Source organism: Bacillus jepli (genome assembly GCF_047238305.1).
GTDB lineage: Bacteria > Bacillota > Bacilli > Bacillales > Bacillaceae_L > Ferdinandcohnia.
In genome coordinates this window covers 3113319-3170989 of record NZ_JBDFMO010000001.1, presented here as the reverse complement: position 1 = coordinate 3170989, position 57671 = coordinate 3113319, and the positions used below count along the sequence as shown (strand labels likewise).

Sequence of the window (57671 nt, the reverse complement as noted above, 5' to 3'; positions counted from 1 at the left end):
GGACAACTGGTACACCAGCGGTGTGTCCATCCCGGTCCTCTCGTACTAAGGACAGCTCCTCTCAAATTTCCTACGCCCACGACGGATAGGGACCGAACTGTCTCACGACGTTCTGAACCCAGCTCGCGTACCGCTTTAATGGGCGAACAGCCCAACCCTTGGGACCGACTACAGCCCCAGGATGCGATGAGCCGACATCGAGGTGCCAAACCTCCCCGTCGATGTGGACTCTTGGGGGAGATAAGCCTGTTATCCCCGGGGTAGCTTTTATCCGTTGAGCGATGGCCCTTCCATGCGGAACCACCGGATCACTAAGCCCGACTTTCGTCCCTGCTCGACTTGTAGGTCTCGCAGTCAAGCTCCCTTGTGCCTTTACACTCTACGAATGATTTCCAACCATTCTGAGGGAACCTTTGGGCGCCTCCGTTACTCTTTAGGAGGCGACCGCCCCAGTCAAACTGCCCACCTGACACTGTCTCCAAGGCCGATAAGGCCTTCGGGTTAGAATTTCAATACAGCCAGGGTAGTATCCCACCGACGCCTCCACCGAAGCTGGCGCTCCGGCTTCCAAGGCTCCTACCTATCCTGTACAAGCTGTACCAAAATTCAATATCAGGTTGCAGTAAAGCTCCACGGGGTCTTTCCGTCCTGTCGCGGGTAACCTGCATCTTCACAGGTACTATAATTTCACCGAGTCTCTCGTTGAGACAGTGCCCAGATCGTTACACCTTTCGTGCGGGTCAGAACTTACCTGACAAGGAATTTCGCTACCTTAGGACCGTTATAGTTACGGCCGCCGTTTACTGGGGCTTCGATTCAGAGCTTCGCTTACGCTAACCCCTCCTCTTAACCTTCCAGCACCGGGCAGGTGTCAGCCCCTATACTTCGCCTTGCGGCTTCGCAGAGACCTGTGTTTTTGCTAAACAGTCGCCTGGGCCTATTCACTGCGGCTTTTCAGGGCTATTCACCCTAAAAAGCACCCCTTCTCCCGAAGTTACGGGGTCATTTTGCCGAGTTCCTTAACGAGAGTTCTCTCGATCACCTTAGGATTCTCTCCTCGCCTACCTGTGTCGGTTTGCGGTACGGGCACCTTCTACCTCGCTAGAAGCTTTTCTTGGCAGTGTGGAATCAGGAACTTCGGTACTTTATTTCCCTCGCCATCACAGCTCAACCTTACGGTAAGCGGATTTGCCTACTTACCAGTCTAACTGCTTGGACGCGCATATCCAACAGCGCGCTTACCCTATCCTCCTGCGTCCCTCCATTGCTCAAACGGTAATGAGGTGGTACAGGAATTTCAACCTGTTGTCCATCGCCTACGCTTTTCAGCCTCGGCTTAGGTCCCGACTAACCCTGAGCGGACGAGCCTTCCTCAGGAAACCTTAGGCATTCGGTGGAGGGGATTCTCACCCCTCTTTCGCTACTCATACCGGCATTCTCACTTCTAAGCGCTCCACCAGTCCTCTCGGTCTGACTTCGCTGCACTTAGAACGCTCTCCTACCATTGTTCGTAAGAACAATCCACAGCTTCGGTGATACGTTTAGCCCCGGTACATTTTCGGCGCAGAGTCACTCGACCAGTGAGCTATTACGCACTCTTTAAATGGTGGCTGCTTCTAAGCCAACATCCTGGTTGTCTAAGCAACTCCACATCCTTTTCCACTTAACGTATACTTTGGGACCTTAGCTGGTGGTCTGGGCTGTTTCCCTCTTGACTACGGATCTTATCACTCGCAGTCTGACTCCCGAGAATCAAGTCTTTGGCATTCGGAGTTTGACTGAATTCGGTAACCCGATGAGGGCCCCTAGTCCAATCAGTGCTCTACCTCCAAGACTCTAACTCGAGGCTAGCCCTAAAGCTATTTCGGAGAGAACCAGCTATCTCCAAGTTCGATTGGAATTTCTCCGCTACCCACACCTCATCCCCGCACTTTTCAACGTGCGTGGGTTCGGGCCTCCATTCAGTGTTACCTGAACTTCACCCTGGACATGGGTAGATCACCTGGTTTCGGGTCTACGACCACGTACTATATCGCCCTATTCAGACTCGCTTTCGCTGCGGCTCCGTCTCTTCAACTTAACCTTGCACGGGATCGTAACTCGCCGGTTCATTCTACAAAAGGCACGCCATCACACATAAATGTGCTTTGACTACTTGTAGGCACACGGTTTCAGGTTCTCTTTCACTCCCCTCCCGGGGTGCTTTTCACCTTTCCCTCACGGTACTGGTTCACTATCGGTCACTAGGGAGTATTTAGCCTTGGGAGATGGTCCTCCCAGCTTCCGACGGGATTTCACGTGTCCCGCCGTACTCAGGATCCACTCAAGAGAGAACGAAGTTTCAACTACAGGGTTGTTACCTTCTCTGACGGACCTTTCCAGGTCGCTTCGTCTACTTCGCTCTTTTGTAACTCCGTATAGAGTGTCCTACAACCCCAAGAGGCAAGCCTCTTGGTTTGGGCTATCTTCCGTTTCGCTCGCCGCTACTCAGGAAATCGCGTTTGCTTTCTCTTCCTCCGGGTACTAAGATGTTTCAGTTCCCCGGGTCTACCTTCTCTCACCCTATGTATTCAGGTAAGGATACTGCCCCATTACGAGCAGTGGGTTTCCCCATTCGGAAATCTTCGGATCAATGCTTACTTACAGCTCCCCGAAGCATATCGGTGTTAGTACCGTCCTTCATCGGCTCCTAGTGCCAAGGCATCCACCGTGCGCCCTTCATAACTTAACCTATTCGGCTTTGATAAGCGTCGAATCTCTTCGTCACCACTTGTCGTCATCATCCTCACGTACGTTTAAGTACGCTCCGGTGATACCTCAATCGGTTCCTCGACCTTCTCGCTTCTCATTCACCTTTAAGTTTTAAAGAACTTTTACTACTTCAATGAATGTTTTGTTACGTTATCTAGTTTTCAAGGAACGAGGCTACTGACTTCAATCACATCGTGATTAATCATCAGTGAGTTATCTTCATGCTGCCTTGCGCTGAGGAATCAATCATCTTCGATTCATCTTTTAGACGCAAGCGCAAATGATTTTTGCATTTTCGCAAAAATCGACCTCTGAAAGCACAAAAGCACTCTCAAAACTGACCACAATACAAAGCGTCTTTTTATGAAGTTCGTAGAACTTCAGTTTCCTTAGAAAGGAGGTGATCCAGCCGCACCTTCCGATACGGCTACCTTGTTACGACTTCACCCCAATCATCTGTCCCACCTTAGGCGGCTGGCTCCTTACGGTTACCCCACCGACTTCGGGTGTTACAAACTCTCGTGGTGTGACGGGCGGTGTGTACAAGGCCCGGGAACGTATTCACCGCGGCATGCTGATCCGCGATTACTAGCGATTCCGGCTTCATGCAGGCGAGTTGCAGCCTGCAATCCGAACTGAGAATGGTTTTATGGGATTGGCTTAACCTCGCGGTTTCGCTGCCCTTTGTACCATCCATTGTAGCACGTGTGTAGCCCAGGTCATAAGGGGCATGATGATTTGACGTCATCCCCACCTTCCTCCGGTTTGTCACCGGCAGTCACCTTAGAGTGCCCAACTGAATGCTGGCAACTAAGATCAAGGGTTGCGCTCGTTGCGGGACTTAACCCAACATCTCACGACACGAGCTGACGACAACCATGCACCACCTGTCACTCTGTCCCCGAAGGGAAAATCCTATCTCTAGGAGTGTCAGAGGATGTCAAGACCTGGTAAGGTTCTTCGCGTTGCTTCGAATTAAACCACATGCTCCACCGCTTGTGCGGGCCCCCGTCAATTCCTTTGAGTTTCAGTCTTGCGACCGTACTCCCCAGGCGGAGTGCTTAATGCGTTTGCTGCAGCACTAAAGGGCGGAAACCCTCTAACACTTAGCACTCATCGTTTACGGCGTGGACTACCAGGGTATCTAATCCTGTTCGCTCCCCACGCTTTCGCGCCTCAGCGTCAGTTACAGACCAGAGAGCCGCCTTCGCCACTGGTGTTCCTCCACATCTCTACGCATTTCACCGCTACACGTGGAATTCCGCTCTCCTCTTCTGCACTCAAGTCCCCCAGTTTCCAATGACCCTCCACGGTTGAGCCGTGGGCTTTCACATCAGACTTAAAGGACCGCCTGCGCGCGCTTTACGCCCAATAATTCCGGATAACGCTTGCCACCTACGTATTACCGCGGCTGCTGGCACGTAGTTAGCCGTGGCTTTCTGGTTAGGTACCGTCAAGGTACCGCCCTATTCGAACGATACTTGTTCTTCCCTAACAACAGAGCTTTACGATCCGAAGACCTTCTTCGCTCACGCGGCGTTGCTCCGTCAGACTTTCGTCCATTGCGGAAGATTCCCTACTGCTGCCTCCCGTAGGAGTCTGGGCCGTGTCTCAGTCCCAGTGTGGCCGATCACCCTCTCAGGTCGGCTACGCATCGTTGCCTTGGTGAGCCGTTACCTCACCAACTAGCTAATGCGCCGCGGGCCCATCTGTAAGTGATAGCTAAAAGCCATCTTTTAATACGAGACCATGTGGTCTCATATATTATCCGGTATTAGCTCCGGTTTCCCGAAGTTATCCCAGTCTTACAGGCAGGTTGCCCACGTGTTACTCACCCGTCCGCCGCTAACCTTTGGGAGCAAGCTCCCTCAGGTTCGCTCGACTTGCATGTATTAGGCACGCCGCCAGCGTTCATCCTGAGCCAGGATCAAACTCTCCAATAAGAGTATTGATTGCTCAATAAGTTTTGTTACTTAGAATTAACGTTGACGCTTGTATTGTGTTCAGTTTTCAAAGAACTTTTGTTAGTAACTCCTCGCAAGGAAGTTATATTAATATATCATTTCTAAAACCTGATGTCAATATCTTTTTGAGTCTATCAATTTGTTTCAAATTGCAAACTCAACTTTATTATACTAATATAATTATTAATTTGTGTCAACTTCCGTTTTACTTTAAACTCGAAGTGACAAAATCAATAATAGCATCTCACCTCCATTCTATCAACGCCCAAATTATTCCATATTTTTTTTTAAACAGATACATGTATTCAACTACTTTTTAATCTAACATATTATTTGATGTGGAAGTATCCTTTTTTAAACACAATCTATCCTATCCATTTTGTAAATGTTTCGAATGACTTTCTCTTTCCTTCGGGTAAACTACGTAATGGTAAACCAAAATAGAGGAAACCAAGAACTTCACCATTCTCAGATAGACCGAAGAATTCCTTCATTAAATGATCATAGGTTGGCTTTCCTGTCCGCCAGAATCCCGCAAGTCCTAAGCTATGTGCTTCCAGTAACATATTTTGAATACAAGCGTATGTTGCACCATATTCTTCGATTTTTATAGCCTTCGGATTCTCACTTGGTTCAACTGCAACAGCAATAACCACTGGTGCTCGAAATGGTTTGGATTGAATCTTTTCAAGCTTTTTCTCCTCTGTTTCACCATTTTTCTTGGCTATTTTAAGTAAGACCTCGCTTAGGCGGTTCCTTCCGTCTCCTTGAAAGACAAAGAAACGCCATGGTTCAGTCCTAAAGTGACAGGGAGCCCATGTACCAGCTTCTAAGATTTTTTCTATTTTTTCTCTATCCACATCGACATCTTTCACAAGCCCAAAACTTCGACGTGTCCTGATCGCTTCATGTACATCCATACAATCCCTCCTATAATTGAATCTTATTAGAGTTTATACATATAAAAGTCAAAATAGTATATAAACATGTGTTTGGGAATCTGTAATCCAAATAGCCTTAACTTGGTCCATTTTTTTTCATTTAAAATAGGTTCCGCTTATAAAGATTAGGTAATCGTAATTTAAAATTCAATTAAATAAAGAAAGCCACTATTCAATAAGTGGCTTTTTTAGAAAAAGGTTTTAACAATATCTTCTTGTTTATTACATTCTGTACAGATACACTCTATTTCTAAAGCATCTTCCCTAAATTTGTGGGTAGTCTCCTTTTTGCAATTTGTACAATATCTTTGTTCTGCGCTCTCTTTCAAGTAAAGTCAGTCCTTCCCTTAAGCGAAAAATGATCCATTTAATCAGGATGACTATAGTTTGCCTTTCTATTGAAAAATCAAACATTATCTTTATCAATGGGCGGAAATATCTGGTATAACTTTTAAATAATAAAAAAACCCTCCATAATAGAGGGAAGGTTCTTACCAACTTGCTTTTTTCACGCCTGGTATTTGTCCCTTATAAGCTAATTCACGGAAACAAATACGGGGAAAGGAAAATGACGTGTGTCATTCACACGTCATTTTTTAAAAAACTCACGGAATCGGAACCCTTTGGTGTCATTCCAACTCTATTATTTACGCCACTATCATTTGATTTTTATGTCAGTTGCTGTTCTGCAAAGCTTCGGTACAACTCATGCGCCTCAATCAATTCCTGGTGCGTTCCCTTCCCTGTCACCATTCCTTTTTCAATGAAAATGATTTCATCGGCATCAACGATCGTCGATAATCGGTGAGCAATCACAAAGGTGGTACGCCCTTCCATAAGACGTGAGAGTGCCTCTTGAACAATGCTTTCTGATTGGCTATCAAGACTTGCCGTTGCTTCGTCCATCATGAGAATTTTGGGATCTCGTAGGAATGCTCGTGCTATTGCGATTCGTTGTCTTTGACCACCTGATAATTTGACTCCACGCTCGCCTACTTGTGTATCCAATCCATTTGAAAAGGCACGAATAAATTCATCGGCATATGCCATTTTTGCAACTTCCCATAGTCGTTCATCTGTAATTTGTACTGCATTTTTCAAGCCATAGCATAAATTTTCCCGAATGGTTCCAGCCATCATTGCGCTTTCCTGAGAGACATAGCCAATTTGACTTCGCCATGATTCTAACGAGAGCTCGTCGATCGGTGTGTTCCCAATCCGGATTGCACCTGAAGTTGGTTCGTAATAACGTTCCAATAAACCAAACATCGTCGTTTTACCGCCACCACTTGGTCCAGCAAAAGCGATCATTTGACCAGGCTTCGCTTCAAATGAAATATCTTGGATAACCGGTTCCTCTTCACTGTAGGCAAAGGATACATGTTCAACATGAATTGGTAAATTTGAAATATCGATTTCTTTTCCTTTTTGCCCTTCCTCTAATGGAAGTTCAATGATATCAATAATTCGCTCTGTTGCTCCTTTAGCTTTTTGAAGTTGAGTGAAGAACATTGCGAATGATGTGATGGGGAAAATGATTTGAAACAGATAAAGCAAAAAGGCAACGAGAGATCCTGTTGTCATAGTACCGTTTGCTACGCGTATTCCCCCGTATCCTATTATAATAACAATAACTATCATGACAATTGTGTACATAATCGGACCGATTAACGCAAAAATCCTCGCCTCTTTTAAACCATAGGTAAGTAGATTTCGAACCCCGCTTATGCCTTTTTCTTCTTCAAAACCTTCAGCTGTTGATGATTTCATTAAGCGAATCTCACTAATGGTTTGTTGAATTTTACCTGAAAATGTTGCGGTTTCATCCTGCAACCCACGTGAAATACTCGCCATCTTTTTACCAAGTGGCATCATTATGATCATGGTAAGCGGCACCGAAATAAGCATGAGAAGCGTCATTTTCCAATCCATGATGAGAAGAATAATAATTGCCCCAATAATTGAAATGACTCCAGTGATAAATTGCGGAAAATGCTGTGAGATTAAATCCTTTACAATGCCTGTATCATTTACGACTCGGCTCACAGATTCCCCACTTTGTTGCTTATCAAAATAACGGACTGGCAAACGAATAAGCTTTTCCCACATCTTTTCACGGAGGCGCGCTACAATGCGTTGCCCAACTGCAGCAAGCATGTAAGTCGATACCCCATCAATAACAGCCTGCAAAATAAACACGGCTGCAATGACTGCAACAAGTTTGACATTCAAGGAAATCCCGGAAAACCCATCAACAAGTTCCCGCGTTAATAACGGTATCGACAGTCCCACAAATGTCGTGATAATACTCCCGATTAACCCAACCGTTAACGCTGCCTTTGGTATATTCGTCGATAAAATCAATTGAAAAAACGGCTTCAACCCATTGTCTTTATTTTTCATATGTATTAACTCCTTCACAGATTCCTACCTCATACCTACGACTGAGACCCTCAAAAGTTACACATTTAGCATATAGCTTTAGCGCCTCTAGTATAACAGTGTACCTAATCCCAGTCACATTTTTTGAAACCTCCCATAATATAAACAAACTGGGGTGATCACTTGAAACGTTGGTTAAAATTCATAATTTTAGCGTACCTTTCCATTTTATTTTTCGGGAGTTTTTTAGCTGTAGGTGCTTTGTGGATTGGTATGTTTGAAGAAACATATCCTAAGTTATCAGAAATTGAACCCTTTTTGTATTATTTTTTCGCCGGCGCCATTGGCGGATCCCTAAGGCATCTATATATGTTTTGTTCCCATTATATCAATGACGAATATATTGATCCCCGGCACTGGATAATGTATATTTTCTTTCCACTGTTTGCGACAGGAACGGCTGTTATCGCTGTCAACCTAATCCAAAGTGGCATTTTAATGATTGACTTCGCTGATAATATTGATGGTCCTTATGCTCAGGTCAGTGTCGCCTTTTTTGTTGGATTTGGCTTTAACCGTTTTCTTAATAAGCTAAATGAGATTTCAACAGGTATGTTTGATATGAAAAAACAAGAAATAAAACAGGACTGAGTGTCAAGCTCAGTCCTTTCAATTTCCCCGTAGTGGGACTATTTTTAGATAAAATTCGCAAATACATATAAAATTACGATACTCACTAAGATGGTAATATTCGTTGCAGTTGCCATTAATCGAATGCTATCGTTACTATATTTAAACTCGACCGCAAACGGAATTGACGATGAAGCTACCGGAAGTAGCAGACCAATCAAGAGCGTGTAGCGAAACATATCACCGTACGGAAGCAGAAATAACAACGTAACCCCAACAAGCAAGCCTACCCCATATCGAAATGTTAAAAATTTCAGCATCGGTTTTACAAACTGTTTTTCAAATTTGAAATTCAAGTAAAGACCCAATAATAGTAAGCTTAATGGCATATTGGCTGCTGAAAGGGTACTCGCCACCTCAATCACCATATCTGGTAATTTAATATGACTGAGATTTAAAATACTTGCAAACACGTAAGACATTAATGGAATTGATTTCACAAGTTTTTTTCCAATTTCAATAGGTTTTAAGCTTAACCCATCCCTTGAAAAGTAGCTCCCTAAGATATAGGCGACCCCAAAGACGATGAAAGAGGTTCCCACATCAAACATACTAAAATATGTCAAGCCAGTCATTCCCCAAATCGCATATACAAGCGGAAATGCGAACAAACCGACATTAAACCCAGAAGACATCATCAAAAATGAGCCCTTAAGCTCTCTTTCCTCATTTTTAAAAATAAGAAAGCCCAATAATGAAACAACAATACCATAGATCAGTACAATAACTGGGATTAAAATAAGGTTTGTTTCGATTTTGATCTGATCGAACGTCACAAGCACTAGTGCTGGAAGCGTAATTTTAAAGATAATCTTAGCAATTACCTCTCCATCCTTCTCTTTCAACACGTGTATTCGTTTCAAAACATACCCAAGTGCAATAATCATTATAATATAAAGAAATTCCTCATTCATCACAGCATGCTCCTCTAACTATCTAAAAATACTATTCTAGTATACAACATGCTGGGACAGAGGGACAGGTACCGCGACCCATTAAATTACATTTAACTCATGATCCTCTTAATATGATCGAGTAGAAACTGTTTACCAATGTCATTAAAAATGACTTGTTTGTATTCCCTGTCCTCTTAACCTTACAACATAATATCACTATTTTTAAAATAAATGGTACCTTTTATGACATGAATAAAAGCAACTCATCTTGGGAAAATAAGTGGAAAGAGAGACAGAAAATGGAGGTATGAAAAATGTTAAGGGATTCAAAAGTAGACGCAAAAGGCAATATCAAAAATAACCAAAAAGATTCTAAAAAAAATGTAAAACATAATACAGAATCAAAGGAAAATGATAAAAAATAAATAGTAATCACATGGGACACTGTACCTGTCCCTGTGTACCAAAAATGCTTGGGTCCACTTCACGTCGACCCAATCTATAATTTCTCCAGCTGGTTCAAAGTTGTCCATAATTCCTGCATTATTCACCAAAATATCTACTGTGCCATACGTATCCACAGCTGTATTAATTAAGTTTTGAATGTCTTCTTCTCTAGCAACGTTGGTCATAACTGCGATTGTGTCTCCACCGATTGCTTTAATTTCTTCAACTGTTGCTTTTGCCGCCTCGATATTAATATCAGAAACGACTACCTTTTGATTCAATCCTATCGAGAACCATACAAAGGGGTTGAAATGTTTGAGATTAAAAAGCTCTCAACGTCAGCAATTAAAATATTTGACCATGTCTATAAATACGCAACTTTTTATTCACATATGGTCAAAACTAGTACCTTAACAGGATTTCAAAATAAGTTCTGTACGGTATTAAAGGAACTTGCTTTATCTGATTTACATAACACGCTCACCAATCCCAAAATTGACAGAGAAATTCATGCTAATTATCAAGCATATGCAATTTTAGGAATTGAATGGATCAATAGTGGATTTAAGTACAGCCCTCACTTCATGGCAGAGCAACTCCTTGAGATTATAAAGTATAATCGGGCAGAATCAGTGGTGAAGCCAGTCATAAAAAATAGGCGGGTCAGGGGGACAGGTACCTTGTCCCCGCTTGGGTCAATGTACCTGTCCCCGCGTCCCATCTTTCCGCGAAAAAAATGTTGGAGCAGAATCCACTTTTTTAAGCCAGATTTGCTCTTGCCCGTTGACACCTTTTTTCACCCATACATCCCCCTTATTTTGCTCTGTCGCCTTTCGGAACCAAGAAAGGTAAGATCCCATCACTTGAGGTTTTTCGTCAATTTCATTTTTCCGAGGGAATGAAATTTGTTTCTGCTCCCCTGTTTTAATGTTGATCGCGTAAAGTGTAGTGAACATTGTTGGCACAGGTCCTTCTTTCCACTCCTTATTTTCTTTAGCACGAGTAACTATAACCATATCTTTTGAGAACCATTCCAAATCAAGGTCTACAAATCCATTAGGCGTGTACTCCTGCTGCTGTTTAATAATTGGGATATCGGCAACTTTCATTTTCTTGTTCTCAACAAAGAATCTTCCTTCTCCTGAAATGTATGCTAATTGGTCAGTTGTTGGCGCCCACTTAAACCAATCATTAAACCCCAACATTTTTCCTACTGCCTGAAAATGTTCTCCTTGTGATGACAGGACACATAACGTGTTGCTATCCATAGACCAAGAAGCTGTAGGTATCAGTAAAAAGCTTACCCATTTTCCATCTGTACTCCATTTAAAATAATCAGCATCAATCCCAAACAAATCAGGTTCTTTTGTTTGAATCGTATAAAAATGCTTCATTTTTTCTTTCGCAAGATTTGCATCTACTGGAATTCTAAAGAGTGGGATAGGGCTCCACCCTGTAGGAAGTAAGTTAGATTGAGAGGAAACAATAAATTCTTTCCCGTTTGGAAACCACTCAAACCCAGCCACTCCTAGTGAGACATTTTCAAATCCTTGTGGCCTACCATTTTTTATTTTTGTGACATTTAATAGCCCGTGATCAGTGTAGGCCAACTGATTTTTAATCGGGGACCATTTAAAATCAGATGTAATAACCCTTACATAAGGTTGGTAAATCTCCTTTTCCTTTGTATCATATATGAACAAATCCGATTTTTCGCCCTTTTCATCACCATCAATAAAACCAATAAAACGGCCATCAAATGACCATTTCGGAGAATACACATAACGGTCTTTTGTAATTTGGATTTCTCGATCACCTGTTTTGATCCACAACTGGTGATCACGTATAAATGCAGCGGTCAGTGGTACTTCCGCACTTGCTATCATTGAAAAATGACAAAAGATGAGAGTTAATAGTAATAAAATTCGAATTCCCATATTCAATCCCTCCTACTAATAGATTCACCAAGTTATTGGTAGGAATGCTAAGGGATTTTCAAAGGGGTGAAAAAAAAACCAAAAAGGGACTGCTACTGTAGTCCATGGTCGAGGAAAAGCATTTTTATTCTTTTAAAAATGCATTTTACATTTTACTTCCAGACTGTTGATTCTTAATAAAAAATAACCAAAGAATAATCTCCGGAAAAAGGAATATATTCTACTAGAAATAGTAAAAAAGGAGTGGATGATTTGGCGAAAATGATCATAATGTATGAGGAACCAAAGGATAAAGAGGCTTTTGATAAACATTATTATGATGTTCATGTTCCATTAGGCCGTAAAATCCCAAACATAATAAAAGATTCTGTTCATCGTGTACTTGATTCTCAAAATACAAATTTAAACCTTTATCTAATAACTGTCTTAGAGTTTGAAAATATAGAAAAACTAACTGAAGCCTTTTCAAGCCCAGAAGCAAGAGAAGCGGAAGCAGACGGTCCAAATCTATTTCAATACTTACATAAGCCACCGATTATTACAATTGTTGAATAGATATTTTTAATAATATGGCCACTTCCCGTGAAAAACGTCTTTGTGCCCCACCTAAATGGCCTCAACTAACAACCAGTGGGATCGAGAATACCCCACTGGTTAAACGTATCACACTACATATAACACAATATCGACTTCTCGATCCAATAAGAAAATTCAGTGGTAGGACATGTTTTTTCATACTTTTTCATTTCTACATACATGTCAATCCCATCTGACACATCATGCCACAAATCTGTAAACACGAAATCATAGTTCCCCTTTGGCATCCTTTCCCGTGCATATTCAAACGCATCTTCTTTAATGATCTTAATCTTTTTGGCATTTGTAAATTGAGGTAAAATGTAGGTCTGAAATAAATCAATCACATCTTCATTGCTATCAACGATCGTGACACTTTCAACATTCGGTTTTTCCGATACCATATAGGCATAGTAACCAAGTCCGAGTCCATAAGTAAGGACGTTACCAGAAGCCTTTTCAACAGCTTCCTTCATCGTTTCGATTTAATTTGGTGTAATCGTCATCCAAATACGCCCATTTTCTAATACCGCGGGAAAAGAAAATTCAGTCTCAAAAAAACCAATTTGCAGTATCTGTCTACCCTCATTTGTTTGGATAATATCATCACAAACAAATCCTTCGAACGGTTTATATGTTTCATATTTTAATTCACTATTACCGATTTTTATCGTAGGAATCTTGATATTCTTATAGTAGAGATTATTCGAATACTCGTTTACATCAAGTTGATGAAACATCTTTTTAAAATAGTTAGTAAACAATTCTTTATCATTAGGATTATCTACAATATCTAATCCAAACGCAGCAGCTAATATTACACCAAACGCATATTCATAAGATACACCACTTTTAGCAATCTCCTCGACTTGTTCTCGATCAACAAAATCGGGTGCGTTATTTAAATAATTGCTGAGCAAAGCGAATACTTTATAATTATCTTCCTTTATTCTGTCTTCTAGTTGTATATTGCGAATCATGTCCTCACCTATTTTTATAATATGCATATCCATTATTTAACCATATATTACTTTTATTCTCTAATCTTTTGTATAGAAAAACCTCCAAACCCAAACGTTTGGAGGTTTTCACCATTCAATTAATAAGCCTCAATTTTTACATCGTCTGAAACACTCAATTCCGCTTCAGTTGATTCAACTACATCCTGAACACTATACCCTTTTGCCACCTCAACTAATTTCAACCCATTCTCCGTCACATCGATTACAGCTCTATCCGTAATAATTCGATCGACTACTTTTTGACCTGTGAGTGGAAGGCTACACTTTTTTAGAATTTTTGGCTGTCCATGCTTATTTACATGCTCCATAATGACAATCGTCTTTTTCGCACCGTGAACTAAATCCATCGCACCGCCCATGCCTTTGATCATCTTTCCCGGAATCATCCAGTTGGCCAAATCCCCATTCTCAGCCACTTCCATCCCACCTAATATAGCAATGTCGATATGGCCTCCGCGAATCATCGCGAATGATTCGGCACTGCTAAAAAAGCTTGCACCTGTCATTGCTGTGACAGTCTCTTTTCCAGCATTGATCAAATCGGGGTCGACCTCTTCCTTCTTAGGATATGGCCCAATTCCTAATAAACCATTTTCCGATTGTAAAACCACATGTTTATTGTCAGAAATATAATTTGCCACCATCGTCGGCATTCCGATTCCCAGATTCACATAATTTCCATCTTGAATTTCCAGCTCCGCCCTTTGTGCAATTTGCACTCTTACGTTATTAGACATCCAATTACCTCCCTTAGTCTCTAACAGTTAAACGCTCAATTCGTTTTTCATGCTTACCAACAATCAAACCTTGAACATAAATACTTGGTGTGTGAATTTCATTAGGGTCAAGTTCACCAACCTCAACAATCTCTTCTACCTCAGCAATAGTGACCTTTCCCGCAGCCGCCATCATGGGATTAAAGTTTTGTGCTGTTTTACGATAAACTAAATTTCCTAGTTTATCCGCTTTCCATGCCTTTACTAAACTAAAATCCGCTGTTAATCCTTCTTCCAATAAATATTCTTTTCCGTTGAACTCTCTCGTTTCGCGTCCTTCTGCAATTGGAGTTCCTACTCCTGCCGGCGTGTAAAATGCAGGAATTCCCGCTCCCCCTGCACGAATTTTCTCTGCTAATGATCCTTGAGGTACGAGTTGAACCTCTAATTCCCCGCTTAAAACCTGTCTTTCAAACTCCTTGTTTTCCCCTACATATGAAGAAATCATCTTTTTGATTTGTTTATTTTGTAAAAGGATCCCAAGTCCCCAGTCATCTACTCCACAGTTATTCGAAATTACGGTTAGATCCTTTACGTTTGTTTTACGAAGTCCAAGTATTAGATTTTCTGGAATACCAACAAGACCGAAGCCACCTACCATCAGTGTCATCCCGCCTTTGATATCGCTTACAGCTTCTTCAAAGCTTGTAAAGATTGTTTTCATTTTCTACCCCTCCTGTTATATAAAAGTAAGACAATTTGTCCGTTAACTTTAGTCATTTCTAAATTTTCATTATCTTCTTAATAAAATTTTACAACAGTCCAATTTATCCGTAAAATGAATAATAAGAATAAACTATATTACGTATTGGAATATAAGGAGGACCAATGGAGTTAAAAGACCTATGCTACCTTATGGAAGTTGTCGATTACGGAAGTTTTACCAAAGCAGCGGTTAACACCTATATTTCGCAACCCACCTTGAGTAAGTCCATCAAAAAATTAGAAACGGAACTTAAGGTTGAACTATTTGAACGCTCAACTAGAAAATTGATCTTAACGGATGCCGGTAAAATTGTGTATAGACAAGCATCTAAAATCCTAGGTGCCACCAATGAACTTCATACTTTATTAGATGATTTAATGAACCTACCAACCGGAAACATTAAAATTGGGATTCCTCCCTTAATTGGCACACTTTTCTTTCCAACGATTGCCCAAAAATTTGGTATGCAGCATTCTCAGGTATCGTTAGAATTAATCGAACTTGGAGCCAAACGGATTGAACATTTAGTCGATGAGGGGCAAGTAGACGTGGGTATTGTCGTAAACCCAACAGATCACAATAAATTTATGGTTCACCCATTCATCAAGGAAGAATTTACGCTTTTCACTCATCCGTCGCATCTATTTGCGAATGAGAAATCTGTTAAACTAGAACAACTTGAATATGAATCTTTTATTCTCTTTAATCAAGAATTTGCCTTACATAACTTGATCATTCAACATTGTCAACATGCCGGATTTTCTCCTAAAATTGCTTATGTAAGTTCACAATGGGACTTGATAACAGAACTCGTTATTGCCCAACTCGGGATTACTCTTTTGCCAAAATCCATCTATTTCAAAATGGATGGAACCCAAATTAACATGATCCCACTAGACTCTCCCCCGATGTGGGAGCTCGTTGTCATAACTAAAAAAGACAGGTACCAATCCTTTGCGGTCCGGGCTTTGCTGCAGTTCCTTGGTGAGGAATTTCAAGAAGGATAAAAATCCAATGTATATTAAAAGGCCAGGGATATTATTGGAATTTGCCTCCAATGACTTCCCTTAGCCTTTTAAAATTCCGTTCGATCATTACAATGTTTCTATTCTTCAATCATCGCAACTGCACGTACAGAGCCCGCCGTTCCACCCTTTACTTTTGTCGGGAATGCACAGAATTTAAATCCATGTCTTTTTGGAAGTTTATCTAAGTTTGCTAGTTTCTCAATGTGATAATATTCTTTTTTCCTCCCCAAAAAATGAGCTGGAAATAAAGCACTCTTATCTCCTGCTTTTACTGACTCAACCATTGCCCCAAAGGGACGATCGAATGTATAAGCATCAATCCCCATCAGTTTTACTCCCTGATCAATAAGCCATTCAGTCGCTTCTCCTGTCATGCCGGGTTGGTCTTTTAAATATTTTTCCGTATATATATGTTTATCGAAGCCTGTCATAATTAAGACTATATCTTTTGGTTTAATGGTATAATTCATTTCCTCAAGCGCTGCCTTAACATCCTCAACATTAATGCCGCTTCTTGGCTCCTTATGTCTCATATCTAAAACAACCCCATCGCCGTAAAAATCATCTAACGGCAACTCATCAATCGTTTTTGCTCGCTCCCCTTCACATAAAGGTCCAAAGTGGAACGGTGCATCAACATGTGTACCTACATGGAAAAGAAATTCCCCACTAACATGTTCTCCAGACATTGCCATACGGTCCTGAAAATCATCAGTATCAAGTCCTAATCGTTCTGCCATAAGCTCTGCTTGTTCTTCACTACTTGAAAATTCTACATTTAATCTCCATGGCTCTGCCATTGGATTTGCTTCCCAATATGAACTTAGATCATACAACTTCATTCTGTTGTTCCTCCTATACCTATTAAAAAAGGGAGTGAACTTATATAGTGATGTTAATGTAGTCGTAAGTTGATTTCACTCCCCGTAATTTTACTAGAATTTTATATGTCTACACTCATTAAAGTTAGACACTTTTTGAGGCTTCCACTTTTTTAATCCCAAGCATTTCACGTGCTTCATCAGGAGTAGCAATTTCATAACCTAAATCAGTCGCAATGCCCACAATTCTCTCAACAAGTTGAGCATTGCTTTTTGCAAGCTCTCCTTTTCTAAAATAAATATTGTCTTCAAATCCAACTCGAACATTTCCACCTAATAGAAGTGAAGAGATTGTTGCTTGATGCTGCTGTGCAGCGATTCCCATTGCACCGAAATAAACGCCTTGCGGTAATTTACGAACCATATGGGTTAAGTTTTCCATACTAAATTGAATTGACCCTTGATTGATCTTCTGCATACCAAATACGAAATTAAATGAAGCTGGGGCATCAATAATCCCCATTGGCATAAAGATGTTAATAACATCTTCTAGCTGGGCATGGTTAAAGATTTCTAATTCAGGTTTAATATTTTTTTCCTGCATTTTCTTTGCTGCTTTAATTAGCCAGTCGCGGTCCCATAAAGTAGGTTTTACAAAGTTAGGCGTATAAGCCTGCATCAATCCACAATCAAGTGAAGCCATTTCTGGTTCTGCATCTAACACCTGTAATCCATCATCAATATGGCTCTCAGGGACCATCGCAGGCGCAGTACTAAACTGTGTAATAATATCGCTTTTAGCAGTAATTTCAGCCTTAATTTCTTTGAATACATTTACATCGTTAGTTGGAACACCTTTTGAATCCCTAGCATGAATATGAGCAACCGCTGCACCTGCATTTAGACAGCGGTATACTTCTTCCGCGATTTCCTTTGGTTGTTCAGGGAGAGCAGGATTTGCTTCCTTCCCGTGAAAGTTACTAGTTGGTGCAACAGTTACAATGATTTTTCTCTTTGCCATAATTAAATTTCCTCCTTATTATTTAAAATTATGAAAATAGTAAATGATTACTAAGATTTCCTTCACACAAGCCTAGTCATCCATCACCTCCCTACTAAATGGTTGATGATTATTTCATTTGGCCTGGTAAAAAGAGCGTAATTTGTGGGAAAGCAATTAAAATAATTAAGATAATGAGATCTACAACGATAAATGGGATACTTCCTTTAATAACGTCTCGTAGTTCACTATTTGGGATTGCCCCTTTAATAACAAATAAACTCAATCCTAATGGTGGTGTTACTAAAGCTACCTCTGTCAAAAATACAATCAAAATTCCAAACCAAATTGGATCATATCCAAGACTTAATACTGCTGGAAAAATAATCGGCAATGTTAAAAACATGGCTGAAATCATGTCGATAAACATTCCAAGTAACAGATACATTAGAACAATACCGATAATAATCACGATTGGAGGAACTGGTAGACTCGTTAAAACCTCAGAAAGCATAAATGGAATCCGCGTAATTCCTAAAAAATAACCAAAAATCATGGAGCCTACGACGATTAGAAAAACCATGCTAGTCGTTTTCAGTGTCTCAGCTAGTGAATCTTTCATTACCTCTTTATTGATCCGCTTTAAACAAAGAGCCATGATAAACGCTGCAAATGCTCCAATTCCGCCTGCCTCAGTCGGGGTAAAGAGACCAGAATATATACCTCCAATAATAACTAGTGCCAGAATAAAAATTCCCCATGTATACTTTAGTGATTTCACTCTCTCATTTAGTGGCCTCTTCTCGATCGGTGGCGCTAGGGTTGGTGTAATTTTTACCCTTACAAAAACCATTACCATGTAACATGCTGCAATTAATAGTCCTGGTATAATTCCTGCTACAAATAATTTTGCAATTGATGTTTCCGTTATAATGGCATAAATCACCATCATCATACTTGGCGGAATCATCGATGCAAGCGGACCCGCTGAAGCTACAACACCATATGCTAGATTTTTATCGACCCCATTTTGAATCATCTCCGGTGCCGTGATTCTTGCTAACGTAGCTGTTGAAGCAATTCCAGAACCACTTACAGCACCAAATGCTGCACCGCCCATGATGGTTGCATGGCCAAGACCACCTGGAATATGACCTAGCCATGTTTTACCTGTTTTGAACATATCTGATGCTAATCCAGCATGAAAGGCAAAATACCCCATTAGTAAAAACAGTGGAACAACACTAAATGTATAATTCGCCATCGTTGAATATGGAACCATTCCTGCAATTTTCATAGCTGCTTGTGGACCTGCAATAATCCAATAACCTACCAGACCAACAAAAGTAAGAACATAAGCAACAGGCACTCTTAACAAAAGTAAAATTACCAAAACGACAATTCCGATCCATCCGATCATTTCAGGTGTCATCATCAAAGTTTCACACCTTCTTCAAGTTGGTTATTAGATTTAAATTCATCTGTGTTCATTTGTGTAATCGGTTGATGGTCTCGCAATCTAGGAAATAAATAATAGACAATATCTAAGAGTAATCGGATTGAAAGTAATGCCATTCCAATAAAAATTACAATTTTAGCAGGCCAAAGAGGAATCTTAGCAATTCCAGCTGCAACCTCATTCATTACAAGTGAATCCCATACACCTATACCAGATTGCCAGGTAATTACAACACAAACGGCAATCCCAATGAGGTACCCAAAGAAATCCAACGCTTGCTGTATTTTCTTTGGAAGTTTGTCAGTAGCTACTTCAATAAAGACATGACCTTTTATACTCTGAACATAAGCAGCACCGAGAAAAACAATGCCAACTGTAAGAACCTGTACCAACTCAAATGTTCCTTGGATTGGATGGCCTAGTTTTCGTAAAATCACATCTAGTGTGATAAGGAACATCATAAAAATGGTTAACACAGCACCCAGAAATAAAAGAACCTTTTCTATTTTTTGCTGAGCATGATCAATCAAATGAATAAAGCGAATGATGCCCATACTTTATTCCCCTTTAAACGGGTTTTCTTTTTCATATTTCTCGGATAATTCCACAAATTGATCTAAGATCTTTTGTGAAGATGAACCATTTTTTTCTACCCACTTTTTCCAAATCACATTTTTGGCGATTTCCTTTAGTTCTTTTATATCCTCAGGTGTAGCTTCAGTTACAGTCCCATTTGCCGCTTCGATTTTTTCAAGTGCTACTTTATCACCTTCTGTTTGATAGATTCGATGGAATTCATCTGCTTGATTCTTCCCTACTTCTTTTATGATTTCTTGCAGGTCTTTTGGTAAAGAATCAAATTTATCTTTCCCAATCCCAATTAAGAGTGCTACTCCTCCAATCGGCAGCTTATACACATGACCTGCAACCTCTTCATAGTTATAAGTTGTAGCCGTTGTTAAGTTAAAAAACACACCATCAACCGTACCACGCTGTAAGGCTTCAAACGTTTCCGTTGAAGGAATCGAAACTGGTACTGCACCAAGTTCCTGAGCCAAAATACCGTGATCACCTAGCGCCACCATTCTCAAACCTTTCAAATCAGCAGAGCTTTTAATAGGTTCTTTTGTAAATACATAAGACGAGGCAACGGCTAACTGTCCACCAAATGTAACCCCGTTCTTCTCCAACTCTTCATTTAGTTCAGGATTATTTTCATATAATTCATAATGAGCCTTTGAACCTGCCCAGACATTTTCGTACACCGCTGGAGAATGCCCAACATTATTTAAAGGAATTTTACTTTCTACTAAAGGAGGCACAATTACACCAACATCAGCTATTCCTGCTGAAAGAGCATCCAGTACATCTGCTGTTTTTGCGAGTGATTCAGAGTAATAGCGTTCAAACTTTATTCTCCCATCGCTTTCTTCTTCAATTGCATCCAAATAAGCATCAAATCCTTTTGATAAAAGCGCTACCTGTGGTGTTTGAATGGTTGTCTTAAGGACAATCGATTCATTCTCATCTCCATTTGATGTACTCGATTCTTTATCCGAGCAAGCAACAAGCATTGTGAAACACCAGAATAAACTTGCGATAAAAATATAACCCTTATAACTTTTTATAAACTCCATATCACACACCATCCTTTACTTATTTATTAATACTTGCTTAGTGCTCCATCATTTTACATTAACTGGTTCAAGATGTTTCTCGAGTTCTTTTTTGACAAAGTCAGGGATGGCTACCTTTTTCCCATCGGTCGTAATGAATACAATTGTCATGCTGCCTCTAATGGCTAGCTGTTCCCCTTTGAAAAACTGGATGGAATACGTGAATGAGGAATTTCCAATCTTGGCAATTGAAATTTGTCCTACTAGTTCATCGTCATACACAATATTCCCCATGTAATTGCACTCTACATGTACCCTCGGTAATTCAAAGCCCAGCTCAAAAAGTTTGGTATAGGAATAACCGATGTCTTTAAAAAATTCATGATCAAGCGTTTCAAAAAATCGAAAAATGGAACTGTAATGAATTCGCTGTGTTAAATCTGTATCCACAAATTGAATACGGATTTTCTTAGAAAACATAGCATTAACCCCCAAAATAATAATTTACATTTACATTAGTTGTTAATATGTAAATTAAATTTACATAAAAGACTGAACTTCACTACTGTTCATTTGTAGAAGAGGAGTAAACACGTTAAAAATCGTATCTTGTATCTACTCCTCAATCCTAAGAACAAGACTTATTCTTGAGATTTCTCAACAATTTTCGATAATAAGTCATCATCTAAAGCTACAATTGCCGCTAATACCACTGGATCAAGTAAAACTTGATTATCATCAGTATCCTGAATTAATAACCGTTCGCCATTTCCAGTCTTAACTTTTCCGAAATACACCATTGCAAATTCATTGGATAATCGTTCTAATGTACTTTTGTCATAAGACATTGCTTCGCTCACATTATCCCCTCCCATTTTTTAATTTGTATATTACTAGAAGAAAAATCCTAGATTTCGAGTTGGAAGGGTCGTATGGTCCAAATAAACAGTTCTACGCGCCAGTTTTAACCCTCCATTTTCATCCCGACGAAGGATATCATGTCGTTGACCTGCCAGGATATCGCCATCTACTTTATCTCTACCTCTGTAAAGGATAAATGAGCTTCTGACAAGATAGTGATTTTCATCATCACCAGGCATGACAATGACTCCCGATAATACACGTCGTAGTCGTGAAGGCGACTCTTCAGCCCAGGCCTTTTCCGTTTCTAAACGCTCAAGTCGCTTTAATATAAAAAATTTATTATCTTGTTGATGGTAGGAACCTTCTGGGAACAAGGACTGATTTGAATGTCTTTCACGAGCAACACGGACTGGCACTTCATATAAAAAGTCATCGGTCAATAAGTTAAACCATTGCCAAAGAAGATGATAATCGTCTAGAAGCATTGCCTCATAATCTAGAAAATCACGAACTTCATCAAGTACCTCTCTTGAAACCTTCCCAGGAAGAAAGCTTTTCTCAGCAGGTGAAGAACTCATGTGTAAGCTTTTCATTACTTCTCACTCTCCTCTTCTTTCATCATCCGCAGATAATTTATTTGGAAATTACGTAGATTGGCATCATTTGTTGTATTTCTCTGACCTTTAATCGCAAGAGACGGATCAAAGTATTCCGGCACATCTGTCCCAATGTCATTCATTCCCATTTGATAGTTTAAATTCATCTCACGTTTTCTAGCAAAAAGAGTCTTTCCTGCCGTTGCAGAACCTTCCCAGTTCGCACCATCATCCATATCAAGGAAACCAGCCGCACCCATCATTAGCAACCCACCTTGATAGGCAAGCTTAGCATTTTCTTCTGGCTCAATCGCATAATTGAACATGATGTTACAAACCTCAGTCTCACCAGCACCTCTAGGCTGCATAATTCTTAATTGATAGAATGTCGCTATATTCCCCGTCATCGGATCTGGAGAATACCATCTAAAGATATATGCGTTAGGGAAATGCCCAATGATGAACGGATGATAATCGTTTAAAAATCTCATATGACGGTCGTTTAATAATTTTTTATCAAATAAATCCAATATCTCTGGTGTATATCCATTAAATTTAGTGTGTTCTGGCTTAAAGCCAGGTACACTATCTAATTCTTTACACATGATTCCAGTTCCATTTCCTTCAGTATGCCAAGTTGTATAATTAGGAGACAGTTTGTGTACAGGAGGCAACATCTCGATGTCGACCATTGAAGTATGACCAGAGAAAATATGGTAGCAATCACCAATTGCATTTTCAAGACCCATTTTCCAGTTCTTTTTCATAATGTAATTACTAGGTTCACCTAATACGCGTAAACCTCTGGAATCAAGACCTAAGAATAAATCATAGAAGAACGCAGCATCGCCTAAAAATTCCTCTAATGTTGGAGCATTAGGATCAACATTAGTAAAAATTAACCCCCATCTTACTTCTACCTTCGCCTGCAATAGCCCCCATTCATCTCCATCTAAACATTTATAACTTTGATTCTTATGTGGTGCAGCAATCCATTTCCCGCTATTCTTATAAATCCAGCCGTGATAACCACATACGAAATGTGATGAATTTCCTTTCATATCTCTACAAACTGGGGTTCCACGATGGCGACAATGGTTTAACATGACTCTTACTTCTCCTGATTCATCCCGAGTCACAATCACTTCATCCTCACCGAGATAGCGAAGCATATAATCTCCTTTATTAGGAATCTCGCTTTCTAAACCAAGGATCAACCAAGAACGCCCATAAATTCGGTCTAACTCTGCTTTGTACACATCCTCGTCACCGTATAATGCAACTGGGACCTCTCCATTTTTAAGACCTTCTTCCAATTTTGCTAAAACTTCGTCTACTCTTGTTTCCTTCTTACGAATAGATTCCACTTTTCTTCCCCCTTTATTTTGGTTTAGATAAAAAATTTATGAAAATCTAGTAAGTACAACTATTAGTGAAGCATTAACCCACCAGTAACGTTAATACCTTGCCCTGTCATGTTTTCAGCCATATCAGAGCAAAGGAAAGCTACGACACCTGCAATATCTTCTGGAGTTTGAAATCTTTGCAATGGGATTTCATCAAGAAACTTCTGAATAATGTCTTCCTTAGTAACTCCTTGTAGGTTAGCCATGTTCACCATCTCTCGGTCCATTAAATCCGTCAATACGATACCAGGACATACGGCGTTAACATTAATGTTATGTTTGGCAACCTCTTTCGCAACGCCTTGAGTGATACCCATAACGGCGAATTTACTTGCCGAATATGGGACGTTGTTGCCAAACGCTTCTTTTCCAACCATCGATGAAAAATTAACGATCTTTCCCGATTTTTGTTCAATCATGTGTGGTAATACCTCTCGAATCCCGAGAAACACCCCTTTAACATTAATATCAAAAATGCGATTCCAATCCTGGACACTATTCTCGATAAAAGGCTTATTATTACTAACTCCAGCGCAATTTACTAGAATATCCACTCTACCAAAGTGATGAAGTGCAAATTCTACCATACTAGTTACATCAGATTCTTGAGTTACATCTACTTGTATCGATTCTGCTACCCGTCCCATATTTCCAATTTCATCGCGTACATTATTTGCATTTCCAGCTTGAATGTCAGCAACTATAACAGTTGCTCCACATTCTGACAGGGTAAGAGCTGTTCGTTTTCCTAGTCCATTTCCCCCACCAGTAATCAATGCGACCTTATTTGTTAAGTCAATGCTTGGCATTTTCGGAACACCTCCGTATTGTAACGCTTTCATTTTATTGAATTTTCAATCATTCTTTATATAGATCTTACAACTGTCTTTTACCCAAGAAAAGTTAACATTATTTACATATCTGTAAGTAGTAATTACAATAAGAGTATAGAAAAGGAGCCCCCGTAAAAGGAGTCGATCTGACCATGAATTTAGAACAAATCCAATATATTATCGAAGTTGCCGAAGTAGGAACCATTTCTAAAGCAGCAGAAAACTTGCATGTTTCACACTCTGCGATTAGTCAAGCTATTGCAAGTTTGGAATCTGAACTCGGCATTGTTATTTTCGAACGTTCAAGATCTGGTAGCAAATCCACTGAACAAGGGAAAACTGCCTTAAAATTATCTTATGAAATCATGAATAAAGTGATGGAATTAAAAGACTTAGGCCAAAAATCTGAAAGACTTTCTGGTGAATTAAAAATAACGGCTGCAACCATCTACTTTTCAACCTTTTTACCTGAAGTGCTTTATACCTTTAAAAAGGAATTTCCACAAGTCCAAATCACCATTCAGGAAAATGAAACACATGAAATCATTAAATCAGTCAAAAATAATCAGTTTGATATTGGCCTTATTCTTGGTAATAATCAAACCTTTAAAGCAATGGATTCAAGAATTACCTCCCATATTCTTTTGCAATCAAAATTGATGGTATGTGTGAGCAAACATTCTCCCTTAGCATACAATCAGGTCATTACCCCTGAAGAATTACTTGAGCAGCCATTAGTTGTTCGAAATGAGGAACTGTCGCAAATTTTTTGGAATACCCTGTTTGCAAACTACGGAAACGGAAATATTGTCTTTAGCTCCAATAATCATGATGTAGTCAAAAAACTGATTGCTAACAACATTGCTGCTGGAATCTACACTGAATTTTGGATTAAAAACGATCCTCTAGTTGTAAACGGTGATATCATTCCAATCCCTTTTTTCGACAACCATTTTATGGATTCTTATCTAATTAACATCATTTCGAAACAAAAGCATCAGTCCATTGTTATGAAGGAATTCTTAAAGTGCCTTAATCAAGTATTAAAAAACTATCATTTTGCGTGATGGAACCTTCTCATCTCATGAACGAACTTGATGATCTTCCTTCACAAATCTTGCATCTGGTTGTAAATCATAATTTGCTTTTTTCAGACGTGAATATAAAGTAGTCCTTGAGATTCCCAATTTTTTCGCAGCTCGCGTGATGTTCCCATTACTTTCACGAATCGCTTCAATAATCGCTTGATGCTCTACACTTTTTAAGGAGTTAGGGTTTATAGGACTGCTTTCATATTCGTTATTTATCGAACTTTGGCTACTTAAACTGTTACTGCTTCTAAATACTCTTTCAGGTAATATATCTTTTCCAATCTCTCCATTTGTCAATACGACTGCACGTTCAATTGCATTTTCTAACTCCCTAACATTCCCTGGCCAATTGTAACTTTCTAATACTTCCATTGCTTCACTCGTTATATTTGGCACTTCTTTTCGTTCTCTCCTGGCAGCTTTTTTTGCAAAAGCTTGAACGAGAAGAGGTATATCTCCTATTCTTTCTCTGAGTGGTGGTACTGACAGATGGATGACATTCAAACGGTAGAATAGATCTAATCGAAAATTATTGTTGCTTACTTCCACTTCCAAATCTCTATTCGTAGCTGCAATTATTCGGATATCAATTGGAATTTCTTCGTTTCCTCCTACTCGAATAACTTTTCTATTCTGGATCACTCGAAGCAAACGCGCCTGCATTTCTAACGGCATTTCACCTATCTCATCTAGAAAAACGGTTCCACCGTTCGCTAATTCAAATTTCCCCATCCTACCACCTTTTCGTGCACCTGTAAAAGAACCCTCTACATATCCAAAAAGTTCACTTTCAATTAATTCACGAGGAATTGACGAACAATCAATTGCCACAAATGGACCGTTACGACGACTACTATGATTATGGATGGCTTGTACAAGTAATTCCTTTCCCGTCCCACTTTCACCTTCGATTAAAATATTTGAATCATTATGTGCTGCACGCTTGGCTAACAGGATCAATCGTTTCATTTTTTCACTGCGATGTAATATATGGTCAAATTGGAAGTTTGCATTTGATCCAACAATATCGTTTACCATTTTTCTCATGCTTGTCATTTCTTTAAAAATCACAAGTATTCCTAATGGCTCATCGTATTCACTTATGAGTGGGATGACTGTTTTCACAAGATGATGAGATGCTTTTGCTGTCTTTACAAATATTTCTTCATCATTCAAACTCTCTTTTCTTTCAAGTGAATCCAGTATATTAATAGAAAAATCCGCATGTTCATCTAATTTTGTTCCAGTAATCAGTTCAGCATCTAGTCCTAAAATGTTTGAACCTGCAGGGTTTAAATATCGAATATACCCATCTCTATCAACTGTCATATACCCTTCAGAAAAGTGATGACACAGCTGACGCTGATAGATACTATCCAGGAAATCAGATGCAACGCTCCTGTATGTTCGAAATTTTGTGCTGATTAACTCCGATAATAAAGAAAGCATTTGCATGAACATTTTATCCTCTACACGCTCACAAAAACAGCTGATATAACATTCAACGGTACGATCAATTTGGACAGGACTAAAATACATCCACGTATTTAGTCGTTCAATTTTTAAAAATCCAATTTTATTTTTACCTATAACCTGTTTACGAATTAATTCAAAATCCTCTTTTTGAAAATGATGTTGGCGATACCCCTCTTCACCAAACTCAAATTCCCCCAAAAACATACCTTCAGGATTAAAAACCATTAGAGAATGAATGTGGTTATTTAATTGAAAACTTTTATTTCTAGTTATCTGCTTGATTGTATTCATAATTTGTCTATCAATTTTCATAAAAACACGTCCCCCTTTTAATGCTAAAACTGTAATGAGAGAAAATGGTCGAAATTTGTATTTCTAATCTTTTAAATATTTTAACAAAAACTTTGAGGAAGCTGCTAGTTATATCTTACTTATACATGTTCATAAGTGATTAGTATACTGTTATCGGAGGGAAATCCCCCCGATATTTCAAATTTTCAATACAGTTCAAACAAAGGAGGAACTTTTTTTGCTTTTACAAATTATTTTTCAACCAGTCAAACAAAATGAAAGATTGAGTATGGTTATCCGCTTGGCAATGGGGATCACCCGTTTGTCCAGTAGGTACGATATGTATCGACTTTGGACACTTTAACGCGTTGTATACCCGATAGGCATGGTCTACATTGGCCTGTCGATCCTCTGCTCCATGTAAAATAAATGTTGGACATTGAATCTTTTCGGCAACATCCCGCAAATGATACTTTTTTAATTTTTCTCGTGCTTCTGCCATCGTTTCAGCGCCTACCACATGCTTAAGAATATTGGCTAGCGGATGATCATCAGGCCTATTTTCCCACATTTCACTGTAATCATAGACGGCACTAAAAATGCCACAGACCTTGTAACGAGGTTCAAAAGCAGCCGTTCGTGCTGCCATGTACCCTCCCATAGACCAAGCCATAATTCCAATTCGATCTGGATCGATTTCCGGTTGCCCAATCGCCCAATCCATAACAGCTGTTCCAGCTACTTCATAATCATATCTTGATGGAATATTATTCAGACGTAATGCTGCACCTTGACCTGGCCCATCAACTGCAATGAGACTAATTCCGCGTTCTAATAAATATGGAGCAAGCGCAAAATACATTTCTTCAGCAGTAGAATCCAGCCCACCAAACATCACAACAGCTGGTGACTTATCTCCTTTTGGGCTTTTATAAAAATATCCTGGTAAATAGGAGTCCTCATAGGGAATTTGGATTAGCTTAGGTGGGTTTGGCAATAGTGCCGCACCTTTTTTAAATGCCTCAATTCCTTTTTGATAGGTTGCAAGCTTTCTAGGATCATCAGGCTGAAGGAAAAATTCTGCTAATCGAATATAGTCTGCCGCACGCAAATAATGTACTCTTGCAGTTTCTAGGTTTTCATTCAGCACAGCTTCATTCGCTTGAGCCAACACACGGTCTCCTATGCGGTTCCATTCTGTATACCAGCTATTGTAATCTCCAAGCTTGATGCGCTCAGCAGTTTGAATACATTCACTAAATTGACTACCACCATAAACTGTATGTCCAATGATACGATTTACTTGGTAGGACCACATGTAATTTTCCGGCCAAAAGTACCACATACCATTCCCTCCATTTCAATTTGTGTCTATCTACTTGATGTAATTCCTTTATCATCAAGTGGGATCATGATGTTCGTATCGCTCCATGCACTATTTGGATTCTCGTTAATTTTCCATTTTACCGGTCCCCAATCAGGTGCAAAAATTAAGTGTGATAGAGCATATAATTCGATTAAGTTTCCACCTGGCTCTCTTACATAAAGATAGAAACCTTCTGCTAATGCATGGCGCTCAGGTCCACCTTCTAGCTTATAGCCGTAATCGATTAACGTATCAGCAGCCAACAATACTTCCTCACGGCTATCAACCGCATAACAGACATGGTGTAGACCTCCGCGAGGCACATTCTCACCCGGCGATAAGAAAGCAATATCATGCGACAAATTACTTACTGCTAACCATGCTGCCATTTCTTTTTCTTCTACCGAAGTAAAAATTCCCTCATGATATCTAAACCCGATACTTTGATAAAATTCACGATCAGCAGGCGTATTTGGTGTTAATGTTGTTACATGGTCAAGACGTTTTGCCCCAACACCTCTTCGTACAATTTTCTGCGCACGGTTCTTCCATTTACTGCGCATTTCTTGAGGTGCTTGATACCACTCAACATCCCAAAATACTTCAGATGGATGACCTCCAGGAGTTTGGAAACGATAGGCATCTCCATGGCCTCGCTCACCTTCGACCCATCCTTGGCCATAACCACTGGCTTCAATAATCTTGACAGCTTGCTCAAGTCCCTCAGGACCTGTCGCACGCCATCCAATATGACCTAATGCCGCTTCTTTTCCTTCTGTAATTTTTAAGGAATGATGAAAATAATCATTCCAGGCCCTCATATAAACAGATTGACCTTTCTGTTCGGTTACCTCTAAGCCAATTACGTCTCTCATAAATGTCACGGTTTCTTCTGGCTTTGGTGAAATTAACTCCACATGAGCTAGTTGTGAGATTAAAAACTGATTCTGCATTCCTTTTCCTCCCTTGAATTTGTAAACCCTTCCAATAAAGGATTTATTTTTACACGTATTTATATTGCAAGAAGTGTGCCAAATTAAAAAACACGTTAAAAAAGTTGATAATAGTGAAATTATCAACTTTTGAAGTACTATTCAGAATGTTCAATAACTGGACAATTGTTCAGATGTTGTTCAATTTATTGTCAACTGTTCAGCGTATTTTACGTTGAAAATGAAAGATTATTGAAAAATCTTGTCTATGGATGCACAAAAAAAGAACAATGTTCAGATTTAGAACATCATCCTTTTTTCATCTAATAAAATTATTTTATTTTGTAACTTCGCTTGTGAACGCCTCTGCCTTCAACAAAATCTCATCCCTCTTCACTTCATACAATCCATAAGGCACCAAGCGTAATCCCGGTAAAAAGTCGCAAGTCAGGAATAACAACGTGTACAGAATATCATGGAATGGGAAGCCTCGATCTTGTAAGGTTTTGAGTAGTTTATCATGATACTCTACAGCTTTTTCAAATGAAGGATTTGTTGTCATCATACCTGTAAGAGGAAGCGGAATTTCAAGGATGATTTCGTCACCATCGACAATGACAATTCCCCCACCAATCTCATGAACCCTTGTAGCCGCTTTTGCCATTGCTTGCGGATTTCTTCCGACTGTTAGCAATTCTGTCGTCGTATTATATGTCGAGGCCATTCCATCGAGGGTAACAGCAAATCGCTCTAATACGGCCTTACTGACCCAATTCCCTCGACGATCAATTAATGCTGAATACATAAGCCCTTCATGACCAGACAGATCAGCAAATCCATTAACCGAAGGAATCATTGTATCCTTCCTCGCAGTGATCACATTACTTTTAAAATAGGAAACGGGTAAAGGTTTATTTTCATCTGGATGTGGATATTGAAAAAGTTCTGGATTCTCTAGAACAGATTTCGGAAATTCAAAAGCTTCACGAACAACGTATTTACTCCAATCTATCTCTGGCATAGATGCCAATAATTGGCCATTTTCTGCCACCACTTCTCCGCTCGCGATGACTTTTTCAGGACGAAAGTCAACTAGATCCGGAAGTAAGAGTATATCTGCCTTCCTTCCCGGAGCAATACCGCCGATATAATCTTCCAAGCGTAGATAAGTCGCTGCATTAACTGTGACCATCTGAATCGCATCCATTACAGGCACACCGAGTTCAACCGCTTTGCGCACAAGTCCATCGACAAAACCTTCCCTTTCAATGAATCCTGGATGTGGACCATCTGTTGTCATCACGATTCGGCTTGTGTTGACGTTTCCTTCTGTAATCATTTTAATGACTTCTTCAAGGTCTGGTCGGAGTGAACTGTTTCGCAATGTCGTCCACATTCCTAAGCGTAGTCGATCTAGTGCCTCTTTTGCCGTAATTGCTTCATGGCACGCCGTCACACCAGACGCAACAATCGCGTTTAATTTTTCGTAAGAACAGCCCGATGTATGACCGTCAGATACTTTACCGATTTCTTTTACATAATCCATTGTGTCTAGTAAAAATGGATCCCCATTATATAGCAGTGGCCAACGGGTGACTTCAGCTGAACCAACAACCTCTTCCATTGCTAGTAGCTCCTGGATGTCCTGATGGTTATACCACTCGCGTTCCCCTGGATAATCCGCCTGAGAAACAAGTCGAACAAGCCAAAGGAAATTTCCAGGTAACGATTTTAAATCAAGAACCATATCCTTGAAACCTTTAGCACCCATATGTAAATAGAAAAACAAATTATCATTAACAGATGTAGTTGTGCCAAGTGGCAACACCTTGCTCGTGATGCTGATCGGATTATAAACAACCCATGGGTGAGAATGTGCCTCGATAAACCCAGGTGATACATACTTTCCTTCGGCTTGTAAAACCTTCGTATGTTCTCCAACCATCGCTTCACTTTCGCCAACATATGCAATACTATCCTTATAAACAGCCACATTTAACTTTAATAATTCGCCTGAATACACATTGATAACAGTTCCACCTTTTATATATAAATCGGCAGATAAGTTCCCCTTTGCTACTTCCACTAGCTCACTTCGTTTTGCTCTAAGCTTCAAACTTCTCACTCCCCATTTTTTATTACGTTTAATACTCTTTCGTTTATTTAACATAATATTAATAAGAAGAGATTGTCGCTGTCAATGTTATTGCTTGAATTTATGAAAAATTAAGTATATTTTCCAACTCAAAAAAGAAACCCATTTTTTTATTTGGGCTCCTACTTAATTCATTTAATCGTTTACCTTCCTTTGTAAAGTCAAACTAAGTTTGATTATAGTAATATTTCTATCTAGCTCCAGATGAATATTAATTAGTTCCCATCTTGTTCGAGCAAGTGAAATAGATGGAGAAGACAAAACAAAAAATAAAAGCGCTTGGATTTTTTGTCCAAGCGTCTTTGCATATTATTTAGTATGTAATACAGCTGTGTCATGATATGAAACCCAAAGTATTGTTTAACATATTTTGTATGTTAACTGAACTAATTAATAGTAGAATCAATTCCTATATGCTTTACTTTTCATTTAATTCTATTGCCGCTTTAATAAGTATTGTGAAATCCTCAGGTTGAATGTCATGCATCTTTTCTACTTTTATATGCCTCATTCCCTTTCCTGAACCTTGTAACAATTGATGTGTGTCCTGTTCCTGAAGCTCTACGCCACTATGAAAACCAAGATTTACGTGCTTTTTAGATGACTGTAGATAACATACCAATCCTTTATAGGTGTAATTCGGCATCGACCATTTATACTCTTCAACCAGATTTGGAGAAGCATCTAAAATGATTTTTCGTAATGCAGCTGTAATGTTTTGAATATTCTCAGGTAAATTCAAAATATACTGGTCAACTGGAACAATCGTTCTTGTTTTTTCCATTCTTTTTCACCTTCAATCATCTGGTCGTTTTTTGTACGACCATAATCAACAAATACAAGTCTTCCGTTTCATACCAATTCTATTTTTTGATTCTACTTTTTTTATGTATTCAAACGCTAGTGGAATCTTACATGCCGTATTTCCTACATCTACATGTACTTTTCCAATATGTTCTGCAACTTGTTTTGCCTCATCTTTTAATTCAGGCACATAAGTTCCAACAGATATAACAAAACCATTCATTACATAGCGAACTCGATTTCGTTCTTCATGTATCGTACTATTCACTTGATTTAACATCTTTCTTATTTCCGCAATGTCCAAGAATTCATCTTGTGTGATCGATATGTAGTTAGAGTAGGTGCTCCACCCACAAACCGCAATCATTTCCACCTCTGATTTCATCCATTCCCGTGCCAAATCGAGTGCAAATTCGCTCTCTGCAGCCACCTGTGCAACAGTATACTCGGCAACCATATACCAGTAAGCTTTTTTAACCCACTCTTGTAAGGTCTCAATTGAGATCAGCTTTGGATTAATAGAAAGTCCCGCTAAATACATGGCATCGTGATTACCAGATTCATATAATTTTAATGCAAGTTCATGATCCTTCTTGACAAATTTTACGAGTTTCTTCAGATCGCCAATTTTCACCCCAAAATATGGCTCTCTTACACCATGATTCTTGTAAATTTGCTTTGTTTGATCGGAGCCAAGTTCTTCAAGTTTTTGCATCATTTCTTCATATGTCACATTACTCATCCTCTCAAATTTACTCCTTTATTACCTTCATTATGTCAAATTAAAGCATGTATAAAAAGAAGAAAGTTGTATAATGGAGCATGCTCATTTATAGTTAATTAAAATCATAAAAAGGAGGAGTTAATATGAAACTAGGTGCATTTTCAGTAAGTTTAAATGTGAAAGACATACATAAATCAAAAGAATTTTACGAAAATCTAGGTTTTCGGGCCTTGGGTGGCGACATTACTCAAAACTGGTTAATTTTAAAAAATGAAAACACTGTAATCGGTTTATTCCAAGGAATGTTTGACAAAAATATCCTGACTTTTAATCCGGGATGGAATCAAAATGCGGAAAATCTAGATTCGTTTACAGACATTCGAGAAATTCAAAATCAACTTAAAGAAAAAGGAATAACAATGTTAACTGAGGCAGACCAATCAACTGAAGGACCTGCACATTTTATTATCGAAGATCCAGATGGTAATCAAATTCTTTTCGACCAGCATCGATAATCAAAATACATATCACATATAAAAGCCTTCCGCTCCTTAATTCGGCAGAGGGCTTTATTCAAGATGCTTTTAAAATCTATTTCGCATTCTCATCTGGCTGGTGAACCCCAAAAATATTTCCTTCTGTGTCCATATAGTAGCCCTGCCACGCCATTCCTGGTAGCGCATATTTTGGCAATGCTACCTTACCACCATGAGCTAAGATCTTCTTTTCAGTAGAATCGTAATCTTCTACACCCATTGTACAAGCATAACCATTCAATGGCTGGTTTGCTCCTGGAGGAGGACTCTGCCTTTGCATCAAAGCTCCGTTAATACCGGGTTCATTTGCATCTCCAGTTACAGCTCCAAAATAAGGCATCCCCGCATAACCAGTCCAATCTTCAAATTTCCAACCAAATACTTCACCATAAAACGTTTTTGCTCGCTCCATGTCATCTACATGAATTTCAAAATGAATTAATCTTCCCATGTTATCCACCTACAATTTCGTATTTTTTCTCACACTATGTAATTTCTACCTAGGACGTTGATACACCTTCTTCATTATCGGAAAAAATATAGAATGTTATTCACCATTACTACAGATTCAGTAGTGCAACTTCAGTTAATTCTCCAAATAGCTTTTCAACGCTTCTAAATCTTTTACGCACGCCTTTTTAAAAGCTCCTGCCATCAATTTACCAAAAAATTTAGCCAAACCAGTAAGTCCATTGATTTCACCATCCAGTGTAACCACTGTCTGTCCTTCAGATGTAGCTAATTTGTAAGCAAACAAAAATTCCCCTTTCCCTGTTGTTCCTTTCGTACCATCACAGCGAAGCACAATTTTGTTTGGTTCATTTAGTTCAACAACTTCAAAATGTTCAGTAGCGTCTTTTCCAAACATTTTTCTTGTTTCCCTCCACTGACTTCCCTCACTTATTTCTCCCTCATATAAACGCTCAATCCCTACTAACCCCTGCATCCAATGCTTGGCTGAATCAAGGTCGAGCAAACTTTTATACACTCTTTGTTGGGATTCGTGAATGGTCCTTTTCACTTCAAAACGAATACTCATACAATTCTCCCTCCCAAAAAGAAGTATATCATGCAACATCATAACTTGACTCCATCAATTGCATGGATATGTAATCAACTATATACTTAAAATGACATAATTCTTAAAAAGGGTGATATAAATGAATGCAAAAGAGCAATCAACATTAACTCCTTCTTTTAAAGAGATTGCCGTTACATTTTTACAATCCGTAGCAACTGGAAATATCCGTGAAGCCTTTCAAAAATTCGTTGGTCCTGATTTTTCTCACCACAATCCCTTTTTTCGTGGTGATGCAGAAAGTCTCATGCTCGCCATGGAAGAAAATGCAGCACAGAGCCCTCATAAGATGTTTGAGGTAAAGCTTGCCATACAAGAAGGCGATATGGTTACAGTCTACTCCCACATTAGGCAAAATCCAGATGACCTTGGAGCAGCTGTTGTACATATCTTTCGTTTCAAAGACGACAAAGTTGTTGTATTATGGGATATTGGACAACCCATCCCAGAGAACTCTCCGAATGAAAATGGGATGTTTTAGTGCAAGTATAGTTTCATAACAATAAAGGCAGCCCTAACTGGACTGCTACTTTTTTATGCATATTCACATTAATAAATCTGGTAAAAACGTTGTTAAACTTGGGAAGAGTATATGTATTCCCACCGAAACTAGCAATGCCAGTATGAATGGCCATAGATACTTAAAAGTTTCATGTATTTCTATTTTTAAAATACTCGTTGCTATAAATAAGCCAACTGCCAATGGAGGTGTTGCTCCTCCGATTATTAGATTAATAAGAGTAACGACGGCATATACTAGTGGGTCCATTCCAAGTCCAACAGCTATAGGGAAAAATATAGGTGTTGTCAATAGTACTATAGCATTTGTTTCCATAAACATTCCTAGTATAAGAATTATCAATTGAATAACAATGATAATCATGATAGGACTACTAAACATTGATAGTAAAGCTTCACTTATTTTTTGAGGTATTTGTTCAGAACTTATGATCCACCCAAACGGACTCGATACTGCAATGATAAAGAGAATCATTACACTTGAAGCTACTACTTTTTTTAGGACAATAGGAAAATCCCTTATTTTAAGTTCTTTGTATACAAAAAAGGCTAAAATAAACGCATAAATCGTTCCTACTGCAGCCGCTTCTGTCGGTGTGAATATTCCTAATATGATTCCCCCCATTATAATTATGGGAGTAAGAAGTGGTAAAATAGCACCTTTAAAAGATTCCAAAACTTCACGCAGTTCAAATGAACCACTTTTTTCATAACCCAACTTTTTGGCCATGATAATTGCAGTGATTGCTAATAATACGGCGGTGATTATTCCAGGTATGACTCCTGCTAATAATAACGATCCAATTGACACACCACTAGAAACACCAAATATGACCATTACAAGACTTGGCGGAATTAAAATTCCTAAGCCTCCGGAGCTAGCAATAACTGAAGCTGTGAATCCTTTTGCATAATTTCTTTTCACCATTTCTGGTCCCATAATAGATCCTATAGCAGCTACCGTTGCAGCCCCAGATCCAGACACAGCACCAAAGAATGCACTTGCAGCAACTGTCACAACTCCAAATCCACCTTTAACAAAACCTATTAAACTATCAGCAAAACGGGTGAGCCTTTTTGTGCTCCCTTTCTCCATTAAAACTCCTGCAAATACAAATAAAGGAAGGGCTAACAGCGGAAATGAATCAACACCTGCAATCATTCTTTGAAGAATAATAGAAATTGGGAAAGTACTCTCAAAAACGATATATACTAATACACTAAGTCCAATCGAAAAAGCAACTGGAACACCTATCAAAATAAATAGTAATAAACTCACAAATAAAAGTGTCAATATTCTTCCCCCCTCCAATAACACTTACACACCAATGATCTATATGTGCTTTATGTCGTTGGAAATTTCACTAGAAGTACTTTTATCATTCGAAAATATTTGTTTAACAATATCGATACAATCCATTAACAAAAATAATATGATAAATACCCCTGCCAAAGGAAATACTCCGTAAAGTAAACCCATAGGAATTTTTAATGAAATAGAACCTACGTCCATATTTGAAAGTAAGTAATCATATGAGAAAATTGAAATAACTGCAACGAACGTAATACATAGTATGTTTACTACTATTTCTACACATTTCCTTAGTTTAACAGGCAATAAATCTACTAAAAATCCAACCCTAATATGTTCCTTATCTGCGGATAATACTGCGGTCCCTAGAAAGACTAACCAAACAAGGGAGTAGCGAGTAAATTCATCGCTCCAAAAAAAGGTAATATTAAATACATATCTTAATACAACTTGTAAAAAAACGACAATTGTAAATTGTAATAATAGGATGTAAGTGAGGTAGTCTAAAAACTTCACTAAAATATTTTTTAGTCTTAACACTCTTAACACACCTCCCTAAAATTTAGAATCATTTGATTACATAAATCTCATTCAATTTTGTCCTTGGAGACTCAAAATAGATTTGGAGTCTCCAAAGAAGTTTATAGAGCAATGTTTTTAAAACTTAATTTCGATATTCATTAATGGCGTTGAGCATTTCTTCGCCGAAACGATCTTTCGCATTATCCCAAACTGGTTGAACAGCTTCTTGGAATTCCTTCTTGTCCACTTCGTTAATTTTCATTCCTTCTTCCTCAAGCTTTTTAAGAAGGTCTTTTTCTAATTGCTGATTCTTTTCACGTTGAATATCTTGGAACTTAATCGCATTTTTCTCGATTATCTCTTGATATTCTGGTTTTAAGCTATTCCAAACATCTAAATTCATTACCATAGGTGCCCCATTCCATATATGTCCGGATAAGCTTAAATAATCTTGAACCTCATGAAACTTAAAATTATAAATTAGGGATACAGGATTTTCCTGTCCATCAACAGTTCCTTGTTGCAAAGCAGTATATAATTCTGGTAATGCGATAGGCGTTGCACTTGCATTTAGGTTTTTAAATGTTTCTATTCTCATATCTGACTCTGCAATACGAAATTTAATTCCCTCTAAATCTTTTACCGTTTCAATTGGTCGTACATTATTTGTAAAATGACGATAGCCATTTTCCCAAAAAGCAAGCACTTTAAACCCTTGTTTTTCTGCACCCTTTTTAAGTAAATCACCGACTTTTCCATCAACTGCAGCATACGCACTTTCTCTCGTTGGAAAGGCAAATGGTAATTCATCGATTGCTAATCCGGAATCATATACTTCAAATATTGCGATAGCTAAAGCTAATTGCATTTCGATAGCCCCAGATCTAACTTGCTCTATTGTTTGGTGTTCACTTCCTAGGACACCATCCGCATGAACTTCAACTTTCACCTTACCATCTGTTTCTTTTTCCACAGCATCAGCAAACTCTAATAAAGTCTTTGGAATCAAGTCTGAACTTGGGGACGCTGATGCAATCTTTAATACCGTAACATCATCTTCACCTTTTGCTCCTCCCGATGAAGATGATTTTCCACATGCAGTACTAATAATTAATAACATTGCCAGAATCATAGTTAATAGCAGTTGTTTTCGTTTCATATTGACCTCCGTTTTGTTTTATTTTTTCGATTATAATGACCTTAGTACCGAAATATTTTCTGAATAGCCCTGACTTAATATTTGTCTGTCACTAGCACTAGTGATGATTCTACATCCCTTAGCAATCCATTCTTTGGCTTCTTTTGCTACTTGTCCAGGATTGCTATCTAAAATAACTCTTACAACATCTGTATTTTTTTCTCTAGCAAGTTTCGTAATTTCAGATAGTTTAGATTCCACGTATGGATGATCGATTTGCCCAGGCAAACCAAGTGTAACAGAAAGGTCAAAAACCCCTAACGCGATTGCATCAATTCCTTCTACTGATAGAATTTCTTCAATATTTTCAATACCTTCTGGGCTTTCAATAAGTAACCATACCATTGTTTCTTCGTTTGACCATTTCACATAATCTGACCATTGAAATATCCCGTGACCAGTTGATCGAGTTAACGGACAAGCCCCACGAAAGCCATTCGGAGAAAATTTTGCTACTTTTACTATGTCCTCTGCTTCACCCTTTGTCGATACACCGGGCACAAGAATTCCCATCGCACCAGCATCAAGTGCCTTTAATATTCCTGTCTTATTATCATCTGGTAATCGTATGAACGGTGACGCACCTCCCAATTCAATGGCTCGAAAAAGAGAAACTGCAGTTTCAATTCCGAAAGATCCATGTTCAGTATCGACTATCACAAAATCAAAACCTGCATAGGATGCTAGTTCCGCAGTTTCTGGTGACGACATTTGCACCCAAGTTCCAAAAGCAACATTCTTCTTTTCTAACGCTTCTTTCACTCTATTTTCTTTCAAAGTATCCACCTCCTCTATTGGTAATTTTTGGTTATTTAGAATATACAGAAAAATGGAATTAAAAAAATATATCTTTAAGCTAATCTATTTTTCAGAGTTCCAATCTTTTCAATCGTAACCTCTATTTCATCACCGGGTTTAAGCCATTCTTGTTCATTTTCCGGATATCCTAAAATAACCCCTTCTGGTGTTCCAGTGAAGATGAGGTCTCCAGGTTTAAGAGTCATATATTTAGAAATATAGCTAATAATGGTAGCACAATTAAATATCATATGTTTGGTATTGGAGGATTGACGAACTTCTCCATTGACTTTGCATTCTATATCTAAATTGCTTGGATCAATACTGTCTGCTGTCACAACATATGGTCCAACAGGAGCAAAACCATCTAAGGTTTTTCCGAGTAACCATTGACTAGACGTAAACTGTAGATCTCTTACAGATAAATCGTTACCTACACTATAGCCAAATACAGCTGATAGAGCTTCACTTTCTTCAACATCCTTAATTTCCTTACCAATTATAATTACTAACTCAGCCTCATAATCAAACTTTTTTCCTACCTTAGGTAATGAAATAATTTCATTTTGCGCTGCTAATGCATTGTTAAATTTGTTAAATAAAATAGGAGTCTCCGGCACATCTACTGTTTTTGCCTCTTCTATATGGCTAAGATAATTTAATCCTACACAAACTATCTTTTCTGGGTTTGAAACGGCAGGAAGATATTCCACTTCTTCCTCATTTTCTAAAAATAATGCTAGGTCCTCATTATTCGCACTATCTATTATTTTTTGAATAACATTTATGTCACCACTTTTTATTACTTCATCTAAACTATTTGGTATTTCCTCTTCTAATCTTTTCGCAGCTTTGTTAAGATCAAGGACACCTCGTTCGACCTTCACACCTATACCAAGCTTACCATCTTGGACATAATGTAATAATTTCATCTACAATTTCCTCCCTTTTGATTGTTACTCTTTAACAACCCTATGTAACCTTATTTTTTAGAAATTTGATAAAAAGGCTTAATTAAATCTTCTTCTACATTCAATGATTTAGAAAACGCTATCAATTCCGTGATTACAGATGTTGGAAGATTTACTCCACCATTTACGTTTTCTTCCTTTCTACGAAACTCTAATTCACCTGGTAAATATACTTCATCAACTCCTACAGCTAACTTTGAACTTTTTATAAATTGAATGTAGTTGCTAACTTTAGATTTAAAAATAGCTGGATTCATAAAAGCGTCAATTCGAATTCCTAAAAAGAAATGACTAACATTACTTGGCGTATTGTGTAATACTCTTATATCCGATCCAATTGCTCCATCACTTAATAACGCGGATAATACTTCAATAATAACAGATAATCCGTAGCCTTTCGGTCCTCCTACAGGAAATAACGAACCACCATTTAACACTTCATCTGGATTCGTAGTTGGCTGTCCGCTCGAATTTATGGCCCAACCCTCTGGTATCATCTCACCTTTACTTTTGGCATTTAAAATTTTTCCAAACGGGACGGTACTTGTAGCCATATCTAAAATAATAGGTGGTGCTTCTTTATCAGTAGGAATGGCAATAGAAATAGGGTTATTGCCAACCCTAGCTTCAGCGCCACCCGGAGCTGGCATAATAGGTGGAACGTTACTAGCAGATATACCAATTATGTTATGTTCTTGTAGTTGATTTGCCCAATATGCAGCGGCTCCGAAATGATTGCTATTACGTACAGAAATAGCAACTATCTCTGTTTCTTTTATCTTCTCAAGAATTAGGTCAACGGCTTTTTGGGAGACAACCTGCCCTAAACCATTTCCCCCATCTAATAAGGCTGTACTTTTTGTTTCCTTCACAATCTTAATTTGCGGATTAGATTCAAAGACCGATTCTTGTAAACATTTTAAATATAAAGGTAGTCTCATAACACCGTGACTACTAATTCCGTTTAAATCTGCATCAACTAGTGATTTAGCAGTAATCAACGCATCTCTTTCAGGCATGTTTTGTTTTTTTAAAATCTCAGTACAAAGTGCAACTAAATCTTCAGATTGAATATTGCTATTATTAGTCATTATTCACTACCCCTTTATCAAATAATCTTTTAGTGTTTTTTTACAAGTCGTCTTGTTAAATTCCATCCTGTTCAATAAATGAAATCAAAGCCTTTTCTAAATGTTTTGTCACAACTTGATCAACAGCACCTTCTTCTAAAGCTAAGATTATTTCACTATGTTCCTTCATTACTTCTTCTCTTCTAGTTGTATTTCCATATTTAATACCTAGTCGAAGCATAGTATCAGAGAGTCGATCAGAAATATCTTTTATTCGACTATTACTAGTGTGTTCATATAGCGTTCTATGAAAATCGTAGTCTAATGACATAAAATCTATATCGTTTTGTTCGACTGAATCCGCTTTCATTTTTGATAAGTTTCTTTTTAATTTTGTAATACATTCATTACAGTCCGGAAGACTTTGTATTTGCTTCGCAAGGCTTGGTTCAATTATTAACCTCAGTTCAAAAATTTCCCTTACATCTTCATGTGTAATTGGTTTTACATACTTTCCTTTGTACGGTATTGAGTAAACCCATCCTTCAGCCTCTAAAGTTTGAATTGCTTCACGAAAAGGAGTTCTACTAACATTGAACTTCTCATGAACATATTGCTCGGTAATCATTTCGTTGTCTTTTAAAATTCCTGTTATGATAGCATTTTTTAGAATAGCATAGGCTTGTTCTTTTAAAGAATTTGGCATAACAAGGTTTGATTTCATACTAATACCTTCTTTCCATTAATTTCCATCATATATTATATATTGTATATTTCATATAATATATCCTGATGATTTAATAATCAACCTTTTTTTTATTTTCTGAAAACATTTTATTTTTTCCGGAGATATAAAAAACAAGTAGCCCACGTTGAAGGCTACTTGTTTTAAACCACATATTGAATCACAAAATTACTAATAAATAAAATTGCAATCATATAAAGTGCAGGATGTATTTCCTTCCCTTTTCCCATCAACAGCTTCATCACAGGATATAAAATAAAGCCAATCGCCATGCCATCTGCAATGCTATATGTTAATGGAATCAACACAATGATTAGTAACGCTGGAAAACTTTCCGTAAAATCATCCATCGAAATGTTTACTATGTTTTGCAGCATTAGAACACCGATTAAGATTAGAATCGGAGAAACCGCGCTTGCCGGAACCATTTTAATAACCGGAATAAATAACATTGAAAGTAAGAACATAACCCCTGTTACGATGCTGGTTAGTCCCGTTCTACCCCCAGCAGTAATTCCAGCAGCTGTTTCCACAGAAGCAACTGTAGGACTTGTTCCAAAGACTCCTGAAGATAAAACAGACACCGCAGTTGCTTGAAGAGATTTTTTACTACTTTCCGGTCGTTTTAGCATATTGCTATGTCCATGAATTAAACCAATGTTTTCAAAGACGAGCACCATTGCTAAAGAAATGGACGTTAACCAGAAAACAAGATTCCCTGCTTCTGCCCATGAAAGTTGACCAAATACTCCCAAGTACTCATGAAAATCTGGTGTAGAGAAGGTAATCACTTCATACTTGGCTCCACCAAACAAAATGGATAACACCGATGTAATGAAAATACTTAATAACAGGTTACCAGGTACATTTTTAATAAATAATAAGACTGTGATAATTAAACCTATAAAAGTGACAATCACATTAGGGCTACTTAAATCCCCTATTGCTAGTAACGTGTGCTCAGAGCTTGTAATAATCCCCGCATTGTCAAACCCGATTAAAATCAACAGTACTCCAATCCCAATCGATATCGCTTCTTTTAAAGAATTGGGGATGGAGGAAGTAATTACTTTTGCCATCGGGGTAAAAGCAATCACCACAAAGATTAGTCCCGAAACGAAGACCATCGCCAACGCTTCCTGCCAAGTGAAGCCCCCAGATTGCACGATTGTATAAGTAAACATCGCATTTAAACCCATTCCTGGAATGAGGAGAATTGGTGTGTTACTCCATAACCCGATAAATACGCATCCAAAAAAACTAGTTAAGATCGTTGCAATGATTCCCGCCTCCATCGGAATACCCGCTGCTGCTAGAATCGTTGCATTAACAATAATGATATAGACTACGGTAATATATGAAATGAATCCTGCAGAGAATTCTTTTCCAATTGTAGTTCCATGTTGTTTTAAGTTAAAAAATCGTTCCATTTTTATCACCTTTCTATCCGTGAAAACGATTCTTATCATAACATGGACTTATACCATATGGAAAATATATAATTTATATAGAAATCATACTTTTTTCGTATAGAAGGAGAAATAAATGGACATAAAACAATTACGTTATTTCATCGCCATAACCGAGGAAAAAAATATAACAGCAGCTGCGAACCGGCTTCATATGTCACAACCCCCATTAAGTATGCAACTAAAACAGTTGGAGGAAGAGCTTGGTGTTAAATTATTTGAGCGCAATGGCAAAAGCATGGAGTTAACCGATAAAGGCGCTATTCTTTATCAACGCGCATTACATCTCGTGAACAGTGTCGAGGAAATTAAACATGAAATTCATGAAACAGAAGAAGGAACGAAAGGTGTTCTGGCTGTCGGAATAAACACATTATCTGTTTCAGGTTTTTCCGACATGCTGCAAGCCTTCCATAAAAAATATCCACTCGTAACGCTGAAGGTTGTTCAGAATGACTCTTATTACCTAGCGGAAATGGTTAAATCACGGGCGATTGAGATGGCATTCGTACGTCTTCCACTTGCAAATCGAGGTTTCATATATGAACACCTGCTTAGTGAGCCATTTGTTTTTGTGAGTAAAACAAAAACAGACATAGTTTCGCTGGAAACGATCTCACAATTACCACTCATTATTCCAAGTACTGAAGGTTTGGGGAGCTATAACATCATTCACGAAGCCTTCTCAAAACAAAAACTACAATTCACGAGTATTGCCGAGTGTTCGGATATGCATGTATTAATGGAAATGGTTAAAGGCGGAATGGGAGCAACGATTGTGCCCAAATCCGTATTGGATGTGTATGGAGATGGAGATCTATATTCTGCTCCGATTAAAGATACAACGATGTATTCCTCATTAGGTATGATTTGGCTTGAGCATCACTATGTCTCGACACCCGCTAAAAACTTTATCAAGTTGGTTAAAGAGCAATTATCTTAATTATTGCACTAGGGTTCGTACCATTAACCATTATTCTTACTAGCTATTGTTTGCATAACTTACCATGAGGGGACGATTAGGCTTTATTCGTACCATTAGTCTTTATATCGCAACCAGCGAGGCTACGATTAGCTCTTATTCGTACCTTCAGTCGTTTGCATATCTTCCGGTGAGGGAACGATTAGTTCTTATTCGTACCCTCAGATGTTTACATAACTTCAAGTGAAGGCACGATTAGCTCTTTTTCGTACCTTCAGATGTTTACATTACGTCCAGTGAGGGAACGATTAGGTGTTATTCGTACCCTCAGATGTTTACATAACTTCAAGTGAAGGCACGATTAGCTCTTTTTCGTACACTCAGTCGTTTACTTAGCAACCAGTGAAGGCACGATTAGCTCTTTTTCGTAGCCCAGTTGTTTACTTAGCAACCAGTGAAGGCACGATTAGCTCTTATTCGTACACTCAGTTGTTTATATTGCAACCTATGAGGGTACACCGATCCGGTCCTACCTCATAAAACCCCATAAAAAAACAGCCCTACATATGTAGGACTGTTTTTGAGTTCTTATTTATAGGTTAAATTATAATTTAACTACGTTAGATGCTTGAGGTCCACGGTTACCTTCAACGATTTCGAAAGAAACTTCTTGACCTTCTTCTAAAGTTTTGAAGCCATCGCCTTGGATTGCTGAGAAGTGTACGAAAACATCGTCTCCACCTTGTACTTCGATGAATCCGAAACCTTTTTCGCTGTTAAACCATTTTACTTTACCATTTTGCATGAAATATGCCTCCTAAAAATAACACACAAACCATTTGTGCATCGAAAAATTTAACCATTGTACACTTACATAAATCTAAAACAAATTCACATATAACTTCAGAAGATAAGCCGAAATTAACGTTCTTTCTTTTCTTTAAACTTATATAACGCAACAAAATGGTCTATTTCATCATAGCACTCTAGATTACGAGAGTCAACCAACAATTATGAAAATAGTCATTTTTTCACAATTGGTGTATAGACATGTTTTTACCTAAAAAGCTTCGTATATTCTCCGTAGCCTTCTTTTTCAAGATCTTCTTTCGGTATAAAACGAAGTGCTGCGGAGTTGATGCAATAACGCATTCTAGTTGGACCAGGGCCATCATAAAATAAATGTCCTAAATGCGAGTCTGCTGTATTACTTCTAACCTCCGTACGAATCATGCCATGAGATGTATCAAGCTCTTCTACAATTTCTTTAGCATCAATTGCCTTAGTAAAACTTGGCCAGCCACAGCCTGCATCATATTGATCCAACGAGCTGAACAATGGCTTGCCTGAAACAATATCGACATAAATGCCATCTTTTGCATTGTTCCAAAACTCATTTTGAAACGGTGGCTCTGTACCTTGTTCTTGTGTCACATAGTACTGCATATCTGTCAGATTTTTCTTCGCCTCTTCAAATTCTTTTGCAGCCCAATGTTTTCTAATAAATGTATCCCTTCCAGAGCCTTTACGATAACGATTATAATGTTCTGGTTTCTTTTTATAATAATCCTGATGATACTCTTCCGCACGATAAAATTCCTTTGCAGGAAGAATTGGAGTTACGATCGGTTTTGAGAAAATCCCGCTTTCAGCAAGCTTTTGTTTCGATTCTTCTGCAATTTTTTTCTGTTCCTCCGTGTGATAGAAAATCGCTGTACGATAAGAATCTCCACGATCGAAAAATTGTCCACCCGCATCTGTTGGGTCGATTTGCTGCCAAAAAAGTTCAACTATTTTTTCATAAGGAAAGATGTCTGGATTATATGTAATTTGAACGGCTTCATAGTGTCCTGTTGTATCAGAGCATACTTCTTCATACGTCGGGTTCTCTTTCGTTCCCCCTGTATATCCTGAAACAACCTCAATAATTCCTGGCTGTGTATCAAACGGCTTAACCATACACCAGAAGCAGCCACCTGCAAAGGTTGCTTTTTCAACTTTTTCATGTGGATTTTCCATTTGCACTCTTCCTTTCTCCTTTTGCTTGGTTTCATTATATCATTTCTAGCGCGTGTTCAAAAAAATACGCTCATATTTATTCCAGAAAGGGAAAAAGTAAAAAATAGGAGGTGCAAAAATGAGTAGTCCTTATTTATGTCCTAATTGTAAAACCAATCGCTCAAGATTTAATATTATTGAACAAGTGCCAAAGTCGGTTAAAATGGACCCACAAAGTGGCGAAATTGTTGAAGAATACACCGCAAACCTTGACCCTTTCCATGTCCCATACCGTGGTCCAGAAATCAAAGTACAATGCGGCGTATGCGGCCTCATCGAAGACGAACAATCCTTCATCAAACGAGCCCAAAACTATAAAGGGTAAAGTGTCATGACCCACTGGCATCCACGGTTGCAACGGAAACGGTTCTTATGGTTCCCAAAACCACACAAAAGGGACCGTTCCCTTGGTTACCAGTATCAACTGGACCAAGAGAACCGTCCCTTTGGTTCCTTAATACCCTTCCTGTTTTACTCTGAAGGATCGCTTGATGATGGAGATTCGGAGTTCGATGAGTGGTTGGGTAATTGCACGGATTGTTTTGGATGATAGTAGCAATGTTAATAGTAAGGATGCGATTACTAATATTGCAAAATTACCAGTATCATTAATCACGTCGAGCCATTCGCTGTTTCGGAAATATTTAATCACAAAGCCATGTAATAGATAGACATACAATGTGTGTGTTCCCCAGCTTGTGAAGAAATATTTATTTTTCGGTAATAAGGAGTAAAATGCAATTGTCATCACAATTGATATCGCATAAACTGCTAGTCTTATGAGCCCGCCTAGATTTTCCTGTGAAAGTGTCTCATACGACTTTGATCCCAACAGCCAACCAGTATTGAAATCTGGAACAAAATAATAGCCAATAAAAATCGCCAACAGGAGTATCGCTGATCCCACTTGGACCGCTGGACGTTTCAACGCAGTAAAATGCTCTTTTTTACAATAGAACCCTAATAAGAATAAAGGGAAAAAGACAAATGTCCGTGATAAACTCAAATAATTCTCCACGTATGGAATATAACCTACCCCTACCCCAACGATAACCGCAAGTGCTAACGACCATTTCATCGGTAATTTTGTATAGCCATAAAGCATTACATTCCAACAGAATAAACTAATGAGGAACCAAAGTGACCATTGCGGATTAAATGGTTCGAATAAGAGCGACTGCCCATTATATAGGAAGTAATAATAAATTGTATAAATTAACTGAAAAATCAAATACGGAATCAACAACTTTTTCGCCGTCTTTTTAATGTAGCCTTCCTTCTTAAATCCCTTTGCAAAATATCCCGAAACTAAAATGAAAGCTGGCATATGAAAGGAATAGACAAAGTGGTAAATTGTCATGATGATTTTATGATCATCAATAAAAGGCTGTATAAAATGTCCAAAGACAACAAGGAATATTAGGATAAACTTCGCGTTATCAAAATAATACTCTCGCTTAGTAGCCATCATAAAACCTCCATACTATTGTTATCGTATTATAGCATCGCGAGGAGGTATTTTATCCGTTGTCTTTGATTTGTAAATATCTTTTTAAAGTCTAAGACTCGTTTGTCATTATACTGAAAAATCTTAATCAAATTGAAACAAACTTAAGGATGGTACATCACGTTAACTAAAATAACTTTATCCTGATAGGATTCAAATATTCCTTTCCATTGACAGAATAGTTAATTCTGTATACAATTATTATGATACTCAAAAACACTGGAATAGATCATCCATTTTATTAGTTTATTAATCTATTGAAATGAGGACTTTATATATGAATTCACCACGTAATATGAAAAGGTTATCTACCGCTGACTATGCATATGAACAATTGAAAGAGCGAATTATTGAGTTAGACCTTTTGCCCTCTTTACATATTAAAGAGGAAGAACTTTCCCAAGAATTAGGAATTAGTCGTACCCCACTGCGCCAGGCACTATATCGTCTTGAATCAGAGAGATTGATGTATAAACATGCAAACGGGCGCATGTATATCGCAGACATTTCGATAGATGATGTACGTGAAGTTTATAGTGTTCGTGCACAATTAGAATGCTTAATTGCACGTGAGGCCTCATTAATTATGAACGAAGAATCGAAATATAAGTTAGAGGAAAAAGTAGCTTTAATGAAACGTGCAATTGAGTTTCAACGAAATTATGAAGTTATTAAGCGCGGAGCTGAGTTTCATCAGATCTTGTATGGATTAAGTACCAATAAAACGGCTAAACGTTTTTTATCTCAGCTACAGGATCACATTGAGCGCTATCGAAGAGTCGGAGGGTACAGAAACCCAGATTACACACCAAAAATTCCTTTAGAAGAATACTCAGATCTATTACAATCGTTAAAGTCGAAAGATCCAGATCTAGCAGAAAAGTCCATGCGTGCACATATGAAGCGAAGTCTGCAAACACTCGAAAAGGCCGTTCAAAATTATTTAGCTTCAAGAGATGAGTAATTACCTTTATACGAGCATGAAAAAATCCTCAGCGGTATGGTCTGAGGATTTTTCATGTGCTATTTTTGGGCGGTGATTATTTTCCGATAGTTGGCAATACTGTACGAGCAATTTCCCCATCCAATTCTTCATAATCATAATAGCGAATTGTTTCATACAACTCTCCACGGCTTTGCATTAGATGCAATATCTCTTTTTGTGTTCCTTTTTCATATATGTCTTGGAAAACACGCTCATAAGCTTTTGCGGCAACACGCAATGAACTTACTGGATAAATAACAATTTTGTATCCCCAGGTTTCGAACTCATCTGCAGTGAAATAGGGCGTTTTTCCAAATTCAGTCATATTTGCCAAAAGCGGTGCCGAAATGTGCTCACTAAAATATCTAAATTCCTGCTCATTCAACAAAGCCTCAGGGAAGATACAGTCTGCTCCAGCTTCAATATATTTTTGAGCACGCTCAATCGCGTCATCCATACCATCTACTCCTTTGGCATCTGTTCGAGCAATAACCACAAGTGAAGGAGCTACTTCTTTTATCGTTTGAATTTTATATACCATTTCTTCTATTGGGATTATTTTTTTACCATTTAAGTGTCCGCATTTCTTAGGAAGTTCTTGGTCCTCAATTTGAACGGCTGCTACTTTAGCCTCCATCATTTCTTTTGCTGTTCTTGCAACATTCAAAATGCCGCCATAACCTGTATCGATATCTACGAGCAACGGCAATTGGGTAGCCCGAATAATATCACGGGCACGCTTACTCATTTCTTCGGAAGTAATAATCCCTAAATCTGGTAAACCACGGCTTGCGGTGTAAGCTGCACCAGATAGGTATAGGGCATTAAAGCCTGTTTGTTTCGCAATTAGGCTCGAAATCCCATCATGTGCACCTGGCAGTTTTAATATGGATGGGGATTTCATTAATTCTATAAATTGTTCTGCTAGCTGTTTTTGGCTAAATTCATCCTCTAATAACCAGGTCATTAGACTTAATCCCTCCTGAATTTATTGTTACATATGCTTGATCAATGGGATATGAAGTCCCTTGTTACTTTTTATATAACAAATAATTTCAAAAAGTCAGAAACTGGTGTTTCTTCTAATTTCTTACGATCTAAAGTTCTTTCTAAGATTTGTTCAGATTGTTTCTTCGAGAAATGAACACCGATATTATTTTTATACTTCTCGATTAACTGCGGAATACCTTCTTGGCGGCGTCTTCGATGACCGATCGGGTATTCAACAGCAACCTTTTCTGTTTCAGTACCATCTTTAAATCGAATTTGAATCGCGTTGGCAATGGATCGCTTTTCAGGGTCTAGATAGTCTTGGCTATATGCTTGATCTTCAATAACACTCATTCTTGATCTTAAAGCATCAATTCTCGGGTCTGCTGCAACATCTTCTTCATAATGATCTGCCTTCAAGTCTCCGAATATCAGTCCAATGGCAACCATATACTGCAAACAATGATCTCGATCTGCAGGATTATGAAGTGGTCCGCGTTTATCAATAATTCTTTTTGCAGCTTCATGTGTAGTTAACGTGATTTCTTCAATCTTGTCTAAGCAATCCTTTACCTGATCATGGAGTTTAAAGGCGCATTCTACAGCCGTTTGTGCATGGAATTCGGCCGGGAACGAAATTTTAAACAAGACATTTTCCATTACATATGATCCAAAAGGTCTTGCCAAAGTAATCTCTTCTCCATTAAATAAAACATCTTGGAAGCCCCATGTTGGAGCAGAAAGAGCCGAAGAATAGCCCATTTCTCCTTTTATAGCCATCATAGCTAATCTCACTGCCCTGCTTGTCGCATCACCCGCTGCCCACGATTTACGGGAACCGGTATTTGGAGCCTGTCGATATGTACGTAAACTTGAATTATCAATCCACGCATTCGATACTGCATTTATAATCTCAGTCTTATTTCCTCCTAGTAATGCAGTCACTACTGCTGTCGAGGCGATTTTCACAAGCAAGACATGATCAAGTCCAACACTGTTGAAGCTATTATCAAGGGCTAATACACCTTGAATTTCATGCGCTTTTATTGCTGCTGTTAATACTTCCTTCATAGATAATGGCGGTTTTCCTTCCGCAATATTTGCTCGTGAAATATAATCAGCTACAGCAAGAATTCCGCCAAGATTATCTGATGGGTGTCCCCATTCTTTAGCTAACCACGTATCGTTGTAATCCAGCCAGCGAATCATACACCCGATATTAAAAGCTCCCTGAACTGGGTCCAATTCATATGCTGTCCCCGGCACACGCACACCATTTGGTACAACTGTTCCAGGAACAATAGGACCTAGATGCTTTGTACATTCAGGGAAACGTAGGGCAAGTATCCCTGATCCGATTGAATCAATTAACATATGAAAAGCCGTTTCATAGGCTTCTTCGCTATGTATCTCTTGATCTATTACATAGTCCGCAATTTCAATTAAAAGTGAATCTATATCTGTTTTTGTATTGTCTTGAGAAATAGTTAACATGATTGGTTCCCTCCCTCTTTTTTGTAAAACATGATATTTCGTTACTTATACATGTAAATTTCTAGGGCCTGTATATTCAACACGAGGTCTGAACAAGCGATTGTGATCATGTTGTTCAATAACATGCGTACAAATTCCAATTGTACGCGCAGCTAAAAAGATTGGTGTGTACAGATCAACTGGAATTCCTAATAAATAGTAGACAGGGGCTGCATAGTAATCAAGGTTAGGATAAAGCCCTTTTTCTTTCTTCATGACTTCTTCTCCGATTACGCACATATCATACAATTCTTGATAGCCTTTTTCTTCGATTAATTCTAGTAAAGCTTCTTTCATTAATTGGGCACGAGGATCCATCTTTTTCATATAGACCCGATGACCAAATCCCATAATCCGCTCTTTATCTCTTAGTTTTTGATGAATTAAACACTCCATTCCGTCAATTGTTTCTGCTTCTAAAAGCATTTTCATGACAGCTTCATTTGCACCCCCATGCAGTTTTCCCTTCAAAGACGCCACTGCACCTGTGAGGGCTCCATAAATATCTGATGTAGTCGAAGCAATCACCCTAGCCGTAAAGGTTGAATTCGGCATTTCATGTTCACTGTATACCATTAATGTTTGATCAAACACACTCTCTTCTAATAATGTTGGAACTTTTCCAGTGATCATATATAAAAAGTTTGCACTATACGATAAGTCCTTTCGCGGCATAATGAAATCGTTCTTCATTTTTGCGTGATAACTATTCGCTACAATAGAAGGTACTTTCGCAATTAAACGAATCGTTTTTCTCTTATTCGCTTCATGGGATAAATCATCTAATTCTTGTTCAAAGCCAGAAAGAACTGATATACCCGTACGCAAAGCATCCATTGCATCTATTTGATTTGGAAGCAAATTCAATACAGACAAAACGTTCTTTGGCACTTCATACTCATTCTTTAATTCCTGTTCCAATTGATATCGCTCAGATTTGGTTGGAAACTTCTTATTCATTAATAGATAAACAAGATCAAGATAGCTCTCTGTTTTGGATAGTTCAATCAAATCATAACCACGAATCACAATTTCTTCATTTTCCACATCCAAATACGAAATGTCCGTCTCACAAGCGATAACTCCTTCTAAACCCGGAAAAATGTTTTGTTTCGTTTGCATAGAACTCTCCTCACCCTTTGTTAATTTTAATAGATCAAGTGTTTTGAAGATCTTATAGAATTATTGTATACAAAAATACAATATAAAACAATATAAATTCATTAAATTTTCAAACTTATTTAAAAATGGATTAGGAATTGCTTCTACTTAGAAATAACAAGGGGAAATCAATGTACTCTAAAAACATTTTTGCTAATGCATAGTTGTTATTTTTTTTTGAGACAATCCAACCAAATGGAAGATCCGTAACAAAATTTAAGTCTGTTAATGGCATTGGAATAATATGCTTACTCTTAACATAAGGGTCATCTACCAAGATATAGCTGGATAATATACTGATTGCCAACCCTTCTGAAACTGTCTTTTTAATAACCTCAGAGTTAGAGGTTTTAAATAGAACATTTATGTTGCCATACCTATCTTGGATAGAGTTGATTAAGTTCTCCATAAATTGACTGGTATATAGCACAATGGGATAGTTCAATAAATCATAAATAGATAATGTTTTTTGGAAAGCAAGAGACGAATACTTAGGTACAATTGCATTAAGATCCGTATGAAAATTAAGTTTATTAAATAAAAAAAATTTATCTAATTCTTTTTCAAATGTTTTTTGTATGGTGATAAATCCTAGATCAATCGTATGCTGTTTTACTTTTTCAATAGCCTTTTTACTTTCCATTTCAATAATCGTGACCTTAATATGAGGAAAATCCTTTTTAAACTGGGAAAGAATTTTTGGAAGTAAAGTCATGATGCTTGGAACAGCAGCAATTTTTAATTCACTTTTATATGATGAGGTAATGATTTGAGCCTCTTCTTTTATCTCCGCAATATTTTCAACAATTTTTAATGCTTTCGTAATAATATTTTTCCCCTCCGCAGTTGGAATAGTTCCAAATCGGGATCGCTTAAATAACTGTACTCCTAATTCTTTTTCCAATAACGAAATGGATTGACTCACCGCTGATTGGGAAACGTGCAAATTCTGTGCAGCAGTTGTGATAGACTGTGTCTGAAAAATTTCCTTAATGTACTCCATCTGCTCTAAGTTCATACGCCATCTCCTTATATAATTTGTGCTTATATTAATATTAAAAAATCCACTTTTACATAACTCAAGATTAAAACTATACTTAAAATATGAGGGGGATGCATTTGTCAAAGGCTACTAGAAAAAAAGATACTTTTATCATATTGTCTGTATTTATTGGGAATTTTTTAGCTTTTTTGAATTCGGGAACAATTAACATAGCACTTCCAACCATCATGAATGACTTTCAAACGCAAATTACCTCAGTACAGTGGATTATGACCGGATTTCTTCTCGCAATTGGTATTATCTCACCTATTGCAGGATATATAGGAAATAAAATTGGATTCAAAAAACTATATCTATATTCCCTGATTGGTTTGACTTTATCTTCAGCACTTTGTAGCTATTCCTGGAATATCGGATCATTAATCATTTTTCGTATCTTGCAAGGAGTTTGCGCAGGATGTATTCAAATCGCCACCTTGACAATTATTTACGAATCAATTGAAAAAGTAAAACAGCCCTTAGCAATCAGCTATTGGACTGTTTCCATGGTCTTTGCTCCGGCGGTTGGCCCAACCTTAGGCGGGCTAATTATACATTATTGGGGCTGGGAAGCCTTATTTTTCTCAAATGTACCAATCGGTTTGATTGCTACCATCTTTGCCTTTCTATTCCTTCCAGCACAACAAAAAGCAAAAAGTATTTCGCTTGATAAATTAGGGTTGATTACCATTGTCATCGGAAACGTTTCCATCTTACTTTACATTACCAATGGATATTACTTAGGCTGGCTATCAGGGACTGCTATCGTTTTACTGCTATTTGGAATAGTTGGGTTTGCTACTTTTATATGGAGAGAATTAACTGTAAAAGAACCATTGTTAAATTTACGGGTATTCAAACATACCAAATTTGCAATTGGAACCATCGTCAATTGTCTCTTAGCCATTGGTCTATACTCAAGTGTTTATCTGATTCCATTGTTTATGGAAGAGGTTCAAGGAATTTCTCCTTCTATAGTTGGGTTGGTAATGTTACCTGGAGCGCTCATCATGATGCTTGTCTCAATAATAACTGGCAAAATACACGATAAATTAGATCCCTCATGGTTTATCCTTGTTGGAACAGTATTAGTAAGCTTTGCGACATGGGAATTCAGTGAATTAAAGTTGGATTCATCTATTGCTTCCATTACTTTTTGGATGATTGTTCGTTATTTTGGATTAGGGCTTGCGACATCTCCTGTAACAACGTTATCGATGAGGGATATTCCAATTGAGCTTGTTGGACATGCTACATCAATTACGAATTGGCTGCGTCAGGCCGTTACTGCACTATCTATTACTATTTTTAGCTTAATTTTGACTATTAGAACGCAAACACATTTATCCGAACTAAACCGGGATACATCGGAAGAAGCCATTAAGGAAACTGCATTTCTATTTGGAACAAATGATACATTCCTCATTGCCACCATTGTCCTTATTTGTGCAATCCCACTTTCTTTATTATTAAAAACATCGACTCAAAAAACTCAACAATTATATAAAGGTCACGAGCTCTTAAAACGTAATTTGCAAAACAAACGCCAAAAATGATCAATATCGATATTTGGCGTTTGTTAATAATTGATTTTTTATTTTCCATTGCTTGCAATGGTTTTTTAGCATCTGTTCACCCGAATAGGAAACTCTGTTTCTATTTTATAATAAAAAAACTTAATCCTTCACATATTGGCTATCCCGGTTCCGGAATGCTCGTTTTGTTCCATGATCACGCCGTTCTTTGAAAAAGTTGTACTCATCTTTTTCAAAGGAAAGCCCTGTACCTAAAGTGTGCCCTACATAACCACGTATAAATTGTTGAGTGGCACCAAGGGAATCAAGTGCCATTTGATGCATTGCTTTCCCTGTGATAAGAGCGTCTCGAGGATTGCGAGCAATTCGTTCAGCCCAATCTTGTACAGTAGCCTCTAATTCTTCTTCAGGAACTGCTAGGTTTGCGAGTCCAAGCTTCTCGGCTTCAATGCCATCGAAATCCGAACCAAATAGTAACAATTCTCTAGCCTTCTTTGGACCGTAAAGAAGGATTTGAGTGTTCAAAATCCATGTATTCCCAGCAAAGCCGAGTCGCTGTTCAGCATGGCTAAAGCGAGCATTAGCAGCACAAATAACCAAATCAACCACTTCTGCAAGGTACATGCCAAACCCTACACAAGCGCCATGTATCTGGGCAATGACTGGCTTTTGAGAGTATTGGAAAGCCATGTAATCTTCGGACAGTTTTCGATCTATTTGAAGTCTGGCCCGCTGTGTCATCTTAATGTATTTTCCGTTTTCATCTTTCTTGTCCAGACCATAAGATTTGACGATATCATCAAAATCATGACCAGCACAAAACGATTTCCCCCGACCTTTCAGTACAATTACCTTGATGTCATCATCTTCTTCGAGCTCGAATAGCTTCTCCTTAAGGATAGTCGCCTCTTGAAATGTCATGGCATTACTTTTTTCTGGACGATTGAATATAAGGCGACCAATGTGTCCATCCTTTTCAACCAATATCGAATCATTATTCATTATTATTCCTCCCTATTATTTCAGAACTCCTTCTAGCTCATATGTCTCCAGTTCTTCCTTCGACAAGTAACGTCCAAGAATTTCATCATTCGCATTTCCTAGGAGCGGCGCAGCACCTAGTACTCTCGGTATCACGTAATCTATCTTCCAAGGAACACTTGTAATATCTAATTGTCCTACTAATGGATGTGGGTGTGTGACTTGCTGAGTGAACCCACTTTTATTGAACCTTTCATCTGCTGCAACTTCATCTGGAGTTAAAACTGGGACAGCCTCCGCACCTTTATTTCTCAAAACAGCTAGAAGTTCTTCCCTAGACGGTCGTGACTTCTCGTCTACGATATCATTCCGCTCTTCCGACAAAGCGCTTGTCGAGGCAACCCACACGTCATTTCCCTCAGCGCGTGTCAGCGACCATTCCTCCCCATTTGGGCCTACGTTTCCACGCGGGCCTGTAGAATTCAAACTTAATTGTTCCTCGACAAACGCCTCACCAATCATACTTACGGATGCCTCTATTTGTGAGAGATCAATGTGCATACCACAACCTGTATCCTTTCTTCCAATTAGTCCGGACATAATCAGAAATACTGCCATAAAGGAACAATTCAAATCAGCAAGTGCAAGTGCAGAGCATCCCATCACTTCACCATCCTGGTAGCCGATCAGACCTTCAACCCCTGCCAAGGAAGTCATAACTGGTGCATAGGCACGCTGTGTGCTTAATGGTCCATTTTGTCCATATCCGCTCGCTGAGAGTATCACTAACTCAGGAAATTCTTCACGAAGTGTTGAGATAGACATATCAAGCCTATCTAACCAGCCCGGCACAAAGTTCTCAATAAAAACATCCGAATCGGAAAGCAGCATCTTGAACAATTTTTTCCCTTCCTCTGTCTTCAGATTAAGGGTAACACTCTTTTTCCCTGCATTTGTCTCATGAAGCAACTGGAAAGCCTCTCCGTTGGGATAATCAGCAGGATCTGTTGGACGCCGAACTCTTGCTCGGTTAACATCTATTTTGGCACCTGACTCTACTTTCACCACTTCAGCACCCAGTTCGGCAAGTATCCGACCTGCGAGTGGAGCTGATGCCCCTGTAGTAACTTCCACGACCTTTATTCCTTTTAGCCAAGACACATCCTTGAATATCGCCCATTGCTTGAGT

General features: G+C 38.4%; 54 protein-coding genes, 2 rRNA genes and 3 pseudogenes (2 of these 59 cut by a window edge). 11 read left to right on the top strand and 48 right to left on the bottom strand.

Annotated features, from left to right (window positions below):
• The 5 genes and pseudogenes from ABC371_RS16220 to ABC371_RS16200 all read right to left on the bottom strand — a co-directional run.
• Window positions 1-2731 (bottom strand): 23S ribosomal RNA (locus tag ABC371_RS16220); it reaches 200 nt to the left of the window's first position.
• A 413-nt stretch (window positions 2732-3144) separates the two neighbouring features.
• Window positions 3145-4694, bottom strand: a 16S ribosomal RNA gene (locus ABC371_RS16215).
• The 16S and 23S rRNA genes sit together here, the layout of an rRNA operon.
• 386 nt (window positions 4695-5080) lie before the next feature.
• A complete protein-coding gene (locus ABC371_RS16210; RefSeq protein ID WP_412897723.1) occupies window positions 5081-5635 on the bottom strand; it encodes a nitroreductase family protein in 555 nt (184 codons plus the stop codon).
• A gap of 512 nt (window positions 5636-6147) precedes the next feature.
• Window positions 6148-6225 (bottom strand): annotated as a pseudogene (gene rpsN, locus ABC371_RS16205) (type Z 30S ribosomal protein S14); the annotation flags it as partial.
• 100 nt (window positions 6226-6325) lie between these two features.
• Entirely contained in the window at window positions 6326-8059 is a 1734-nt protein-coding gene (locus ABC371_RS16200; RefSeq protein WP_412897722.1) for an ABC transporter ATP-binding protein, read from the bottom strand.
• 162 nt (window positions 8060-8221) lie between these two features.
• Here ABC371_RS16200 and ABC371_RS16195 point away from each other — a divergent pair, with 162 nt between their 5' ends.
• Entirely contained in the window at window positions 8222-8689 is a 468-nt protein-coding gene (locus ABC371_RS16195; RefSeq protein WP_412897721.1) for a hypothetical protein, read from the top strand.
• Between the two features lie 44 nt (window positions 8690-8733).
• Here the strand turns inward: ABC371_RS16195 and ABC371_RS16190 are convergent, their stop codons facing one another.
• The gene (locus ABC371_RS16190; RefSeq protein WP_412897720.1) at window positions 8734-9642 is read right to left on the bottom strand and encodes an AEC family transporter; all 909 of its coding nucleotides are present in this window, start codon (window positions 9640-9642) and stop codon (window positions 8734-8736) included.
• Window positions 9643-10025: 383 nt separating this feature from the next.
• Complete coding sequence (locus ABC371_RS16185; RefSeq protein WP_412897719.1) at window positions 10026-10352, bottom strand: SDR family NAD(P)-dependent oxidoreductase; 327 nt, start codon at window positions 10350-10352, stop codon at window positions 10026-10028.
• Between the two features lie 30 nt (window positions 10353-10382).
• On the opposite strand from ABC371_RS16185, the pseudogene ABC371_RS16180 reads away from it, so the two are divergent.
• Window positions 10383-10673 (top strand): annotated as a pseudogene (locus ABC371_RS16180) (TetR-like C-terminal domain-containing protein); the annotation flags it as partial.
• A 93-nt stretch (window positions 10674-10766) separates the two neighbouring features.
• Here ABC371_RS16180 and ABC371_RS16175 read toward each other — a convergent pair.
• The gene (locus tag ABC371_RS16175) at window positions 10767-12008 is read right to left on the bottom strand and encodes an eIF2A family protein (protein ID WP_412897718.1); all 1242 of its coding nucleotides are present in this window, start codon (window positions 12006-12008) and stop codon (window positions 10767-10769) included.
• A 261-nt stretch (window positions 12009-12269) separates the two neighbouring features.
• Between ABC371_RS16175 and ABC371_RS16170 the strand changes: the two genes are divergently transcribed.
• Window positions 12270-12563 carry an EthD family reductase gene (locus tag ABC371_RS16170; protein ID WP_412899374.1) on the top strand — a complete coding sequence of 98 codons (294 nt, stop codon included), beginning with the start codon at window positions 12270-12272 and terminating at the stop codon, window positions 12561-12563.
• A 113-nt stretch (window positions 12564-12676) separates the two neighbouring features.
• On the opposite strand, the gene ABC371_RS16165 is transcribed toward ABC371_RS16170, so the two are convergent.
• From ABC371_RS16165 to ABC371_RS16150, 4 genes are all read right to left on the bottom strand, one after another.
• Entirely contained in the window at window positions 12677-13060 is a 384-nt protein-coding gene (locus ABC371_RS16165; RefSeq protein ID WP_412897717.1) for a spermine/spermidine synthase domain-containing protein, read from the bottom strand.
• Window positions 13061-13069: 9 nt separating this feature from the next.
• Entirely contained in the window at window positions 13070-13597 is a 528-nt protein-coding gene (locus tag ABC371_RS16160) for a hypothetical protein (protein ID WP_412897716.1), read from the bottom strand.
• Between the two features lie 86 nt (window positions 13598-13683).
• Window positions 13684-14343 (bottom strand): CoA transferase subunit B, encoded by a 660-nt coding sequence (locus ABC371_RS16155; protein ID WP_412897715.1) that lies wholly within the window; start codon window positions 14341-14343, stop codon window positions 13684-13686.
• A 13-nt stretch (window positions 14344-14356) separates the two neighbouring features.
• Window positions 14357-15046, bottom strand: a complete 690-nt coding sequence (locus ABC371_RS16150) for a CoA transferase subunit A (RefSeq protein ID WP_412897714.1) — start codon at window positions 15044-15046, stop codon at window positions 14357-14359.
• A gap of 164 nt (window positions 15047-15210) precedes the next feature.
• On the opposite strand from ABC371_RS16150, the gene ABC371_RS16145 reads away from it, so the two are divergent.
• The gene (locus tag ABC371_RS16145; RefSeq protein ID WP_412897713.1) at window positions 15211-16095 is read left to right on the top strand and encodes a LysR family transcriptional regulator; all 885 of its coding nucleotides are present in this window, start codon (window positions 15211-15213) and stop codon (window positions 16093-16095) included.
• A gap of 98 nt (window positions 16096-16193) precedes the next feature.
• Here the strand turns inward: ABC371_RS16145 and ABC371_RS16140 are convergent, their stop codons facing one another.
• The 10 genes from ABC371_RS16140 to ABC371_RS16095 form a co-directional block, all read right to left on the bottom strand.
• Entirely contained in the window at window positions 16194-16958 is a 765-nt protein-coding gene (locus tag ABC371_RS16140; protein ID WP_412897712.1) for a cyclase family protein, read from the bottom strand.
• A gap of 124 nt (window positions 16959-17082) precedes the next feature.
• The gene (locus ABC371_RS16135; protein WP_412897711.1) at window positions 17083-17958 is read right to left on the bottom strand and encodes a beta-keto acid cleavage family enzyme; all 876 of its coding nucleotides are present in this window, start codon (window positions 17956-17958) and stop codon (window positions 17083-17085) included.
• Between the two features lie 109 nt (window positions 17959-18067).
• Window positions 18068-19372 (bottom strand): TRAP transporter large permease, encoded by a 1305-nt coding sequence (locus ABC371_RS16130; RefSeq protein ID WP_412897710.1) that lies wholly within the window; start codon window positions 19370-19372, stop codon window positions 18068-18070.
• Window positions 19372-19950, bottom strand: coding sequence for a TRAP transporter small permease (locus ABC371_RS16125; RefSeq protein ID WP_412897709.1), 579 nt, complete (start codon window positions 19948-19950; stop codon window positions 19372-19374). Before ABC371_RS16125 ends, ABC371_RS16130 begins: the two co-directional genes overlap by 1 nt.
• A 3-nt stretch (window positions 19951-19953) precedes the next feature.
• The gene (locus tag ABC371_RS16120) at window positions 19954-21033 is read right to left on the bottom strand and encodes a C4-dicarboxylate TRAP transporter substrate-binding protein (protein ID WP_412897708.1); all 1080 of its coding nucleotides are present in this window, start codon (window positions 21031-21033) and stop codon (window positions 19954-19956) included.
• A gap of 48 nt (window positions 21034-21081) precedes the next feature.
• Window positions 21082-21492, bottom strand: a complete 411-nt coding sequence (locus ABC371_RS16115; RefSeq protein ID WP_412897707.1) for an acyl-CoA thioesterase — start codon at window positions 21490-21492, stop codon at window positions 21082-21084.
• Window positions 21493-21653: 161 nt separating this feature from the next.
• Window positions 21654-21872, bottom strand: coding sequence for a hypothetical protein (locus ABC371_RS16110; protein WP_412897706.1), 219 nt, complete (start codon window positions 21870-21872; stop codon window positions 21654-21656).
• Window positions 21873-21905: 33 nt separating this feature from the next.
• Window positions 21906-22469, bottom strand: a complete 564-nt coding sequence (locus ABC371_RS16105; RefSeq protein ID WP_412897705.1) for an aromatic-ring-hydroxylating dioxygenase subunit beta — start codon at window positions 22467-22469, stop codon at window positions 21906-21908.
• A complete protein-coding gene (locus ABC371_RS16100) occupies window positions 22469-23839 on the bottom strand; it encodes an aromatic ring-hydroxylating oxygenase subunit alpha (protein WP_412897704.1) in 1371 nt (456 codons plus the stop codon). Before ABC371_RS16100 ends, ABC371_RS16105 begins: the two co-directional genes overlap by 1 nt.
• Window positions 23840-23901: 62 nt before the next feature.
• A complete protein-coding gene (locus ABC371_RS16095; RefSeq protein ID WP_412897703.1) occupies window positions 23902-24687 on the bottom strand; it encodes an SDR family NAD(P)-dependent oxidoreductase in 786 nt (261 codons plus the stop codon).
• 176 nt (window positions 24688-24863) lie between these two features.
• On the opposite strand from ABC371_RS16095, the gene ABC371_RS16090 reads away from it, so the two are divergent.
• The gene (locus ABC371_RS16090; protein WP_412897702.1) at window positions 24864-25778 is read left to right on the top strand and encodes a LysR family transcriptional regulator; all 915 of its coding nucleotides are present in this window, start codon (window positions 24864-24866) and stop codon (window positions 25776-25778) included.
• Window positions 25779-25793: 15 nt separating this feature from the next.
• Here the strand turns inward: ABC371_RS16090 and ABC371_RS16085 are convergent, their stop codons facing one another.
• The 6 genes from ABC371_RS16085 to ABC371_RS16060 form a co-directional block, all read right to left on the bottom strand.
• Window positions 25794-27590 carry a sigma-54 interaction domain-containing protein gene (locus ABC371_RS16085; protein WP_412897701.1) on the bottom strand — a complete coding sequence of 599 codons (1797 nt, stop codon included), beginning with the start codon at window positions 27588-27590 and terminating at the stop codon, window positions 25794-25796.
• Between the two features lie 223 nt (window positions 27591-27813).
• Window positions 27814-28914: an alpha/beta hydrolase family protein gene (locus ABC371_RS16080; protein ID WP_412897700.1), complete on the bottom strand. Its 1101-nt coding sequence runs from the start codon at window positions 28912-28914 to the stop codon at window positions 27814-27816.
• A 26-nt stretch (window positions 28915-28940) separates the two neighbouring features.
• Window positions 28941-29888 carry a VOC family protein gene (locus ABC371_RS16075; RefSeq protein WP_412897699.1) on the bottom strand — a complete coding sequence of 316 codons (948 nt, stop codon included), beginning with the start codon at window positions 29886-29888 and terminating at the stop codon, window positions 28941-28943.
• 316 nt (window positions 29889-30204) lie between these two features.
• On the bottom strand, window positions 30205-31983 hold the full coding sequence (locus ABC371_RS16070) for an adenine deaminase C-terminal domain-containing protein (RefSeq protein ID WP_412897698.1): 1779 nt from the start codon (window positions 31981-31983) through the stop codon (window positions 30205-30207).
• Between the two features lie 457 nt (window positions 31984-32440).
• Window positions 32441-32806 (bottom strand): DUF1801 domain-containing protein, encoded by a 366-nt coding sequence (locus ABC371_RS16065; protein WP_412897697.1) that lies wholly within the window; start codon window positions 32804-32806, stop codon window positions 32441-32443.
• 45 nt (window positions 32807-32851) lie between these two features.
• On the bottom strand, window positions 32852-33559 hold the full coding sequence (locus ABC371_RS16060; RefSeq protein ID WP_412899373.1) for a DNA alkylation repair protein: 708 nt from the start codon (window positions 33557-33559) through the stop codon (window positions 32852-32854).
• A gap of 134 nt (window positions 33560-33693) precedes the next feature.
• Here ABC371_RS16060 and ABC371_RS16055 point away from each other — a divergent pair, with 134 nt between their 5' ends.
• Complete coding sequence (locus tag ABC371_RS16055) at window positions 33694-34065, top strand: VOC family protein (protein WP_412897696.1); 372 nt, start codon at window positions 33694-33696, stop codon at window positions 34063-34065.
• 76 nt (window positions 34066-34141) lie between these two features.
• Here ABC371_RS16055 and ABC371_RS16050 read toward each other — a convergent pair whose 3' ends face one another.
• Window positions 34142-34537, bottom strand: coding sequence for a VOC family protein (locus ABC371_RS16050; RefSeq protein ID WP_412897695.1), 396 nt, complete (start codon window positions 34535-34537; stop codon window positions 34142-34144).
• Window positions 34538-34672: 135 nt separating this feature from the next.
• Window positions 34673-35125: an SRPBCC family protein gene (locus ABC371_RS16045; RefSeq protein ID WP_412897694.1), complete on the bottom strand. Its 453-nt coding sequence runs from the start codon at window positions 35123-35125 to the stop codon at window positions 34673-34675.
• Between the two features lie 121 nt (window positions 35126-35246).
• Between ABC371_RS16045 and ABC371_RS16040 the strand changes: the two genes are divergently transcribed.
• Window positions 35247-35645, top strand: a complete 399-nt coding sequence (locus ABC371_RS16040; RefSeq protein WP_412897693.1) for a nuclear transport factor 2 family protein — start codon at window positions 35247-35249, stop codon at window positions 35643-35645.
• Between the two features lie 63 nt (window positions 35646-35708).
• Here the strand turns inward: ABC371_RS16040 and ABC371_RS16035 are convergent, their stop codons facing one another.
• The 8 genes from ABC371_RS16035 to ABC371_RS16000 all read right to left on the bottom strand — a co-directional run bounded on the left by ABC371_RS16035 (window position 35709) and on the right by ABC371_RS16000 (window position 43729).
• On the bottom strand, window positions 35709-36977 hold the full coding sequence (locus tag ABC371_RS16035; protein WP_412897692.1) for a TRAP transporter large permease: 1269 nt from the start codon (window positions 36975-36977) through the stop codon (window positions 35709-35711).
• 39 nt (window positions 36978-37016) lie between these two features.
• Entirely contained in the window at window positions 37017-37535 is a 519-nt protein-coding gene (locus ABC371_RS16030) for a TRAP transporter small permease (protein ID WP_412897691.1), read from the bottom strand.
• A 124-nt stretch (window positions 37536-37659) separates the two neighbouring features.
• Window positions 37660-38676 (bottom strand): DctP family TRAP transporter solute-binding subunit, encoded by a 1017-nt coding sequence (locus ABC371_RS16025; protein ID WP_412897690.1) that lies wholly within the window; start codon window positions 38674-38676, stop codon window positions 37660-37662.
• A gap of 30 nt (window positions 38677-38706) precedes the next feature.
• Window positions 38707-39492 (bottom strand): HpcH/HpaI aldolase family protein, encoded by a 786-nt coding sequence (locus ABC371_RS16020; protein ID WP_412897689.1) that lies wholly within the window; start codon window positions 39490-39492, stop codon window positions 38707-38709.
• A 74-nt stretch (window positions 39493-39566) separates the two neighbouring features.
• Complete coding sequence (locus ABC371_RS16015; RefSeq protein WP_412897688.1) at window positions 39567-40445, bottom strand: fumarylacetoacetate hydrolase family protein; 879 nt, start codon at window positions 40443-40445, stop codon at window positions 39567-39569.
• Window positions 40446-40495: 50 nt separating this feature from the next.
• Window positions 40496-41575 (bottom strand): Ldh family oxidoreductase, encoded by a 1080-nt coding sequence (locus tag ABC371_RS16010; protein WP_412897687.1) that lies wholly within the window; start codon window positions 41573-41575, stop codon window positions 40496-40498.
• A 55-nt stretch (window positions 41576-41630) separates the two neighbouring features.
• Window positions 41631-42278 (bottom strand): GntR family transcriptional regulator, encoded by a 648-nt coding sequence (locus tag ABC371_RS16005; RefSeq protein ID WP_412897686.1) that lies wholly within the window; start codon window positions 42276-42278, stop codon window positions 41631-41633.
• A gap of 164 nt (window positions 42279-42442) precedes the next feature.
• Entirely contained in the window at window positions 42443-43729 is a 1287-nt protein-coding gene (locus ABC371_RS16000) for an NCS2 family permease (protein ID WP_412897685.1), read from the bottom strand.
• Window positions 43730-43844: 115 nt separating this feature from the next.
• Between ABC371_RS16000 and ABC371_RS15995 the strand changes: the two genes are divergently transcribed.
• Window positions 43845-44711 (top strand): LysR family transcriptional regulator, encoded by an 867-nt coding sequence (locus tag ABC371_RS15995; protein ID WP_412897684.1) that lies wholly within the window; start codon window positions 43845-43847, stop codon window positions 44709-44711.
• A gap of 583 nt (window positions 44712-45294) precedes the next feature.
• Here ABC371_RS15995 and cspD read toward each other — a convergent pair.
• From cspD to msrA, 3 genes and pseudogenes are all read right to left on the bottom strand, one after another.
• Window positions 45295-45495: a cold-shock protein CspD gene (gene cspD, locus ABC371_RS15990; RefSeq protein ID WP_077618477.1), complete on the bottom strand. Its 201-nt coding sequence runs from the start codon at window positions 45493-45495 to the stop codon at window positions 45295-45297.
• Between the two features lie 251 nt (window positions 45496-45746).
• Entirely contained in the window at window positions 45747-46193 is a 447-nt protein-coding gene (gene msrB, locus ABC371_RS15985; RefSeq protein ID WP_412899372.1) for a peptide-methionine (R)-S-oxide reductase MsrB, read from the bottom strand.
• Window positions 46170-46709: pseudogene (msrA, locus tag ABC371_RS15980) on the bottom strand (peptide-methionine (S)-S-oxide reductase MsrA); the annotation flags it as partial. The gene msrB and the pseudogene msrA, both read right to left, overlap by 24 nt.
• A 118-nt stretch (window positions 46710-46827) precedes the next feature.
• Here msrA and ABC371_RS15975 point away from each other — a divergent pair.
• Window positions 46828-47073, top strand: coding sequence for a DNA alkylation repair protein (locus tag ABC371_RS15975; RefSeq protein ID WP_412897683.1), 246 nt, complete (start codon window positions 46828-46830; stop codon window positions 47071-47073).
• A gap of 129 nt (window positions 47074-47202) precedes the next feature.
• Here ABC371_RS15975 and ABC371_RS15970 read toward each other — a convergent pair whose 3' ends face one another.
• Window positions 47203-48219 carry an acyltransferase family protein gene (locus tag ABC371_RS15970; protein ID WP_412897682.1) on the bottom strand — a complete coding sequence of 339 codons (1017 nt, stop codon included), beginning with the start codon at window positions 48217-48219 and terminating at the stop codon, window positions 47203-47205.
• A gap of 313 nt (window positions 48220-48532) precedes the next feature.
• On the opposite strand from ABC371_RS15970, the gene ABC371_RS15965 reads away from it, so the two are divergent.
• Window positions 48533-49219: a GntR family transcriptional regulator gene (locus ABC371_RS15965; RefSeq protein WP_412897681.1), complete on the top strand. Its 687-nt coding sequence runs from the start codon at window positions 48533-48535 to the stop codon at window positions 49217-49219.
• A gap of 76 nt (window positions 49220-49295) precedes the next feature.
• Here the strand turns inward: ABC371_RS15965 and prpB are convergent, their stop codons facing one another.
• The 4 genes from prpB to ABC371_RS15945 all read right to left on the bottom strand — a co-directional run bounded on the left by prpB (window position 49296) and on the right by ABC371_RS15945 (window position 53942).
• Window positions 49296-50207: a methylisocitrate lyase gene (prpB, locus tag ABC371_RS15960; RefSeq protein WP_412897680.1), complete on the bottom strand. Its 912-nt coding sequence runs from the start codon at window positions 50205-50207 to the stop codon at window positions 49296-49298.
• A gap of 71 nt (window positions 50208-50278) precedes the next feature.
• A complete protein-coding gene (locus ABC371_RS15955) occupies window positions 50279-51724 on the bottom strand; it encodes a bifunctional 2-methylcitrate dehydratase/aconitate hydratase (protein WP_412897679.1) in 1446 nt (481 codons plus the stop codon).
• Between the two features lie 45 nt (window positions 51725-51769).
• Window positions 51770-52885, bottom strand: coding sequence for a citrate synthase (gene mmgD / locus ABC371_RS15950; protein WP_412897678.1), 1116 nt, complete (start codon window positions 52883-52885; stop codon window positions 51770-51772).
• Between the two features lie 130 nt (window positions 52886-53015).
• Window positions 53016-53942: a LysR family transcriptional regulator gene (locus ABC371_RS15945; RefSeq protein ID WP_412897677.1), complete on the bottom strand. Its 927-nt coding sequence runs from the start codon at window positions 53940-53942 to the stop codon at window positions 53016-53018.
• A 101-nt stretch (window positions 53943-54043) separates the two neighbouring features.
• Here ABC371_RS15945 and ABC371_RS15940 point away from each other — a divergent pair, with 101 nt between their 5' ends.
• Window positions 54044-55522, top strand: a complete 1479-nt coding sequence (locus ABC371_RS15940; protein ID WP_412897676.1) for a DHA2 family efflux MFS transporter permease subunit — start codon at window positions 54044-54046, stop codon at window positions 55520-55522.
• A 120-nt stretch (window positions 55523-55642) separates the two neighbouring features.
• Here the strand turns inward: ABC371_RS15940 and ABC371_RS15935 are convergent, their stop codons facing one another.
• Complete coding sequence (locus ABC371_RS15935) at window positions 55643-56503, bottom strand: enoyl-CoA hydratase/isomerase family protein (RefSeq protein WP_412897675.1); 861 nt, start codon at window positions 56501-56503, stop codon at window positions 55643-55645.
• A gap of 15 nt (window positions 56504-56518) precedes the next feature.
• On the bottom strand, window positions 56519-57671 hold the 3' portion of the coding sequence (locus ABC371_RS15930) for a CaiB/BaiF CoA transferase family protein (RefSeq protein ID WP_412897674.1). Its footprint extends 26 nt past the window's final position; only the last 1153 of its 1179 coding nucleotides appear in the window; its start codon lies off the right edge, out of view; it ends in the stop codon at window positions 56519-56521.

Bases quoted from the DNA above. Each gene is read 5' to 3' on its own strand.
- ABC371_RS16210 (WP_412897723.1), bottom strand. From the start codon at position 5,635: ATGGATGTACATGAAGCGATCAGGACACGTCGAAGTTTTGGGCTTGTG.
- ABC371_RS16200 (WP_412897722.1), bottom strand. From the start codon at position 8,059: ATGAAAAATAAAGACAATGGGTTGAAGCCGTTTTTTCAATTGATTTTA.
- ABC371_RS16190 (WP_412897720.1), bottom strand. From the start codon at position 9,642: ATGAATGAGGAATTTCTTTATATTATAATGATTATTGCACTTGGGTAT.
- ABC371_RS16175 (WP_412897718.1), bottom strand. From the start codon at position 12,008: ATGGGAATTCGAATTTTATTACTATTAACTCTCATCTTTTGTCATTTT.
- ABC371_RS16170 (WP_412899374.1), top strand. From the start codon at position 12,270: ATGATCATAATGTATGAGGAACCAAAGGATAAAGAGGCTTTTGATAAA.
- ABC371_RS16165 (WP_412897717.1), bottom strand. From the start codon at position 13,060: ATGAAGGAAGCTGTTGAAAAGGCTTCTGGTAACGTCCTTACTTATGGA.
- ABC371_RS16160 (WP_412897716.1), bottom strand. From the start codon at position 13,597: ATGGATATGCATATTATAAAAATAGGTGAGGACATGATTCGCAATATA.
- ABC371_RS16155 (WP_412897715.1), bottom strand. From the start codon at position 14,343: ATGTCTAATAACGTAAGAGTGCAAATTGCACAAAGGGCGGAGCTGGAA.
- ABC371_RS16150 (WP_412897714.1), bottom strand. From the start codon at position 15,046: ATGAAAACAATCTTTACAAGCTTTGAAGAAGCTGTAAGCGATATCAAA.
- ABC371_RS16145 (WP_412897713.1), top strand. From the start codon at position 15,211: ATGGAGTTAAAAGACCTATGCTACCTTATGGAAGTTGTCGATTACGGA.
- ABC371_RS16140 (WP_412897712.1), bottom strand. From the start codon at position 16,958: ATGAAGTTGTATGATCTAAGTTCATATTGGGAAGCAAATCCAATGGCA.
- ABC371_RS16135 (WP_412897711.1), bottom strand. From the start codon at position 17,958: ATGGCAAAGAGAAAAATCATTGTAACTGTTGCACCAACTAGTAACTTT.
- ABC371_RS16130 (WP_412897710.1), bottom strand. From the start codon at position 19,372: ATGATGACACCTGAAATGATCGGATGGATCGGAATTGTCGTTTTGGTA.
- ABC371_RS16125 (WP_412897709.1), bottom strand. From the start codon at position 19,950: ATGGGCATCATTCGCTTTATTCATTTGATTGATCATGCTCAGCAAAAA.
- ABC371_RS16120 (WP_412897708.1), bottom strand. From the start codon at position 21,033: ATGGAGTTTATAAAAAGTTATAAGGGTTATATTTTTATCGCAAGTTTA.
- ABC371_RS16115 (WP_412897707.1), bottom strand. From the start codon at position 21,492: ATGTTTTCTAAGAAAATCCGTATTCAATTTGTGGATACAGATTTAACA.
- ABC371_RS16105 (WP_412897705.1), bottom strand. From the start codon at position 22,469: ATGAAAAGCTTACACATGAGTTCTTCACCTGCTGAGAAAAGCTTTCTT.
- ABC371_RS16095 (WP_412897703.1), bottom strand. From the start codon at position 24,687: ATGCCAAGCATTGACTTAACAAATAAGGTCGCATTGATTACTGGTGGG.
- ABC371_RS16090 (WP_412897702.1), top strand. From the start codon at position 24,864: ATGAATTTAGAACAAATCCAATATATTATCGAAGTTGCCGAAGTAGGA.
- ABC371_RS16085 (WP_412897701.1), bottom strand. From the start codon at position 27,590: ATGAAAATTGATAGACAAATTATGAATACAATCAAGCAGATAACTAGA.
- ABC371_RS16080 (WP_412897700.1), bottom strand. From the start codon at position 28,914: ATGTGGTACTTTTGGCCGGAAAATTACATGTGGTCCTACCAAGTAAAT.
- ABC371_RS16075 (WP_412897699.1), bottom strand. From the start codon at position 29,888: ATGCAGAATCAGTTTTTAATCTCACAACTAGCTCATGTGGAGTTAATT.
- ABC371_RS16065 (WP_412897697.1), bottom strand. From the start codon at position 32,806: ATGGAAAAAACAAGAACGATTGTTCCAGTTGACCAGTATATTTTGAAT.
- ABC371_RS16055 (WP_412897696.1), top strand. From the start codon at position 33,694: ATGAAACTAGGTGCATTTTCAGTAAGTTTAAATGTGAAAGACATACAT.
- ABC371_RS16050 (WP_412897695.1), bottom strand. From the start codon at position 34,537: ATGGGAAGATTAATTCATTTTGAAATTCATGTAGATGACATGGAGCGA.
- ABC371_RS16045 (WP_412897694.1), bottom strand. From the start codon at position 35,125: ATGAGTATTCGTTTTGAAGTGAAAAGGACCATTCACGAATCCCAACAA.
- ABC371_RS16040 (WP_412897693.1), top strand. From the start codon at position 35,247: ATGAATGCAAAAGAGCAATCAACATTAACTCCTTCTTTTAAAGAGATT.
- ABC371_RS16025 (WP_412897690.1), bottom strand. From the start codon at position 38,676: ATGAAACGAAAACAACTGCTATTAACTATGATTCTGGCAATGTTATTA.
- ABC371_RS16015 (WP_412897688.1), bottom strand. From the start codon at position 40,445: ATGAAATTATTACATTATGTCCAAGATGGTAAGCTTGGTATAGGTGTG.
- ABC371_RS16010 (WP_412897687.1), bottom strand. From the start codon at position 41,575: ATGACTAATAATAGCAATATTCAATCTGAAGATTTAGTTGCACTTTGT.
- ABC371_RS16005 (WP_412897686.1), bottom strand. From the start codon at position 42,278: ATGAAATCAAACCTTGTTATGCCAAATTCTTTAAAAGAACAAGCCTAT.
- ABC371_RS16000 (WP_412897685.1), bottom strand. From the start codon at position 43,729: ATGGAACGATTTTTTAACTTAAAACAACATGGAACTACAATTGGAAAA.
- ABC371_RS15995 (WP_412897684.1), top strand. From the start codon at position 43,845: ATGGACATAAAACAATTACGTTATTTCATCGCCATAACCGAGGAAAAA.
- cspD (WP_077618477.1), bottom strand. From the start codon at position 45,495: ATGCAAAATGGTAAAGTAAAATGGTTTAACAGCGAAAAAGGTTTCGGA.
- ABC371_RS15975 (WP_412897683.1), top strand. From the start codon at position 46,828: ATGAGTAGTCCTTATTTATGTCCTAATTGTAAAACCAATCGCTCAAGA.
- ABC371_RS15970 (WP_412897682.1), bottom strand. From the start codon at position 48,219: ATGATGGCTACTAAGCGAGAGTATTATTTTGATAACGCGAAGTTTATC.
- ABC371_RS15965 (WP_412897681.1), top strand. From the start codon at position 48,533: ATGAATTCACCACGTAATATGAAAAGGTTATCTACCGCTGACTATGCA.
- prpB (WP_412897680.1), bottom strand. From the start codon at position 50,207: ATGACCTGGTTATTAGAGGATGAATTTAGCCAAAAACAGCTAGCAGAA.
- ABC371_RS15955 (WP_412897679.1), bottom strand. From the start codon at position 51,724: ATGTTAACTATTTCTCAAGACAATACAAAAACAGATATAGATTCACTT.
- mmgD (WP_412897678.1), bottom strand. From the start codon at position 52,885: ATGCAAACGAAACAAAACATTTTTCCGGGTTTAGAAGGAGTTATCGCT.
- ABC371_RS15945 (WP_412897677.1), bottom strand. From the start codon at position 53,942: ATGAACTTAGAGCAGATGGAGTACATTAAGGAAATTTTTCAGACACAG.
- ABC371_RS15935 (WP_412897675.1), bottom strand. From the start codon at position 56,503: ATGAATAATGATTCGATATTGGTTGAAAAGGATGGACACATTGGTCGC.